This window comes from Pseudomonas sp. NPDC099000 (assembly GCF_044759925.1).
Lineage (GTDB): Bacteria > Pseudomonadota > Gammaproteobacteria > Pseudomonadales > Pseudomonadaceae > Aquipseudomonas.
Genome location: NZ_JBIWAF010000036.1, coordinates 1 through 49393, shown reverse-complemented (window position 1 = coordinate 49393; position 49393 = coordinate 1). Strand labels below are relative to the sequence as shown.

General features: G+C 59.7%; 49 protein-coding genes and 1 tRNA gene. 38 read left to right on the top strand and 12 right to left on the bottom strand.

Going from position 1 to position 49393, the window contains the following annotated elements; all coding sequences use genetic code 11:
• Nucleotides 1-33 precede the first annotated feature (33 nt).
• The 3 genes from ACIQV9_RS26415 to ACIQV9_RS26405 all read right to left on the bottom strand — a co-directional run bounded on the left by ACIQV9_RS26415 (nucleotide 34) and on the right by ACIQV9_RS26405 (nucleotide 2180).
• Nucleotides 34-462 carry a DUF6124 family protein gene (locus ACIQV9_RS26415; protein WP_403107720.1) on the bottom strand — a complete coding sequence of 143 codons (429 nt, stop codon included), beginning with the start codon at nucleotides 460-462 and terminating at the stop codon, nucleotides 34-36.
• Between the two features lie 426 nt (nucleotides 463-888).
• On the bottom strand, nucleotides 889-1647 hold the full coding sequence (locus tag ACIQV9_RS26410) for a slipin family protein (protein WP_131060480.1): 759 nt from the start codon (nucleotides 1645-1647) through the stop codon (nucleotides 889-891).
• 2 nt (nucleotides 1648-1649) lie between these two features.
• A complete protein-coding gene (locus ACIQV9_RS26405) occupies nucleotides 1650-2180 on the bottom strand; it encodes an NfeD family protein (RefSeq protein ID WP_403107717.1) in 531 nt (176 codons plus the stop codon).
• A 198-nt stretch (nucleotides 2181-2378) separates the two neighbouring features.
• On the opposite strand from ACIQV9_RS26405, the gene ACIQV9_RS26400 reads away from it, so the two are divergent.
• The 4 genes from ACIQV9_RS26400 to ACIQV9_RS26385 all read left to right on the top strand — a co-directional run bounded on the left by ACIQV9_RS26400 (nucleotide 2379) and on the right by ACIQV9_RS26385 (nucleotide 3866).
• Nucleotides 2379-2840, top strand: a complete 462-nt coding sequence (locus tag ACIQV9_RS26400; protein ID WP_403107715.1) for an aminoacyl-tRNA deacylase — start codon at nucleotides 2379-2381, stop codon at nucleotides 2838-2840.
• Nucleotides 2841-2979: 139 nt separating this feature from the next.
• Entirely contained in the window at nucleotides 2980-3225 is a 246-nt protein-coding gene (locus ACIQV9_RS26395; RefSeq protein WP_140680347.1) for a DUF2789 domain-containing protein, read from the top strand.
• A 145-nt stretch (nucleotides 3226-3370) separates the two neighbouring features.
• Nucleotides 3371-3616: a type II toxin-antitoxin system Phd/YefM family antitoxin gene (locus tag ACIQV9_RS26390; protein WP_109627204.1), complete on the top strand. Its 246-nt coding sequence runs from the start codon at nucleotides 3371-3373 to the stop codon at nucleotides 3614-3616.
• Nucleotides 3606-3866 (top strand): type II toxin-antitoxin system RelE/ParE family toxin, encoded by a 261-nt coding sequence (locus tag ACIQV9_RS26385; RefSeq protein ID WP_403107712.1) that lies wholly within the window; start codon nucleotides 3606-3608, stop codon nucleotides 3864-3866. The genes ACIQV9_RS26390 and ACIQV9_RS26385 overlap by 11 nt, the downstream gene beginning before the upstream one ends.
• 37 nt (nucleotides 3867-3903) lie before the next feature.
• Here ACIQV9_RS26385 and ACIQV9_RS26380 read toward each other — a convergent pair whose 3' ends face one another.
• Nucleotides 3904-4086, bottom strand: a complete 183-nt coding sequence (locus tag ACIQV9_RS26380; RefSeq protein WP_403107710.1) for a hypothetical protein — start codon at nucleotides 4084-4086, stop codon at nucleotides 3904-3906.
• A 192-nt stretch (nucleotides 4087-4278) separates the two neighbouring features.
• Here ACIQV9_RS26380 and ACIQV9_RS26375 point away from each other — a divergent pair, with 192 nt between their 5' ends.
• The 7 genes from ACIQV9_RS26375 to ACIQV9_RS26345 all read left to right on the top strand — a co-directional run bounded on the left by ACIQV9_RS26375 (nucleotide 4279) and on the right by ACIQV9_RS26345 (nucleotide 11818).
• On the top strand, nucleotides 4279-4707 hold the full coding sequence (locus tag ACIQV9_RS26375; protein ID WP_403107708.1) for a MarR family winged helix-turn-helix transcriptional regulator: 429 nt from the start codon (nucleotides 4279-4281) through the stop codon (nucleotides 4705-4707).
• On the top strand, nucleotides 4704-6776 hold the full coding sequence (locus ACIQV9_RS26370) for an FUSC family protein (RefSeq protein WP_403107706.1): 2073 nt from the start codon (nucleotides 4704-4706) through the stop codon (nucleotides 6774-6776). Before ACIQV9_RS26375 ends, ACIQV9_RS26370 begins: the two co-directional genes overlap by 4 nt.
• Nucleotides 6773-6982 carry a DUF1656 domain-containing protein gene (locus tag ACIQV9_RS26365; protein ID WP_010464893.1) on the top strand — a complete coding sequence of 70 codons (210 nt, stop codon included), beginning with the start codon at nucleotides 6773-6775 and terminating at the stop codon, nucleotides 6980-6982. Before ACIQV9_RS26370 ends, ACIQV9_RS26365 begins: the two co-directional genes overlap by 4 nt.
• Nucleotides 6979-7866, top strand: coding sequence for an efflux RND transporter periplasmic adaptor subunit (locus ACIQV9_RS26360; RefSeq protein ID WP_403107704.1), 888 nt, complete (start codon nucleotides 6979-6981; stop codon nucleotides 7864-7866). Before ACIQV9_RS26365 ends, ACIQV9_RS26360 begins: the two co-directional genes overlap by 4 nt.
• Nucleotides 7863-9311, top strand: coding sequence for an efflux transporter outer membrane subunit (locus tag ACIQV9_RS26355; RefSeq protein WP_403107702.1), 1449 nt, complete (start codon nucleotides 7863-7865; stop codon nucleotides 9309-9311). The genes ACIQV9_RS26360 and ACIQV9_RS26355 overlap by 4 nt, the downstream gene beginning before the upstream one ends.
• An 81-nt stretch (nucleotides 9312-9392) precedes the next feature.
• Nucleotides 9393-10028: an NADH:ubiquinone oxidoreductase subunit N gene (locus ACIQV9_RS26350; RefSeq protein WP_403107700.1), complete on the top strand. Its 636-nt coding sequence runs from the start codon at nucleotides 9393-9395 to the stop codon at nucleotides 10026-10028.
• 284 nt (nucleotides 10029-10312) lie between these two features.
• On the top strand, nucleotides 10313-11818 hold the full coding sequence (locus ACIQV9_RS26345; protein ID WP_403107698.1) for a YdgA family protein: 1506 nt from the start codon (nucleotides 10313-10315) through the stop codon (nucleotides 11816-11818).
• Nucleotides 11819-11894: 76 nt separating this feature from the next.
• On the opposite strand, the gene ACIQV9_RS26340 is transcribed toward ACIQV9_RS26345, so the two are convergent.
• A complete protein-coding gene (locus ACIQV9_RS26340; RefSeq protein WP_403107696.1) occupies nucleotides 11895-13424 on the bottom strand; it encodes an FAD-dependent oxidoreductase in 1530 nt (509 codons plus the stop codon).
• 138 nt (nucleotides 13425-13562) lie between these two features.
• Between ACIQV9_RS26340 and ACIQV9_RS26335 the strand changes: the two genes are divergently transcribed.
• The 5 genes from ACIQV9_RS26335 (at nucleotide 13563) to ACIQV9_RS26315 (ending at nucleotide 17408) form a co-directional block, all read left to right on the top strand.
• A complete protein-coding gene (locus ACIQV9_RS26335; RefSeq protein ID WP_403107694.1) occupies nucleotides 13563-14123 on the top strand; it encodes a YbhB/YbcL family Raf kinase inhibitor-like protein in 561 nt (186 codons plus the stop codon).
• An 88-nt stretch (nucleotides 14124-14211) separates the two neighbouring features.
• Nucleotides 14212-15924 (top strand): von Willebrand factor type A domain-containing protein, encoded by a 1713-nt coding sequence (locus tag ACIQV9_RS26330; RefSeq protein ID WP_403107692.1) that lies wholly within the window; start codon nucleotides 14212-14214, stop codon nucleotides 15922-15924.
• Nucleotide 15925: 1 nt separating this feature from the next.
• Nucleotides 15926-16492 (top strand): RNA polymerase sigma factor, encoded by a 567-nt coding sequence (locus ACIQV9_RS26325; protein WP_403107690.1) that lies wholly within the window; start codon nucleotides 15926-15928, stop codon nucleotides 16490-16492.
• Complete coding sequence (locus ACIQV9_RS26320; RefSeq protein WP_403107688.1) at nucleotides 16489-17121, top strand: hypothetical protein; 633 nt, start codon at nucleotides 16489-16491, stop codon at nucleotides 17119-17121. Before ACIQV9_RS26325 ends, ACIQV9_RS26320 begins: the two co-directional genes overlap by 4 nt.
• 20 nt (nucleotides 17122-17141) lie before the next feature.
• A complete protein-coding gene (locus ACIQV9_RS26315; protein ID WP_403107686.1) occupies nucleotides 17142-17408 on the top strand; it encodes a hypothetical protein in 267 nt (88 codons plus the stop codon).
• A 148-nt stretch (nucleotides 17409-17556) separates the two neighbouring features.
• Here ACIQV9_RS26315 and ACIQV9_RS26310 read toward each other — a convergent pair.
• A tRNA-Arg gene (locus ACIQV9_RS26310) sits at nucleotides 17557-17633 on the bottom strand.
• A gap of 349 nt (nucleotides 17634-17982) precedes the next feature.
• Between ACIQV9_RS26310 and gabD the strand changes: the two genes are divergently transcribed.
• The 3 genes from gabD (at nucleotide 17983) to ACIQV9_RS26295 (ending at nucleotide 22243) form a co-directional block, all read left to right on the top strand.
• Nucleotides 17983-19425, top strand: coding sequence for an NADP-dependent succinate-semialdehyde dehydrogenase (gabD, locus tag ACIQV9_RS26305; RefSeq protein ID WP_403107684.1), 1443 nt, complete (start codon nucleotides 17983-17985; stop codon nucleotides 19423-19425).
• A gap of 186 nt (nucleotides 19426-19611) precedes the next feature.
• The gene (gene gabT, locus ACIQV9_RS26300; RefSeq protein ID WP_403107682.1) at nucleotides 19612-20889 is read left to right on the top strand and encodes a 4-aminobutyrate--2-oxoglutarate transaminase; all 1278 of its coding nucleotides are present in this window, start codon (nucleotides 19612-19614) and stop codon (nucleotides 20887-20889) included.
• Between the two features lie 139 nt (nucleotides 20890-21028).
• The gene (locus ACIQV9_RS26295; protein WP_403107680.1) at nucleotides 21029-22243 is read left to right on the top strand and encodes an HDOD domain-containing protein; all 1215 of its coding nucleotides are present in this window, start codon (nucleotides 21029-21031) and stop codon (nucleotides 22241-22243) included.
• Between the two features lie 43 nt (nucleotides 22244-22286).
• Here ACIQV9_RS26295 and ACIQV9_RS26290 read toward each other — a convergent pair whose 3' ends face one another.
• Nucleotides 22287-23276, bottom strand: coding sequence for a GGDEF domain-containing protein (locus ACIQV9_RS26290; RefSeq protein WP_403107678.1), 990 nt, complete (start codon nucleotides 23274-23276; stop codon nucleotides 22287-22289).
• Nucleotides 23277-23549: 273 nt separating this feature from the next.
• Nucleotides 23550-24734 carry a delta-9 fatty acid desaturase DesA gene (gene desA / locus ACIQV9_RS26285; protein WP_403107676.1) on the bottom strand — a complete coding sequence of 395 codons (1185 nt, stop codon included), beginning with the start codon at nucleotides 24732-24734 and terminating at the stop codon, nucleotides 23550-23552.
• Between the two features lie 146 nt (nucleotides 24735-24880).
• Between desA and dibA the strand changes: the two genes are divergently transcribed.
• The 6 genes from dibA to ACIQV9_RS26255 all read left to right on the top strand — a co-directional run bounded on the left by dibA (nucleotide 24881) and on the right by ACIQV9_RS26255 (nucleotide 31104).
• Complete coding sequence (dibA, locus tag ACIQV9_RS26280) at nucleotides 24881-26800, top strand: phosphodiesterase DibA (protein WP_403107674.1); 1920 nt, start codon at nucleotides 24881-24883, stop codon at nucleotides 26798-26800.
• Nucleotides 26801-27071: 271 nt separating this feature from the next.
• On the top strand, nucleotides 27072-27254 hold the full coding sequence (gene oscA, locus ACIQV9_RS26275; protein WP_007945260.1) for a sulfur starvation response protein OscA: 183 nt from the start codon (nucleotides 27072-27074) through the stop codon (nucleotides 27252-27254).
• A 73-nt stretch (nucleotides 27255-27327) separates the two neighbouring features.
• Entirely contained in the window at nucleotides 27328-28341 is a 1014-nt protein-coding gene (locus ACIQV9_RS26270; RefSeq protein WP_403107671.1) for a sulfate ABC transporter substrate-binding protein, read from the top strand.
• A gap of 69 nt (nucleotides 28342-28410) precedes the next feature.
• On the top strand, nucleotides 28411-29229 hold the full coding sequence (gene cysT, locus ACIQV9_RS26265; protein ID WP_007899634.1) for a sulfate ABC transporter permease subunit CysT: 819 nt from the start codon (nucleotides 28411-28413) through the stop codon (nucleotides 29227-29229).
• 12 nt (nucleotides 29230-29241) lie between these two features.
• A complete protein-coding gene (gene cysW, locus ACIQV9_RS26260) occupies nucleotides 29242-30111 on the top strand; it encodes a sulfate ABC transporter permease subunit CysW (protein WP_403107669.1) in 870 nt (289 codons plus the stop codon).
• Nucleotides 30112-30114: 3 nt separating this feature from the next.
• A complete protein-coding gene (locus tag ACIQV9_RS26255) occupies nucleotides 30115-31104 on the top strand; it encodes a sulfate/molybdate ABC transporter ATP-binding protein (RefSeq protein WP_403107667.1) in 990 nt (329 codons plus the stop codon).
• A 100-nt stretch (nucleotides 31105-31204) separates the two neighbouring features.
• Here the strand turns inward: ACIQV9_RS26255 and ACIQV9_RS26250 are convergent, their stop codons facing one another.
• On the bottom strand, nucleotides 31205-31723 hold the full coding sequence (locus tag ACIQV9_RS26250) for a DUF962 domain-containing protein (protein WP_403107665.1): 519 nt from the start codon (nucleotides 31721-31723) through the stop codon (nucleotides 31205-31207).
• 84 nt (nucleotides 31724-31807) lie between these two features.
• On the opposite strand from ACIQV9_RS26250, the gene ACIQV9_RS26245 reads away from it, so the two are divergent.
• Together ACIQV9_RS26245 and ACIQV9_RS26240 are read left to right on the top strand one after the other, a co-directional pair.
• Nucleotides 31808-32494 (top strand): Crp/Fnr family transcriptional regulator, encoded by a 687-nt coding sequence (locus tag ACIQV9_RS26245; RefSeq protein ID WP_403107663.1) that lies wholly within the window; start codon nucleotides 31808-31810, stop codon nucleotides 32492-32494.
• A gap of 70 nt (nucleotides 32495-32564) precedes the next feature.
• Nucleotides 32565-32930, top strand: coding sequence for a response regulator (locus tag ACIQV9_RS26240; RefSeq protein WP_403107661.1), 366 nt, complete (start codon nucleotides 32565-32567; stop codon nucleotides 32928-32930).
• A gap of 145 nt (nucleotides 32931-33075) precedes the next feature.
• Here the strand turns inward: ACIQV9_RS26240 and ACIQV9_RS26235 are convergent, their stop codons facing one another.
• Entirely contained in the window at nucleotides 33076-34080 is a 1005-nt protein-coding gene (locus ACIQV9_RS26235; RefSeq protein ID WP_403107659.1) for an AraC family transcriptional regulator, read from the bottom strand.
• A gap of 100 nt (nucleotides 34081-34180) precedes the next feature.
• Here ACIQV9_RS26235 and ACIQV9_RS26230 point away from each other — a divergent pair, with 100 nt between their 5' ends.
• From ACIQV9_RS26230 to ACIQV9_RS26195, 8 genes are all read left to right on the top strand, one after another.
• Entirely contained in the window at nucleotides 34181-35254 is a 1074-nt protein-coding gene (locus ACIQV9_RS26230) for a fatty acid desaturase (RefSeq protein ID WP_403107657.1), read from the top strand.
• Nucleotides 35255-35639: 385 nt separating this feature from the next.
• A complete protein-coding gene (locus ACIQV9_RS26225) occupies nucleotides 35640-36221 on the top strand; it encodes an alpha/beta hydrolase (RefSeq protein WP_403107655.1) in 582 nt (193 codons plus the stop codon).
• Nucleotides 36222-36277: 56 nt separating this feature from the next.
• Nucleotides 36278-37207, top strand: coding sequence for a sigma 54-interacting transcriptional regulator (locus tag ACIQV9_RS26220; protein WP_403107653.1), 930 nt, complete (start codon nucleotides 36278-36280; stop codon nucleotides 37205-37207).
• A gap of 267 nt (nucleotides 37208-37474) precedes the next feature.
• A complete protein-coding gene (locus ACIQV9_RS26215; protein ID WP_403107651.1) occupies nucleotides 37475-38257 on the top strand; it encodes a MetQ/NlpA family ABC transporter substrate-binding protein in 783 nt (260 codons plus the stop codon).
• A 546-nt stretch (nucleotides 38258-38803) separates the two neighbouring features.
• Nucleotides 38804-39469, top strand: coding sequence for an amino acid ABC transporter permease (locus ACIQV9_RS26210; RefSeq protein WP_008148239.1), 666 nt, complete (start codon nucleotides 38804-38806; stop codon nucleotides 39467-39469).
• On the top strand, nucleotides 39450-40109 hold the full coding sequence (locus ACIQV9_RS26205; protein ID WP_403107649.1) for an amino acid ABC transporter permease: 660 nt from the start codon (nucleotides 39450-39452) through the stop codon (nucleotides 40107-40109). Before ACIQV9_RS26210 ends, ACIQV9_RS26205 begins: the two co-directional genes overlap by 20 nt.
• Nucleotides 40106-40888 carry an amino acid ABC transporter ATP-binding protein gene (locus ACIQV9_RS26200; protein WP_403107647.1) on the top strand — a complete coding sequence of 261 codons (783 nt, stop codon included), beginning with the start codon at nucleotides 40106-40108 and terminating at the stop codon, nucleotides 40886-40888. Before ACIQV9_RS26205 ends, ACIQV9_RS26200 begins: the two co-directional genes overlap by 4 nt.
• Nucleotides 40885-41748: a transporter substrate-binding domain-containing protein gene (locus tag ACIQV9_RS26195; RefSeq protein ID WP_403107645.1), complete on the top strand. Its 864-nt coding sequence runs from the start codon at nucleotides 40885-40887 to the stop codon at nucleotides 41746-41748. The genes ACIQV9_RS26200 and ACIQV9_RS26195 overlap by 4 nt, the downstream gene beginning before the upstream one ends.
• Before the next feature lie 144 nt (nucleotides 41749-41892).
• Here the strand turns inward: ACIQV9_RS26195 and ACIQV9_RS26190 are convergent, their stop codons facing one another.
• Nucleotides 41893-43053, bottom strand: a complete 1161-nt coding sequence (locus ACIQV9_RS26190; protein WP_403107643.1) for an AAA family ATPase — start codon at nucleotides 43051-43053, stop codon at nucleotides 41893-41895.
• A 220-nt stretch (nucleotides 43054-43273) separates the two neighbouring features.
• Here ACIQV9_RS26190 and ACIQV9_RS26185 point away from each other — a divergent pair, with 220 nt between their 5' ends.
• The 3 genes from ACIQV9_RS26185 to ACIQV9_RS26175 are packed head-to-tail and all read left to right on the top strand — an operon-like array spanning nucleotide 43274 to nucleotide 48491.
• A complete protein-coding gene (locus tag ACIQV9_RS26185; protein WP_403107641.1) occupies nucleotides 43274-44377 on the top strand; it encodes an efflux RND transporter periplasmic adaptor subunit in 1104 nt (367 codons plus the stop codon).
• Complete coding sequence (locus ACIQV9_RS26180) at nucleotides 44374-45441, top strand: efflux RND transporter periplasmic adaptor subunit (protein ID WP_403107639.1); 1068 nt, start codon at nucleotides 44374-44376, stop codon at nucleotides 45439-45441. The genes ACIQV9_RS26185 and ACIQV9_RS26180 overlap by 4 nt, the downstream gene beginning before the upstream one ends.
• The gene (locus ACIQV9_RS26175) at nucleotides 45438-48491 is read left to right on the top strand and encodes an efflux RND transporter permease subunit (protein WP_403107638.1); all 3054 of its coding nucleotides are present in this window, start codon (nucleotides 45438-45440) and stop codon (nucleotides 48489-48491) included. Before ACIQV9_RS26180 ends, ACIQV9_RS26175 begins: the two co-directional genes overlap by 4 nt.
• Nucleotides 48492-48599: 108 nt before the next feature.
• Here the strand turns inward: ACIQV9_RS26175 and ACIQV9_RS26170 are convergent, their stop codons facing one another.
• Nucleotides 48600-49229: a class I SAM-dependent methyltransferase gene (locus ACIQV9_RS26170; RefSeq protein ID WP_403107636.1), complete on the bottom strand. Its 630-nt coding sequence runs from the start codon at nucleotides 49227-49229 to the stop codon at nucleotides 48600-48602.
• Nucleotides 49230-49393 lie beyond the last annotated feature (164 nt).

Here is a 49393-nt window from a genome sequence, read left to right as displayed (position 1 = left end):
GGAGATCGATTCATCAGGCCGAACTGGTGAAAATCAAGGCCTGCCTGACGGCAGGCCGTTACCGGCCCGCACACAAAAAATCTGACACTCTCGCGCCTGCGCCATCTTCAATTCCTCCCAATGATCCATCGCCCGCTCAACCAGCAACTGCACACCATCGGCCATGCGGCTGAGCGCCAGGGCGACCGAGCGCCGTGTCCCGTCCACATCGTCCGCGAGATCGGCCGCAATGGCGCTGATGGACAGCAGGTCTTCGGAGGCATTGGCCAGCAGGGCTTCGGTGTCGATGTCGGGGGAGACGGTAAAGAGATGGCCTTTGCGGCGTTTGGCTGGTTTTCCGTCAGCCGGGGGGAAGTAGTGGGCGAAGGCGCGGTCAGCGGCTTCTTTGAGTTTTTCGGCGTCGAGAGGATCTTCGGAATCATTGCCAGAGTTACCTGGCGGATTCGGCGTAATTTTGTGCATATATAAAAACTCCTAAACAGTAATTTAGAGCCGTCACCATTCGCTTGCACGCGAATAGGGTGGCGGCCGTGCGCAGGTGTGCAAGACCGGGACTGTTTAGGACACCCAGCAGATCCGAGGATCTCCTGCGCGCAGCCGCCATAAAGCAATGAGCCATGGCAATTGCGGCCTAAACAGTTTCGTCGGACTTGCACGTCCGTGTCACCGTTTATTCAGTGACAAGGCCAGACTAGACCTGGGTTCGGGTCGGAACAAGTTCACCAACACCACTACAACTTGAAGGAATCTCCGACGGAGTTACCAGACGGTGGTGTTTGTGGGGCAGCCAAAAGATCGCAGCCTCGTTTCACTCGACAGCTCCTACATTGGAATGCGTATCCATGTAGGAGCTGTCGAGTGAAGCGAGGCTGCGATCTTTTGGGACCATCAGGATTTGGACGACAAATCCGCCATCCCCTTGAGCAATTCGATCGGCAACGGGAAGACAATCGTCGACGTCTTGTCACCGGCAATCGAACTCAACGTCTGCATGTACCGCAACTGCATCGCCCCAGGCTGGCGGCCAAGCATTTCTGCCGCTTGCATGAGTTTTTCCGAGGCCTGCAATTCGCCTTCGGCGTGGATCACCTTGGCCCGACGTTCCCGTTCGGCTTCGGCCTGTTTGGCGATGGCGCGGACCATCGATTCGTTGAGGTCCACGTGCTTGATCTCGACGTTCGCCACCTTGATGCCCCAGGCATCGGTCTGGGCGTCGAGCACTTGCTGGATGTCGATGTTCAGCCGTTCCCGTTCGGCCAGCAGTTCATCGAGTTCATGTTTACCCAGCACCGCCCGCAACGTGGTCTGGGCCAATTGGCTGGTGGCCATGAGGAAGTCTTCGACCTGGATAATGGCTTTCTGTGGGTCGAGCACGCGGAAATACAGCACGGCGTTGACCTTGACCGAAACGTTGTCGCGAGTGATCACGTCTTGTGGTGGCACGTCGAGCACCACGGTGCGCAGATCGACGCGAACCATTTGCTGAACCACCGGAATCAACAGGATCAGGCCAGGGCCTTTGACCTGCCAGAAGCGCCCGAGCTGGAATACCACCCCGCGCTCGTATTCGCGCAGGATGCGGAAGGTCGACCCCGCCAACGCGATCAGCAGTAACAGCAGCGCGGCAAAACCCAGTTGCAGGCCCATGTCTATTCTCCCTTCGACGCCGCATCAGCCGCGGCCACTTCCAGCAGTAATCCCTTGCGTGCCACCACCCGGACGCTTTGCCCGGGCTGCAACGGCGTGGTGCTGAGCACTTGCCACTTTTCTCCTTGCAGGTGCACCCAGCCGTTATAGGCATTGCCGGCCAGCGACATCACCGGGGTCACGCTGCCAACCAGTCCTGCATCGCCACTGACGTTCTCTCGCGGTCGGGTTTTCAGGGCGTGGATCAGCAGGAAAATCAGCAGCAGGGCACTGATCAATCCCAGGCCGACCATCAACGGCACAGGCACTTCGGTGTTGGTCATGATCACCGCGCCGATCACGAACATCACAATGCCGCCCAGCCCGATCACGCCGTAATTGGGTAAGGCCGCTTCGGCGATCAGAAACGCGATGCCGAACGTGATCAGCCAGATCCCCATGGGGTTGGGAGCCAGCAGGACGACGGTGTCCGCCGCGAAGACCGATACGCTCAAGGCCAACAGCAGCGCAATTGCCCAGTAACGAGTGTTCACGTGACCCTCCGGGAGAGTCATTGATGGTTCTTTATACAGTCTAGCTGAGCTCTTGATTGGATGATTTTTGATCAGTTGTCGACGTCCGCCGATGGGCAGATTTCCCTCCGCAATCCCCCAGCGGGCCTAGACTTTCAGTACGAAGAAAAGTGTTAACCATCGTCCGCCAAACAGTGTTTGCGGACACCGAGGTGCATCATGCGAATGGCAAGAACCCTGCAGAGCAGCCTGGACAAGGCGCACTGCGAATATGACATCGTCTCCCACCCGCACTCGGCCAGCAGCCTTGAAACCGCGCGACTCGCGGGCATACCTGCCGAACGGGTGGCCAAGTCGGTGATCCTCGACGACCAACACGGGCATTTCCTGATGGCCGTGCTGCCCGCCAGCCGCCATCTGGACCTGAGCAAAGTGCGCAGCAGTGGCGAATGGCAGATCTCCCGGGAAAGCAACCTGCCGCACCTGTTCGATGATTGCGAACGCGGCGCTGTGCCAGCCCTGGGTGAGTCCTATGGGCTCGACATGGTCATCGACCCGTTGTTGACCCGCCAGAAAGACATTTACCTGGAAGCTGGCAACCACATCAATCTGCTGCGCATGGAAATGCCGCAGTTTCTGAAAATGGTGCCGCATGCCGAGGTGCGAGAGTTGAGCCAGTGAGTTTTGCGGCGTCTGTTACATCGCCTTCGCGGGCAAGCCACGCTCCCACAGGTGACAGCGTGATCCTGTAGGAGCGAGGCTTGCCCGCGAATGACTGCGCAGCAGTCACCCCATCATTTGCCATAAATAGGAGCCCGACATGGAATCCCCAACCCACAGTCTCCCTTCCCTGTTCAAACAACTCGGCCTGCCGGATGACGCCGAAAGCATCGACAAATTCATCGCCACCCATTCACCGCTCAAGCCCGAATTGCATTTGGCGGATGCATTTTTCTGGAGCGAGAGCCAGGCGGAGCTTCTGCGTGACGAAATTCTGGATGACGCGGATTGGGCTGAGGTGGTGGATCAACTGGATGTGCTGTTGCGGAAGGGGCGGGGAGTGTAAAAAAATCTGAGAGAAAATGGCGGAATGTAAAAAAAACTGGTGAGTGGTAAAAAAATCTGAGGACAAATCCAATTTGAGAGGTTTTTCTGGGTTGCTCATAAAACGTGAATGGACCAGAATCTAGACCTGAATTGAGGTCTTAATTATGCAAAATGTTCTGGCCGACATCGCTGTCAGCGTGTCTGAGTTGAAGAAAAATCCATCAGCGGTACTGAACGGCGCTCATGGCGGGCCTGTGGCAGTGCTAAATCACAATCGCGTCATGGGCTACATGGTACCGGCCGATGTTTTCGAGTGCATGATGGAGCGACTCGATGATCTGGAACTGGCGGAAATTGTCCGCTCTCGCAGGCATGAGACACCGGTGCCAGTAAATCTGGATGACCTATAAGCTCGAATTCCTGCCGTCCGCACGCAAGGAGTGGGACAAGCTGGGTCATACATTGCGAGAGCAATTCAAAAAGAAATTGGCAGAGCGACTTCAGCTCCCGCGAGTACCGTCAGACTCACTAAATGGAATGCCTGACTGCTACAAAATCAAGTTGCGCTCATCCGGGTACAGATTGGTGTACGAAGTTATTGATGAGCGTGTGGTCGTTTCTGTGGTGGCAGTGGGTAAGCGTGAACGCAGCGCTGTGTAAGACCGAGCCAAGAAACGTTAATAGGTTTCCGACCTTTCTACTCCGCCGCCTGAGCCCGCATGGCGGCAAATTTTGTTTCGATCTCTTCATTGCTTAAATATTGGCCCTGGCGCTGTGATAGCCGTGCCGCGTCCACTTTCCTTTGCAGGAAACCGCGGTACTGCTTTGAGTCTGCAGAATTCAAGGTGTTTTCAGATTCTGATGCAGGAGGTTTAGTCATTGTTAAGGCTCAATCAGGCAAAGCGTTACGAAGTTTCGAATGCTACGGCGATTCCTGCCGAAGCTAGGCATGGGTCATGCCCACCAATATGTTTCAAAACTTGACCAACTTTCCCCTCAAATGCCATATTGATAGTTAGCAAGCTAACAGTGTGTGTTTCCCCTCGTGCCGAAAAACCTCGACGCTCTCCAGATGACCATCAGCAGCTCCATGGTGGTGGCCGCCAGGCATTGGCGGAAGATCTGCCAGACCACGCTGGTCAACTATGGAATTTCCGAAGCCTGCGCCGTTCCGTTGTTGATGATCGGGCGTCTGGGCGAGGGTGTTCGGCAGGTGACGGTGGCGCAGGCGGCGGGGATGGAGAGCCCGTCGCTGGTTCGTCTGCTTGATCAGCTGTGTCATGCCGGCTACGTCTGTCGCACCGAAGACGCCCATGACCGGCGCGCCAAATGCCTGAGCCTGACGGGAACCGGTCGGGCGTTGGTGCAAGCTGTCGAGATTGAGCTGGTGCGTTTGCGCAATGAAGTGCTCGAAGGCATCGACCGTAGCGATCTGGAAGCGACGTTGCGGGTGTTGAGAGCCTTTGAAGCGGCCAACCCGCCGTCGGTGGCCAACCCTTGAGCGGATTTTTTACCGGCGTTCCTCCGGCGCGGGACTGGTTTTACGGGGTGCGCACGTTCGCGGCGTCGATGATTGCGCTGTACATCGCCATGCTCATGCAAATGCCGCGTCCGTATTGGGCGATGGCCACGGTGTACATCGTTTCCAGTCCGTTTGTCGGTCCCACCAGTTCCAAGGCGCTGTACCGTGCGGTCGGCACTTTTCTCGGTGCGGCGGCCGCGGTTTTTTTCGTGCCGATGTTTGTCCAGAGCCCCTATGTGCTGGTGGTGGTGATCGCGTTGTGGACCGGGACGTTGCTGTTCCTGTCACTGCATCTGCGCACGGCCAACAGTTACGCGCTGATGCTCGCCGGTTACACCTTGCCGCTGATCGCATTACCGGTGGTGGATAACCCGTTGGCGGTGTGGGACGTGGCTGAAGCGCGGACCGAAGAAATCTTCCTCGGCATCGCAGTGGCGGCGGTGGTTGGTGCCATGTTCTGGCCGCGGCGGCTGGCGCCGGTGTTCAACGATTCGGTGAACAAATGGTTCGCCGATGCCTCGACGTACAGCCTGCGTTTCCTCAGCCGCAACGTGCAGCCGGACGAAGTCAGCGCCTTGCGCTCGGCGATGGTGGCGACCTTCAACAGCCTGGAACTGATGATCGGCCAGTTGCCCCACGAAGGCGCACGGCCGCAAACGGTGCGCAACACCAAGGAACTGCGCGGTCGGATGATTCACCTGCTGCCGGTGATCGACGCCCTCGACGACGCGCTCTACGCCCTTGAACGAAGAACGCCGGAGCTTGTGGATAAGTTCTCGCCGCTGCTGACCGCGACCACCGAATGGCTCGGCCATAAAGATGCCGACCTCGGCCGCTGGCAAGCGCTGAAAGATCAACTCGACACCCTGCAGCCGTCCGCCGATGCGCTGAATGACCGCAAGCAGTTGCTGTTCTCCAACGCCCTGTATCGCCTCGGTGAGTGGATCGATTTATGGCAAGACTGCCGCAGCCTGCAAGACGCCATTCAGTGCGAAAGCCAGGACAGTTGGCGCGCGGTGTATCGGCATTGGCGTCTGGGTCGCCTGTCGCCGTTTCTCGACCGGGGGCTGATGTTCTATTCGGCGGCGTCCACAGTGACCGCGATCATCGTCGCGTCGGTGCTGTGGATTCTGCTCGGCTGGACCGACGGTGGTAGCGCGGTGATTCTGGCGGCGGTGGCATGCAGTTTCTTCGCCTCGATGGACGACCCGGCGCCGCAGATTTTCCGGTTCTTTTTCTGGACCGCGATGTCGGTGTTGTTCGCCAGCCTTTATCTGTTCCTGGTCCTGCCCAACCTGCATGACTTCCCGATGCTGGTGCTGGCGTTTGCCGTGCCGTTCATTTGCATCGGCACCCTCACGGTCAAGCCGCAGTTTTACCTGGGCATGCTGCTGACCCTGGTCAACACCTCGTCGTTCATCAGCATTCAAGGCGCTTACGACGCGGATTTCCTCAGCTTCGCCAACTCCAACCTGGCCGGCCCCGTCGGCTTGCTGTTTGCCTTTGTCTGGACCCTGATCGCCCGGCCATTCGGTGCGGAACTGGCGGCCAAACGCCTGACCCGGTTCAGCTGGCGCGACATTGTCAGCCTGACCGAGCCGGCCACGCTGGCCGAACACCGGCACCTGGGCGTGCAGATGCTCGATCGCCTGATGCAGCATCTGCCGCGCCTGGCCATGACCGGACAAGACACCGGCATCGCGCTGCGGGAAGTGCGCGTAGCGCTGAACGTGCTCGACCTGCTGGCCTACACGCCGCGAGTGCTCGGCGCGCCGCAAGTGCTGCTGCATCAAGTGGTGGCCGAGGTCGGCGAATACTTCAAGGCGTGCTTGAAGGCGGGCGAGCGATTGCCCGCACCGAGCCCGCTGCTGATGACCCTCGACCGCACCCGCCGCGCCCTCAACACCGAGTGTGATGACGGCGCGCGTCTGCACCTGCTGCATGCCCTGAGCGGGCTGCGCCTGTCGCTGCTGCCAGGGGTTGAATTCGTCGCCTCGGGCGAACTCGAAGAACCGCTTCCCCATGGCATCGATGGAGCGCCTTTATGATCGGTGATCTGGATATCAGCGGGGTGTTTTTGCCCACGCTGCTGGTGCTGATGGGCATTACGTATCTGTTGTTCCTGTTGGTGCACGGGTTGCTGACACGCCTGCACTTTTACCGTCTGGTCTGGCACCGGGCATTGTTTAACGTGGCTCTCTACGCCTTGCTGCTCGGCGCCGTGGACTCACTCAGTCGATACCTGATGACATGAAAAAACCTTTTTTGACCCTCGGTCGCGTGGTCCTGACCCTGCTGATCGTGACCTTCGCCGTCGTCGTGGTCTGGCGCATGGTGATGTATTACATGTTCGCGCCCTGGACCCGGGACGGGCACATCCGTGCCGACATCGTGCAGATTGCGCCGGACGTTTCCGGGCTGATCCAGCAAGTGGAGGTGCGCGACAACCAGTTGGTCAAACGGGGGCAGGTGCTGTTCAGCATCGATCAGGACCGATTCAAACTGGCCTTGCGTCAGGCCAAGGCCGCGGTCGCTGACCGTCAGGAAACCCTGGCCCAGGCGCAACGCGAAGCCAAGCGTAACCGTGGCCTCGGCAATCTGGTGCCGGGCGAGCAGCTGGAAGAAAGCCAGTCGCGGGTCGCTCGCGCCGAAGTGGCCTTGATGGAAGCTCAGGTGGCGGTGGACAGCGCCCAGCTCAACCTCGACCGCTCGACCATCCGCAGCCCGGTGGACGGCTACGTCAACGACCGCGCGCCGCGTGCGCAGGAATTTGTCACCGCCGGGCGCCCGGTGTTGTCGGTGGTGGACAGCAATTCGTTCCACATCGACGGTTATTTCGAAGAAACCAAACTCGACGGCATTCATGTCGGCCAGTCGGTCGACATCCGCGTGGTCGGCGACCGCGCACGTTTGCGCGGCCATGTGCAAAGCATCGTTGCCGGCATCGAAGACCGCGACCGCAGCAGCGGCAGCAACCTGCTGCCCAACGTCAATCCGGCCTTCAGTTGGGTGCGCCTGGCCCAGCGGATTCCGGTGCGGATTGCCTTCGACGACGTGCCGGCGGACTTCCGCATGATCGCCGGGCGCACCGCCACGGTATCGATCATGGATGACCAGCCGCAGGAGCCCGCGAAATGAGCAGGGCCTCGGGTTTGGCCGTCGTCGGATTAGGCGTGTTGCTGTCGGCCTGTCAGGTGGTCGGGCCGGATTATCATTTGCCGGACGACGCGGCCATCCACCGCGAAGACGTGCAGGGCGACCTGGCGGCGAACGGTAAAAATGTAGTGTCGGCCCCGGTGCCCGCCGATTGGTGGCGCCTGTATCAGGATCCGCGCCTGGACCAATTGGTGCAGCAGGCGATGGTCACCAACACCGATTTACGCGTGGCGGCGGCGAGCCTTTCCCGGGCCCGCGCTCAGGTTGACGAAGCGCAAGCAGCGGGCGGCTGGAGCGGCGGTGTGAAGATGGGCGCCCAGCGCTTGCAGGAGTCCGGCGAAGCCTTCTTGCTACCGGAGAAAGTGCCGGTGGCCAACGTCGGCGACATTGGCATTACCACCTCGTATCAGTTCGACCTGTTCGGCACCTTGCAGCGTGGCATCGAAGCGGCCAAAGCCAATGCCGACGCGACTCAAGCCGCCGCCGATACCGCACGCATCACCTTGGTGGCCGATGTGGTCCGGGCGTACACCCAAGTGTGCGCGGCCAATGAAGAACGGGAAATCGCCCAGCATTCCCTCGACCTGCAAGCCCAGGGCACCACCCTGATCCAGCGTCTGCGCGACGCCGGGCGCGGCGATGAAACCCAGGTCACTCGCTCGCAAACCCAATTCAAATCCTTGCGCGCCGACATGCCGCGTTATGAAGGGGTGCGTCAGGCCGGGTTGTTCCGTTTGTCGATGCTGTTGGCCAAACCGGTCGATCAATTGCCGGCCGGGACCGCCACCTGCAACGAACTGCCGAGAATCACTCAATTATTGCCCGTCGGTGACGGCGCCACCTTGCTCAAGCGCCGCCCCGATGTGCGCCAGGCCGAACGTCGACTGGCCGCCGCAACCGCCGGCATCGGCATCGCCACGGGTGAGCTGTACCCGGACATCAGCATCGGTGCCACCGTCGGCACCGTCGGTATCCTGGAAAACCTCGGCAAACCGGCAACCAACCGCTGGGGCTTCGGGCCGTTGCTGAGCTGGACCGTGCCGTCCAACGGCTCCCGGGCGCGAATTCGCGAGGCCGAAGCCGCCACCCAAGGCACGTTGGCGCATTTCGACGGCGTGGTGCTCAACGCCATCCGCGAGACCCAGACCAGCCTGGCGCAGTACTCGGCGCAGCTGCAACGTCGCGATGCGTTGGCCGACGCCGAACAATCGGCACAACTGGCCGCCGATCAGACCCACCGCTTCTTCCAGGCCGGCCGCGCATCGTTCCTGGCGGACCTGCAAGCCACCCGCACTTACACCGATGTACGGGCGCAACTGGCCTCCGCCAACACGCAAGTTGCCATGAGCCAGATCGATCTGTTCCTCGCGTTGGGCGGTGGCTGGGAAAGCGGACGAACGCAAGGCACGAACCCCGGCAAACCCTGAGGCCGTTGCTATGCTTTGACTTGATGAGGTCGCGCGTCGGGCTCATCAATCAAGGCTCGCGTTGGTCATGGGGATCTAATAATGAAAAACCCTTATGCTCCCGGCTTCTGGTGCGCTATCGCGGCATTGGTTCTGCTGTCGGCCACCTATTTCTACGGCATCATGCTGGCCCACCAGATCGACAAGGCGCTGGTGTTCCTCGACAGCGCAGCGGCGCTGATTGCCGTGATGGCAATCGTCGTGGTGGCCTGGGCTTCAGTCCAGGGCCAGCGCATCAAGAAAAGACAACTCGAACAAGGCAAGACGCTGGTGCTGATCTGGGACACCAAGGTGGCGTTGCGTCGGGTCGAAACGGTGTTCGACCGGTATTTCTGGGGCAGCTACTGGCAACCGGGGCGAACGTTCCAGGAAGTCATGGGCGAACTGACCGGCACGCCGCTGGAAAAAAGCCTCGAGACCTTGAAGAAGCAATGCCTTGAACTGGACAAGCAAGTCTCCGACGACGACAGGCACTGGCTCAACAATGCCCGTGAGCTCTCCGATGTCGCCGCCGCAATGGCCCGCGAACGCTATCAGCTGGACTTCTGCGATCCGCGCGCGGACGTGACCGGTGGGGCGGTGATCAATCGCGATTTTGAAGTGCTGGTGTACACGTGGACTGCACGGCTCAAAAGCTTTGATCATCAGCTGGATGAGATGGAAGTTCAGTATTCCTGAATTGATGTTGCCTCGGTCGACGCCTTCGCGGGCAAGCCTCGCTCCTACAGGTATTGCATGATCCTTGTAGGAGCGAGGCTTGCCCGCGAAGGCGATTTCATGCCTGCCGAAACTCTCAACCCTCATGCGCGGTCCATAGACACTCTTTAACCTTTAAACATTGGGCCGCCCGGTGCGCCTGATGCTAATCTCCCTCGCACTTTCAGCGCAGTCGTGACCGCAACCCGTCATGGGTTCAGGGAAGACGACCACATTTTCAACAACGGACATTGATCGGGTAATTCATGAATAAATCAGCAGGCGTGCTTCTTGGAATCGTCGTTGCCATCGGTGCAATCAGCGCCGGCGGTGCCTGGTACACCGGCACCAAAATCGAAGGTGTGCTGAACACCTCGATCGCCGACGCCAACAAAGAGCTGAAAGCCGCGCTGGTGGGTTCCAATGGCACGGCATCGCTGGAACTGGTCTCGCTGGAGCGCCACGTGTTCAGCAGCACCGCGCACTACCGCCTCAAGGGCGAAGGCGAAATGTTTGGTGAAGCGCCGGTCGAGTTGCTGTTCGTCGACCACATCGAACACGGCCCGCTGCCGTTCTCGCGCCTGGTATCGCTGAAATGGCTGCCGGTCATGGCCACCAGTCATTACGAACTGGAAAGAACTCCAACCACCGAGAAATGGTTTGCCGCTGCCAAGGACAAGTCGCCGCTCAAGGGCGTGGTCAATATCGGTTACGACAATTCCACCAACGGCACCCTGCAATTGCTGCCGCTGGACGTGGCGCTTGACGACAAATCCAGCCTGAAGTTTTCCGGGCTCAACCTCGATGTCGCGGCCAGCGCACAAGCGCAGAAGGTCAAGGCCGACGGGTACATGGACAGCCTGACACTGAGCACAGTGGCTGAAGATCAGACGCCGGTGAAGGTCGAGCTGAACGGCCTGACCGTGGCCAGCAACCTGACAAAAAGTACCTACGGCTACTACACCGGCGACAACACCCTGGAGTTGACCGACAGCAAAACCACCTTCGGCGCCAAGCAATCTGTACTGGGTTTCAAGAAATTTGAAATGAAGAACCAGACCGAAGAGTCGGGCACCAGCGCTTCGGGGCGTGCCGATTACAAGGTTGGCGAAGTGTCGCTCAATGGCAAGAATGTCGGCTCTGCGCAGATGGCCATGAGCCTGAAGAACCTCGACATCCCGGCGACCATGTCGCTGATGCAGATCTACCAGACCAAACTGCAGCCTTACGAAAAGGCTGCCGCTGAGGCCGCTGCTGCCGGTGAACCGGCCCCGGAACTGGTCTTGACCCCGGAAGAAGAGGCACAGGTCAAAACCGGCCTGGAAAAACTGCTCGCCGCTGGCCCGCAGGTGGCCCTGGAGAATCTGTCGTTCAAATCCACCAACGGTGAAAGCCGCGCCAACCTGGTGCTCGATCTGACCAAGCCGAAGTCCATGGACTTGCCGCCAGACCAACTGACCCAACAGCTGATTGCGCTGCTGGATTTCAATCTGCAAGTGTCCAAGCCAATGCTCGTTGACCTGCTCACTGTGCAGTCGCAAATCGACGGTCAGACCGACACCAAGCTCATAGCCGATCAGGCGACGGCGACTGCAGACATGTTCAGCAGCATGGCGGTCGGTACGCAATTGGCCAAGCTGGAAGGCAACGACGTCGTCACCCAGTTGCATTACGCCAACAATCAGGTTGAATTCAATGGCCAGAAAATGACCGTTGAACAATTTGTCGGCTTCGTGATGAGCAAGCTCGGCGGCGTTGCACCGATTCAGTAAAACCGCTCGCTTCAACGTAACGCCCGGTCTCTGCCCTACGCAGAGGCCGGGCGTTTTGCTGTCGGGTGTTTAAAGGCTAATCCACATCCCGAATCAACCGCCACGCCTCATCCACCGGCAGCGGTTGCTTCATACGTTCAGCGAGCATCGCCATCGCCCGCTCTTTGTCGCAGGCAACAGCCGCCGCGACCACGCCGTTCTTGCTGAACAGGCCGATAAAGGGCGGATGGTCAGGGTTGCCCTTGAACTCGACTTCGTCCCAGCTTTCGGCGTGGCCGAGGTAGTCGTAATTTTTGCCGAAGTGCCAGGTCCAGAAATACGGTACGTCGAGGTAGTGTTCGTCGCCGCCAAGCATGTTCGCCGCTGCGATTCGCGCCTGTTGCTGGGCCAGGCGCCAGTGTTCGATGCGCTGGGGCTGGCCGTTGAGCGGGAAGGTCGCGATATCACCCGCCGCCCAAAGCCCATCGGCCACGCGCATGCCGCCGTCGGCCTGCAATGAACGATCTTTTTCCTTGGGCAGGTCGGCAAACGGTTCTGTTGCCGGGCTGACACCGATGCCGACCAACACCAGGTCGGCTGGCAAACGTTGACCGTTTTCCAGTTTCACCGCGTCGACCTTGTCCGTGCCTTCGATCTGCGCGGCTTCGCTGTCGGTATGAAACACCACACCATTGGACTGGTGCAGGGCACGAATCGCGTTGCCGGCCGCCTCGCCGAACTGCTTGGCAAACGGCACCGCGTGGCGTGCCAGAACGGTAACCTCCAGACCGTATTGGCGCAGGGCCGACGCAGACTCCAGGGCAATAAAGCTGTCGCCGATGATCACCGCCCGTTGACCTGGTTTTGCAGCGCTCAGAATCCGCGTCGCCTGATCCTTGGAGCGCAACAGGAAGACTTGCGGCAAGTCGGCGCCGGGGAGCTTGAGGGGGTTGGGTGTGCCGCCGGTCGCGAGCAGCGCAGCGTCATAGGTCAGTGACTGACCGTCGGCCAGTCGCAGTGTTTTGTTGGCCGTATCCAGGCTTGCCACTTCACCGTTTATTCGCTCGATGCGCTGCTCGCGGTAGAAGCTTTCATCACGTAGCGGCGGGACTTCTGCTGGCGGCATTTCCCCGGCAATCACGAATTTGCTCAGCACCGTGCGGTCGTAACCGGCATCGGCTTCGCGGTCGATCAACAGAATGCGGCCGCCGAAGCCTTTCTCGCGCAATGCCGCCGCCCCCGCCGTGCCGGCTGCACCGGCCCCGATGATCACAAACGTGCGCTCATCATCGGCCGGAGGAGTGTGGGGATCCGACAGTGGCTGATCGTCGACCCAAACCTCGTCGTCGCGCATTTCCAGGGGATAGCGCTTGAGGCTGTCCAGGGAAGGCGGTTCACACAGCCCGCCATCCTCGATCCGATACGCGGCCTTGTGCCACGGGCAGATCAGGCGCCCATGACACAGCGCACCCTCGGCCAGCGGCGCCCCGGCGTGGGGGCATTCACCTTGATAGGCGCGCAATTGATCGCCGACCCGTAGCAAAAGGATTTTGGTGTCCGCGATCCGTACTTCCAGGCCTCGGTTTTCGGGCACATCGGCGAAACGGGCGACGCGGTGCAGGGCCATGATCACTCTCCAGGCGGGCGTTCACTTAAGAGTTTGGCGCGTAACCCGAGGTTCAGCCAATTCCCACTGCCACCGCACGAACGGTACCGCTATAGTTCGCAGGCCGACGAAGGCCCCATCCGCACAAGGTGCTCCGGAATGACCCGATTGACCTCTCTGAACCCTTGGCTGGCGGCCGTTGCAGTCGCCTTTTGCGTGCAATTTGCGGCGCAGGCCCAGGAGCGTTTCACCGTCAGCATTCCCGGTGTTTCGGATAACCGCCTGTTCACCTCGGCAGCGGCCAGCGACGCCAGCGGCTGCGGCGGCAAGAACCAGTCCCCGGCCCTGAACTGGAACGCCGGCCCACAGGGAACCTTGAGCTACGCCATCGTCATGCACGACCCGGACGGCCAGAAAGGCTTGGGCGTCGATCACTGGATTCACTACGGCATCAAGGCCACGACCCGCCAGATCCCGGCCGGTGTGGGCGCCAAATCCGCGCTCGAAGGCGTGAGCGGCAGCAACAGCAAAGGCACCACCGGCTACATCGGTCCTTGCCCGCCTGTCGGCGACAGCTCCCACCACTACATCATCCAGCTCTATGCCCTCGATTTGGCTCCGGACGCTTTGCCTGCCGGCCTGACCCGCGCGCAGCTGATGGAAAAAATCAAAGGCCATGTGCTGAGGAACAGCAGCGTAGTGCGGCGTTATCACCGCTGAGGTTTTTTTCACTGCGGCTTAACCCGAACCGATTCGGCTGTCCGTCTCAGAGGATGAATGGATCAATTTCCTCCTGAGGTCAGCCCCCATGTCCCTCCCTCTGCATTTCCTCCGCCCGGCCGCCCAGGGTTTCGCCGTCGGGCTGCTCCTGGCCGTTGCCGGTTGCGGCGTTTCCTCTAAACCTGAGTCCGCGTCGGTGCCGCCACCGGCTCAAGGTGCAATGAAGACTGAGGCGCTGGTGCGCAACGAGTCCGTTGCGGCGGATGCCTCGATGGCCAAACGCAGCGTTCGTCCGGCCCCCATCACAGGCTATGCGCCGATGCCGGCGGGCGAGGCATACCCGCAGGGTTATCGGGATGAGCAGCGCGAGCAATATCAGGCACTGGCGGATAACCCGATTCACAGCGTGGCCGAGACACCGGTCTCGACTTTCAGCGCCGACGTCGATACCGGCGCCTATGCCAATGTCCGCCGCTTGCTGAATCAGGGACGCCTGCCGCCCGAAGGCGCGGTGCGACTGGAAGAAATGGTCAATTACTTTCCCTATGACTACGCGTTGCCCACCGATGGCTCGCCTTTCGGCGTGACCACCGAACTGGCGCCGTCACCGTGGAATCCGCATACCCGTTTGTTGCGTATCGGCATCAAGGCTTCGGACCGTGCGGTAGCGGAACTGGCCCCGGCCAACCTGGTGTTTCTGGTGGACGTGTCCGGCTCGATGGACCGTCGCGAAGGTTTGCCGCTGGTCAAAAGCACCCTGAAATTGGTGGTCGATCAACTGCGCGAACAGGACCGGGTTTCGTTGGTGGTCTACGCCGGCGATTCACGGGTGGTACTGGAACCGACTTCCGGACGAGAAAAAGCGAAGATTCGTACAGCCATCGATCAACTTACTGCGGGCGGCTCGACCGCCGGAGCGTCGGGCATCGAACTGGCCTATCAGATGGCGCAGCAGGCCTTCATCGCCAAAGGCATCAACCGCATCCTGTTAGCCACGGACGGTGACTTCAACGTCGGCATCAGCGACTTCGACAGCCTCAAGCAAATGGCTGTGGATAAACGCAAGACCGGCGTTTCCCTGACCACGCTGGGTTTTGGTGTGGATAACTACAATGAACACCTGATGGAACAACTGGCCGACGCCGGCGATGGCAACTACGCCTACATCGACAACCTGCGCGAGGCCCGCAAAGTGCTGGTAGATCAGCTCGGTTCAACCCTTGCGGTGGTGGCCAAGAACGTGAAGCTGCAAGTGGAGTTCAACCCGGCGCAGGTCAGCGAATATCGGCTGCTGGGGTATGAGAACCGGGCGTTGAAGCGTGAGGATTTCAGCAACGACAAAGTCGATGCCGGAGAAATCGGTGCAGGACACACGGTGACGGCGCTGTACGAAATCGTGCCCAAGGGCGAGAAGGGCTGGCTGGAGCCGCTGCGATACGGCAAGTCTGAGTCGGTGGCTTCCGGTACAACCGGGGAATTGGCGATGCTGCGTGTGCGATATCAGTTGCCGAAAGGTGGGAACAGTCGCTTGATCGAGCGGCCAATTGCAGGTGATTCGGTCGGCAAAGCCAGTGATGACCTGCGATTTGCGGCGGCCGTGGCAGCGTTTTCCCAGCAGCTCAAGGACGGGCGTTACACCGGTGATTTCAGCCTGAAGGACACCGAGGCCTTGGCGCGCGGTGCACGTGGCGACGACCGATTCGGTCTGCGGGCAGAGTTCGTGCAGTTGGTAGAGTTGGCGCAGAGCCTGCGGACCACCACCGCCTCCAAAAGTGAGCCGCATAAAGGAGATTACAACTGACATGTCAGCGCCTGAACCGAGCGACGAATCGCTGCTGGCCCGGTATCGCGCAGGCGACGGGCCAGCGTTCGAGATGTTGTACGCCCGTCATCGCCAGGGCCTCTATCGATTCCTCTTCGGTTTGAGCGGCAAGCCCGAACTGGCCGAAGAGGTTTACCAGGACACCTGGCTGAGCCTGATCCGCAGCACCAGTCAGCCACAAGGCCGGGCGAATTTTCGTACGTGGCTCTTTCAGATTGCCCGCAACCGATTGATCGATCACTGGCGCAAACATGGCATTCACAACCCTTTGCACGACAGCTATAACGAGCAGATCCACGCCGTGATGGATGAGGCGACCGATCCAGAGCAGCTGCTGAGCCTGAGCCGCGACAGCCAACGCCTCGAAATCGCCCTGCAAAACCTGCCCGCCGATCAGCGCGAAGTCTTCCTGCTCCGCGCCCACGGCGATCTCGACCTGCCGCAGATCGCCGCCCTCACAGAAACACCCCTGGAAACCGTCAAGAGTCGCTTGCGCTACGCCCAGCAAAAATTGCGTCGGCTGCTGGCCGAGGAGGTACTGACATGACTGACGCCCGCAAAACACCGGAAGACGATGTGGTGAAGCATTTCCGTGAACATGCGACTGGCGAGCCGCCGGCTCATCTGGATGCATTCATTCTGGCCACCGCACACCGTGAAGCGCCCGCGCCGAAACCGAACCTGTGGCAGCGCTGGGTCCAGGCTTGCCAGAAACCTCGTTGGCAGGTCGCATTCGCCAGTCTTGTTGGCGTCGCCCTGATGCTGGCGCTGGTGCAACGTGCGCCCGAGCAAGTGCCCACCTACGATTCCACCCCGGCGCCCAAGACTTCGTCTTTTGCGGCCAAGAAAGAAGCCGCCGAAGCGCCTGCATCGGTTGCTCGTTCCCTGTCGGCCCCAGCCGGCGCAATGTCCGCACCAGCACCTGCGGCACCAATGGCCGATTTGGCTGCTCCGGCACAGAGCGAATCGATCAGCGCTGACATGGCGGAAGAATCAAAAATGAGCAAACGCCCAGCGGAGGCTCCGGCGAAGTTTATCGACGACCAGTTACGAGAAGTGATCCGCTTGCAAAATGCCGGTCAGACCAAAGCGGCAGACGACCTGATGGCGACGCTGCACAAACGCTTTCCCATGGAGAATCTTGCTGTCCGACTCAAGAATCTACAGAAAAACTGAGGCGCAAAGCGGTCGGCCATTTGGCAACGACACCCGAAAGCGCGCACTATCGGCCTATAGCCGATGCGTTGGAGGATGCCGTGGCAAAAAAAATCGACCGCATCGCCCAAATGCTCAACTGCCCGGAAAAGGGCGAGGAATTGCGGCGAGCAGTGACGGAGAGTCGTAAGGAGTTTCTTCTGGCGAAGCAGGCAGAAGAGGCGCTGGAGGAAGACGTCCTTGATGATGAAGAGGTTGAGGACGAAGAGGATGATGAGTACGACGAGTTTGATTGGACGACTGAATGAAAAAACCGCTTAGGCGGTTTTTGACCGATGCAGTAGTTCGGTTAAACCGAACTACTGCATCTGTACTCAGCACGCCTTGGTCAGAGCGAACCAGCACCCACAAAAAAGCCCCAGACCCTAGATCTGAGGCTTTCTCGTTTCTACTATATGGTGCACCAGGCGGGATTCGAACCCACGACCCCTGCCTTCGGAGGGCAGTACTCTATCCAGCTGAGCTACTGGTGCAAGCGGGCGCCATGATACTCATATGCACTGCGGGCGTCCATGCTGCTGAATCGACTGCGGTTTTAGCAACCGTAACAACCGTTTGCTACGTTGATCAGAAAAAATAGGCAAATGCGCCGTTTTCGTTCTTTTTTTCGAACGCCCTATTGTCCTTTCCCGGCATTGATCCTAGGATTCGTTCGAGATTTCAAACGCTCTTGTCTGGGTGCTGAACCGCACGAGTTTCGAACAGTGCGCTATTTATGTGCTTCAGCCCGGTGAATGATTTCCCTGACGGCAGCCTATAAGGCGCCTTTCTACAATCATAATTCGCTCCGCGCTGGTCGCGGTGCTGTTAAGGAAAGCCGACATGCAGCTTAAAGACACCCAGTTGTTCCGCCAGCAAGCCTTTATCGATGGCGCTTGGGTCGATGCGGACAATGGTCAGACGATCAAGGTCAACAACCCGGCAACGGGCGAAATTCTGGGCACCGTGCCGAAAATGGGCGCTGCCGAAACCCGCCGTGCAATCGAAGCCGCTGACAAAGCGCTGCCGGCCTGGCGTGCACTGACCGCCAAGGACCGTGCGAACAAACTGCGTCGCTGGTTCGAACTGATCATCGAGAACCAGGACGACCTCGCTCGCCTGATGACCCTGGAGCAGGGCAAGCCATTGGCCGAAGCCAAGGGCGAAATCGTTTACGCCGCTTCCTTTATCGAGTGGTTCGCCGAAGAAGCCAAGCGCATCTACGGTGACGTGATTCCGGGCCACCAGCCAGACAAGCGCCTGATCGTGATCAAGCAGCCGATCGGCGTGACTGCTGCTATCACCCCGTGGAACTTCCCGGCCGCGATGATCACCCGTAAAGCCGGCCCGGCCCTGGCTGCCGGCTGCACCATGGTGCTCAAGCCTGCTTCGCAAACTCCATTCTCCGCATTCGCGTTGGCTGAACTGGCCCAGCGTGCCGGCATTCCTGCCGGTGTGTTCAGCGTTGTGACCGGCAGCGCCGGCGACATCGGCAGCGAGCTGACCAGCAACCCGATCGTGCGTAAATTGTCCTTCACTGGCTCGACCGAAATCGGTCGTCAGTTGATGGCTGAATGCGCCAAGGACATCAAGAAAGTGTCCCTGGAACTGGGCGGCAACGCGCCGTTCATCGTGTTCGACGACGCGGACCTGGATAAGGCCGTCGAAGGCGCGATCATTTCCAAGTACCGCAACAACGGCCAGACCTGCGTCTGCGCCAACCGTCTGTACATTCAGGATTCGGTCTACGACGCGTTCGCCGAGAAGCTGAAAGTGGCCGTGGCCAAACTCAAGATCGGTAACGGTCTGGAAGAAGGCACCACCACTGGCCCGCTGATCGACGAAAAAGCCGTGGCCAAGGTTCAAGAGCACATTGCTGACGCGATCAGCAAAGGCGCAACCGTGCTGGCGGGTGGCAAGGTCATGGAAGGCAACTTCTTCGAGCCGACCATCCTGACCAACGTGCCGAAGAACGCTGCCGTGGCCAAGGAAGAAACCTTCGGTCCATTGGCGCCGCTGTTCCGCTTCAAAGACGAAGCCGAAGTGATTGCGATGTCCAACGACACCGAGTTCGGTCTGGCTTCGTACTTCTATGCTCGCGACCTGGGTCGTGTGTTCCGTGTGGCGGAAGCCCTGGAATACGGCATGGTCGGCGTCAACACCGGGTTGATCTCCAACGAAGTCGCGCCGTTCGGCGGCATCAAGGCGTCGGGCCTGGGCCGTGAAGGCTCCAAGTACGGCATCGAAGATTACCTGGAAATCAAATACCTCTGCCTGGGCATTTAACAAGCCCGGCTAGGCATTGCTTCAAGTGGAAAGGGCACGAGAGCGCTGTCCCTTTCTGCGCTTCAAACGGAATTTTCTCTGTGGCCGGGAAAGCTGTGGCAGTCGATCATCGCATGCTGCCGTAGTTGCCTCCCCGCCGCATTTTCCTTGAGCCACGCCGCCCGATGAGCGGTGAATGAGGACTTTATGAGCAAGACTAACGCATCCCTGATGAAACGCCGCGAAGCCGCTGTACCCCGCGGTGTTGGCCAGATTCACCCGATCTTCGCCGAGTCCGCGAAGAACGCCACCGTGACCGACGTTGAAGGTCGCGAGTTCATCGACTTCGCCGGCGGTATCGCCGTGCTGAACACCGGTCACGTGCACCCGAAAATCATCGCTGCCGTCACCGAACAGCTGAACAAGCTGACCCACACTTGCTTCCAGGTACTGGCTTACGAGCCGTACGTAGAAGTGTGCGAAAAAATCAACGCCAAGGTGCCGGGTGATTTCGACAAGAAAACCCTGCTAGTGACCACCGGCTCCGAAGCCGTGGAAAACTCCATCAAGATCGCCCGTGCCGCCACTGGCCGCGCTGGCGTGATCGCTTTCACCGGCGCTTACCACGGTCGCACCATGATGACCCTGGGCCTGACCGGTAAAGTCGTGCCTTACTCGGCCGGCATGGGCCTGATGCCAGGCGGCATCTTCCGCGCGCTGTACCCGAACGAATTGCACGGTGTGAGCGTCGACGACTCGATCGCCAGCATCGAACGCATCTTCAAGAACGACGCCGAGCCGCGTGACATCGCTGCCATCATCATCGAGCCGGTTCAGGGCGAAGGTGGTTTCTACGTTGCGCCTAAAGAGTTCATGAAGCGTCTGCGCGCTTTGTGTGACCAGCACGGCATCCTGTTGATCGCTGACGAAGTGCAAACCGGCGCTGGCCGTACCGGCACGTTCTTCGCCATGGAACAGATGGGCGTTGCTGCCGACCTGACCACCTTCGCCAAATCCATCGCTGGCGGCTTCCCGTTGGCCGGTGTGTGCGGCAAGGCCGAATACATGGACGCCATTGCTCCAGGCGGCCTGGGCGGTACTTACGCCGGTAGCCCGATCGCTTGCGCCGCGGCTCTGGCCGTGATGGAAGTGTTCGAAGAAGAGCACCTGCTGGACCGTTGCAAGGCAGTCGGCGAGCGTCTGGTGACTGGCCTCAAAGCCATTCAGGCCAAATACCCGGTGATCGGCGAAGTCCGTGCCCTGGGCGCGATGATCGCGGTCGAGCTGTTCGTCGACGGTGATAGCCACAAGCCGAACGCTGCCGCGGTGGCGTCGGTGGTGGCCAAGGCTCGTGACAAGGGTCTGATCCTGCTGTCCTGCGGCACTTACGGCAACGTTCTGCGCGTCCTGGTACCGCTGACCTCGCCGGACGAGCAGTTGGACAAAGGTCTGGCAATCATCGAAGAGTGCTTCTCGGAACTCTGATCTAAAATGCTCACCATGAGTGTGTGAGCTGATCGACCAAAAACCCGCTTCGGCGGGTTTTTTTGTCCCCGAGACAAACCGCACCGTTCCGAACGGCCAGCATTGACTAAGGTACAAGCATCGCAAAGGGAGTATGCAGATGACCGCTGTGGTTTTACCTGCTGTACCGCGTGTGTTGATTGCCGAGGCTGATCCGTGGTCTCGGGACCTGCTCAAACAAGTGTTGTTGAGCGTGCGCTGCGACGCACGGCTTGATCTGTGTGCCGATGGTCAGGAAGCGCTGCACCTGTTGGCGGAAAATCCTTACGACTTGGTGATCGTCGACTGGGAGCTGCCCGGCGTCGATGGTTTGAATGTCTTGCGCAACGTCCGCCAGCGCAAACGCAATCCGCCGCTGCCCTTCATTTTGATGAGCAGCCGCAACGACAGCGCCAGTGTGCGCGAAGCCTTGCCCCTGGCCCCCACGGCGTACCTGACCAAGCCCCTGAACATGGAAAGCCTGACCCAGCGTCTGCAGGATCTGCTGCTGAACGCCGGTGAAGAGGTTTACTGTGAAATGCCGACGTTGGCGGCTGGCATGACCTTGTCGGTGTATCTGCAGCGCCGTCGCGAACTGGCGGAGGGGGCACCGCTGATGGCCGATGTGCAGGTGGCGGTCAAAGCCAGCCTGAATACCCGAGGTCTTGACCTCGTGCGGCTGGAAGAGGAAATCCGCACTGACCCGCACATCACCGCTGTGCTGATCGCGGCGTCTAACAGCGCGGCGCTGCACGTTGGCGATGCGGTCCAGACCTTGTCTCAGGCGCTGCACCGCTTGGGTTCCGCGCAAAGCATGAACCTGATCCTGGGGTTGGCGCTCAAGCGCAGTGCCCGGCTCAGCGATCCGTTCCTGGCGGACTATGCCGAGCGTTTCTGGGACTTGTCGCTGCATACCGCCGAATACGCCCGCACGCTGGCGCGGTTGCTGGATCTGGATCAGGAGCGCTGTTATTGCGCGGGCATGCTGCATTGCCTCGGTGACCTTGCGTTGCTGATGTGTTTGCAGGAATGGAAGCAGGCCGGTGGCGAGCTGGATGAATGGGAGGAGGTGGGCAATGCCTTGGCCGAGTTCGGTGCAGCCTACGGTTCGGCACTGCGAACTCGCTGGCGGCTGCCGCTGGAGTTGCGAGAGCTGATTGCAGCGACCTACCAGCTCGGTGGCGGGGTTTACTCCCGAGAAGCGCTGGTGATGAACATGGCCGCGCAATTGGCGCGCCTGACCGAGCATGAGGGCGTTGAGGCGTTGGCGAAGAGCCGGACTGCGCGGTTGCTCAAGATCGGCTTGCCGGAATTGATGCGCCTGCGCAAAAAATAAGCGTCACACGAAACCTGTGGGAGCGGGCTTTGTGTTGGATTTATTACACGGAAATGATGCGGTTTTTGCCCTGGCGCTTGGCTTCATACATCGCTGCATCCGCGCGGGCGAACACGCTGTCGAGGGAATCGTCCTGCGCCGTCAGGCTGGTCAAGCCCTGGCTGACGGTGATACCGAACGTCTGGTCGTCATGGCTGAAGCTCAATTGCTGAATCTGCCGTTGCAGGCGCTCGGCGACTTGCATGGCCATATCGGGTGCGCAACCGGGGAACACCGCTGCGAACTCCTCACCCCCGATCCGCCCGAATACATCTCCCCGGCGTAATGCGGCATGACCGCTCTCGGCGATTCGTTGCAGTACGTTGTCGCCAGCTTGATGACCGTAGGTGTCGTTGACCACTTTGAAGTCATCGATGTCCAGCAACAGGAACGCCATTGGTGCGCCTTGCTTGCGCGCCTGCGCAAACTCGCGCTGGGCGCATTCGAAGAAATGTCGGCGATTGCTGCTTTGCGTCAGCACGTCGGTGGTCGCCAGGCGCTGCAACTCGGCCTCCATCCGTTTCTTTTCGGTGATGTCTTCGGCAATGCCGACGATGATCACCGGTTGGCCCGGCTCGGCCTGGCGGTTGATGAAGCATTTGTCGCTGAGCCAGCGCACCTGGCCGTCGGCGGCGATGATGCGGTATTCGCGGTCTTCAACGGCGCCTTTGACCAGCACTTCAGCGAGGCTGCGCTCGGCGTAGTCCAGGTCATCGGGGTAAATGCTGTCGCGCCATTCGTTGTAATCGGACAGCAAACTGCCGGCGGAGCGACCGAAAATCCGCTCATAGGCCGGGCTGACGTAGAGCACCTGACGGGTTTCCCAGTTGAAGGCCCAAAGCACTGCGTTGACGCTCACCAGCAGGGAGCTGAACAGTTGTTCGCGTTCGCTCAGGCGCGCTACTTCGCTTTGGGCGTGCATCAGCGCCATCAGGGTTTGAGCAGTGTCGGGCGATTGAGCGAAGGATGCGTCTTGCAGGTTTTTGGGGACCATTGGGACAACTCTCAAAGGGCGTGCGCCGCTTGAGGTTCGAAAGCGGCAACAACGAAGCCCGCCGGGGTGTGGCGAAGTGTCTTTGAGATAGGGGATTTGGAGATTGGTTCCCGCTCTGGGTGGCGAGGGGGCTTGCTCCCGCCGGGCGGTCGTGACGACGCGTTTTTTCAGTTAAAACGCGTCGTCAGATTTTGCGGCGACTTCGTCGCCGAACGGGGGCAAGCCCCCTCGCCACAGGCAAGCTCCCTTGCTACAGGCAAACCCTTCGCAGGGTCAGACAGCGGCAGGGCGCAGGGAGTAGGTTTTCAGCTGGTCGGCGAAGTCGCGCAGGGATTGAATCCCGCTGGCTTCAGCTTCGTGAACCCATTCCTTGATGGCGGCCAGCATGTCATGACCATTTGAGCTGGTCTTGACCCAGATCTGCTGCAAGGCCAGGCGTTTCTCGTAAATTACCTTCAGCGCCTGGCTGTGCTCGAGCATGGTCTGGATGCGCAGGTGGTGTTTATCGTCCAGCAGGCTGGTTTCCCGCGAAAGCAGACGCTTGGCCCGGTGGAACTGGTGACGGACCGAGTGATCGACCTTTTCCAGCTCTTGCTTGACCAGCGGCGCGATCACCAATTTGCGGTATTGGGCCATGATCTGGAAGCGGTTGTTGAGGATCGCCATGGCGGTGTCCATGTCCAGGTTGCCTTTGCCTTCGACGCGGTGGGCGATCGGCGCAACCCGCTGGACCTTGGCCATGCGGAAGAAACTGAAGACCTGGATCCAGGCCCAACCGAGGTCGAACTCCCACTTCTTCACCGACAATTTTGCCGAGTTAGGGTAGGTGTGATGGTTGTTATGCAGTTCTTCGCCGCCGATCAGGATGCCCCAAGGCACCAGGTTGGTCGCCGCGTCGCGGCATTCGAAGTTGCGGTAACCGATGGCATGGCCCAGGCCATTGACCACACCGGCGGCCCACACCGGGATCCACATCATCTGGATGGCCCAGATGGTGATGCCGATGGTGCCGAACAGCAGCAGGTCGATGACCGCCATGATCCCCACGCCCAACAGCGGGAAGCGGCTGTAGAGGTTGCGCTCGATCCAGTCTTCAGGGCAGTTCTTGCCGTAGATGCGCAGGGTCTCCGGGTTTTCCGCTTCGGCGCGGTACAACTCGGCACCTTTGCGCAGAACGGTGGACAGGCCCTTGATGACCGGGCTGTGCGGGTCATCGACGGTTTCGCATTTGGCGTGATGCTTGCGGTGGATAGCGGTCCACTCGCGGGTGTTCTGCGCCGTGGTCAGCCACAGCCAGAAGCGGAAGAAATGTTTCAGGCCAGCATTGAGCTCAAGCGAGCGATGGGCTGAATAACGGTGCAGATAGACCGTGACGCCGACGATCGTCACGTGGGTCATCAGCAGGGTGACTGCCACCAGTGACCAGGGCGACAAGCCGAGAAAACCTTCGTACCACATAGGCTATAGGGCCCTCGATAAAGAAAAAAACAGCCGTTGCATTATCACTAAGCCCACAGATAAAACCAGTCACCCTTTCAGATAAGAGTGGCTGGATGTTTCTTTAACCTATAATCCCATACTTTTCGCAGGGACAAGGACGGCTAATGTCTGCCACTTATCGCCACGCGTTGCGTGCAGCGCTGCTTTATCTGTTGCTTTCCATCGTCTGGCTGCAGCCCAGCGGCTATTTATTGAACAGTTTGTTCGATAGCTCCGACGAGCTGGTGCGGTGGCAACTGATCAACGGTTATGCCTGGATTCTGCTGAGCGCCGGGTTGATTTTCATCGCCCGAGCGCGATTGCTCCGTTGCCTGGGGATCGGCAACACATTGCGTGAGCGTCATGACGACCGCGATCGTTTGCGCCAGGCGGCTGCGGTGTTCGATTGCACGCGTGAAGGTGTGCTGGTCACCGATAGCAACGGGTTGATCGTCCACGTTAACCGGGCGTTCATGGAAATCACCGGTTACTCGCAGGAAGAGGTGCTGGGTCATCGACCGAGCCTGTTCAAGTCGGGCCATCACCCCGCGGATTTTTACCAGACGATGTTCGCGACACTCAACAGCATCGGCGAATGGAGCGGGGAAATCTGGAACCGCCGCAAAAGCGGCGAGATCTATCCGCAATGGCAGACGATCCGCGTCATTCACGACGATCAGGGGCTGCTCAGCCACTACGTCGCGGTGTTTTCCGACATCAGCGCAATCAAGAACTCCGAACATGAACTCAAGCATCTGGCTCATCACGACCCGTTGACGGACCTGCCTAACCGCTTGCTGTTCACCGACCGGACCGAGCAGGCACTGACTTCGGCGCAACTGCACAAGCGTGGCTGTGCGCTACTGATGATCGATCTGGATCATTTCAAGATGATCAACGACAGCCTCGGGCACACGATCGGTGACGAACTGCTCAAAGCCGTGGCCGAGCGTATGCAGGCCATGCTCGGCCCGGAGCTTACGTTGGCGCGACTGGGTGGCGATGAGTTCGCGGTGCTCGCCGAAAGCTGTCCGCAGTTGATGCAGGCGGCGGCGCTGGCGCAGCGGATCATTGATGCTCTCAAAGAGCCGTTCCTGATCGGCGGGCATCAACTGTTTATCAATACCAGCATCGGTATCAGCCTGTTCCCCGGCGATGCCTTGAGTGCCGAACAGCTATTGCGTAACGCTGACTCGGCGCTGTTCAAGGCCAAAAGCGCCGGTCGCGATGGCTACGCCCTGTATACCGAAGAGCTGACAGCTCATGCCCAGAATCGGGTCGAGACAGCCGTTGAGCTGCGCCGAGCGCTGGAACAGCAGGAGCTGCGCGTTTATTACCAGCCGGTTCACGACCTCAGGACCCGTCGCCTGGTGGGCGCCGAGGCGCTGGTGCGCTGGGAGCATCCGCAACGTGGGCTGGTGTCGCCGGCAGAATTCATTCCCATCGCCGAACGCACCGGATTGATCGCGGAGATCGATGCCTGGGTGATGCGCCAGGCTTGTCAGCAAATGTGCTCGTGGCAGCAGGCCGGTGTGGCGTTGTCGTTTATCGCGGTGAACGTCTCGTCTCGATTGTTCGCTCGCCGCGAGCTCTTTCAGCAAGTGGCAAAAGTGCTTCACGAAACCGGGCTCGATCCGGCGTTTCTAGAACTGGAAGTCACCGAGAGCGCGGTAATGGAAGACCCGGAAGTGGCATTGGAGCAGATGCATCGACTGCGCGAGTTGGGTGTGCGGCTGGCCATCGATGATTTCGGCACCGGCTATTCGTCGCTGCTGCGGCTCAAGCGTCTGCCGGTGCAGAAGCTCAAGATCGATCAGGGCTTTGTCGCAGGATTGCCGTGGGATGAGGATGACGCGGCGATCGTGCGGGTGATTATCGCACTGGCGCAAAGCATGGGGATGCAGGTGCACGCCGAAGGGATCGAGCAGGTCGAACAGGCGCGTTTCCTGCTCGAGCACGACTGCGATCTGGGGCAAGGCTACTGGTTTGGGCGACCGGTTCCGGCCGAGCAGCTGGAGTGGGCGCACGCGCCGGAAATTCGCTAAGCCTGAAAAGTTCGCAGCCTCGTTTCACTCGACAGCTCCTACACGGAAATGCGTATGCCTGTAGGAGCTGTCGAGTGAAACGAGGCTGCGATCTTTCGATCTTCAAGCGGCCAAGCGATCGCAAACCCTTGTCCCACCAGATAATCGTTTCTGGTTATATAAACATTCTTAAATAGTCTTTTTAAGAATATCCCCGCGTCTCTACTATTGCTCTCACGCCGCAAGCAGTGCCGCCACTGCCAGGCAACCTCTCAGTTGAAGGAGCAGCACCATGAGCGCATCCCTACGTAGCGTTGACGGTCAAGACGAAGCCACCATCTTGCGTGAGATCCAGAGCGCACTGCGCGACCTGCGTTTTGGCGCCGTGGAAATCACTGTGCACAACGCCCAGGTGGTCCAGATCGAACGCAAAGAAAAATTCCGTTTGCAGAACCCGAGCAACAAACCGAGCTGAAAAAAACCGGCAACCCGCTTCCAGCACACCATAAAAAAAAGCCAACACACCAAGAATTCCAGGAGCTTTCACCATGTCGTCGATTCGTCATTTCGCTTTGGCCGCCCTGGCCAGTGCCCTTTTTGCTGGTTCCGCGGTTGCCAAGGATTACGAACTGCTCAACGTGTCATATGACCCGACTCGCGAGCTGTACCAGGATTACAACGCTGAGTTCGTCAACTTCTGGAAGAAGGACCACGCTGGCGATAACGTGAAAATCCAGCAGTCCCACGGTGGTTCGGGCAAGCAAGGCCGGGCTGTGATCGACGGTCTGCGGGCCGATGTGGTGACCCTGGCCCTGGCCGGTGACATCGACGAAATCGCCAAACTCGGCAAGTCCCTGCCGGCCGACTGGCAGAAGCGTCTTCCGGAGGCGAGCACGCCTTACACCTCGACCATCGTGTTCCTGGTGCGCAAGGGCAACCCTAAAGGCATCAAGGACTGGGGCGATCTGGTCAAGAATGACGTGTCGGTCATCACTCCGAACCCGAAAACCTCCGGCGGTGCACGCTGGAACTTCCTCGCGGCCTGGGCTTATGGCCTGAAGGCCAACGGCGGTAATGAAGCCAAGGCCAAGGAATACGTGCAAACCCTGTTCAAGCATGTGCCTGTGCTGGACACCGGTGCTCGTGGTTCGACCATCACCTTCGTTAACAACGGTCAGGGCGACGTGTTGCTGGCCTGGGAAAACGAAGCGTTCCTGGCGCTGAAAGAAGACGGCGGTGCCGACAAGTTCGAAATCGTCGTGCCTTCGCTGTCGATCCTGGCTGAACCACCGGTGGCTGTAGTCGACAAGAACGCCGAGAAAAAGGGCAACACCGAGATCGCCGAAGCGTACCTCAAGCACCTGTACAGCCCGGCGGGCCAGGAAATTGCGGCGAAAAACTTCTATCGTCCACGTGACAAGGATGTGGCCGCCAAGTACAGCAAGCAGTTCCCGACGCTGGACCTGGTGACCATCGACAAGGACTTTGGCGGCTGGAAAACCGCTCAACCGAAATTCTTCAACGACGGGGGCGTGTTCGACCAGATCTATCAGGCGCAGTAATTTTAAATAGCCATCAACGAGCCCCGGATTTACATTCGGGGCTTTGCGCGTTCTCAACCAAGGACTTTTATGTCGCGTCGTATCTCCCCCGTCATACCCGGCTTCGGGCTGACGCTGGGCTACACCTTGGTGTACCTCAGCCTGATTGTGCTCATTCCACTGGCGGCGATGTTCGTGCATGCCGCTCAACTCACCTGGGATCAGTTCTGGGCGATTATCTCGGCGCCACGGGTGCTGGCGGCGTTGAAGCTAAGCTTTGGCACCGCGCTCTATGCCGCGATCATCAACGGCATCATCGGCACGCTGCTGGCCTGGGTGCTGGTGCGCTATACCTTCCCTGGACGCAAAGTCATCGATGCGATGATCGACCTGCCGTTCGCATTGCCCACTGCCGTGGCCGGTATCGCGCTGACTGCGCTATACGCGCCCAATGGTTGGGTGGGTCAGTTTGCAGCGGACCTGGGTTTCAAGATTGCCTATACCCCTCTGGGCATCACCCTTGCCCTCACTTTTGTGACGCTTCCATTCGTAGTACGTACCGTACAGCCAGTATTGGCCGATATCCCTCGTGAAGTGGAAGAAGCGGCCGCTTGCCTGGGTGCAAAACCATTGCAGGTTTTCCGCCATATTCTGGTGCCGGCATTGTTGCCAGCCTGGTTGACCGGATTTGCTTTGGCCTTTGCCCGCGGGGTCGGCGAGTACGGTTCGGTGATTTTCATCGCCGGCAACATGCCGATGAAAACCGAGATTCTGCCGCTGCTGATCATGGTCAAACTCGACCAGTACGATTACACCGGCGCTACGTCCATTGGTGTACTGATGCTGGTGGTTTCCTTCGTTCTGTTGCTGCTGATCAACTTGCTGCAACGACGCATCGAAACCCCATAAGGAGGCGCAGAAATGTCCCAATCGTCTATTGCTGCTGCTTCCTCGAACGCCGCTCGCCGTGGCAGTGCTTCATCGCGGCGAATCCTGATCGGCCTCGGCTGGCTGGTGTTCGCCCTGTTCCTGTTGCTGCCGCTGGTGATCGTGGTGTCTCAGGGCCTGAAGCTCGGAATCGGTGCGTTCTTCACCGCGATCTTCGAACCCGACGCTCTGTCGGCCCTGAAACTCACGGTCATCGCGGTGCTGATTTCAGTGCCGCTGAACCTGGTGTTCGGTGTCAGCGCCGCGTGGTGCGTGAGCAAATACTCGTTCCGTGGCAAAAGTATGTTGGTCACGCTGATCGACCTGCCGTTCTCGGTGTCGCCGGTCATCGCCGGTCTGGTCTACGTGCTGATGTTTGGCGCCCAGGGCCTGTTCGGGCCGTGGTTGCAGGATCACGACATCCAGATCGTCTTCGCCTTGCCGGGCATCGTGCTGGCGACGATCTTCGTCACCGTGCCGTTCGTAGCCCGCGAGCTGATCCCGCTGATGCAGGAGCAGGGCACGCAGGAAGAAGAGGCCGCGCGCTTGCTCGGGGCCAATGGCTGGCAGATGTTCTGGCACGTCACCGTTCCCAATATCAAATGGGGCCTGATCTACGGCGTGGTGCTGTGTACCGCGCGGGCGATGGGGGAATTCGGTGCGGTGTCGGTGGTTTCCGGGCACATTCGCGGGGTGACCAACACCCTGCCGCTGCACGTCGAGATCCTCTACAACGAATACAACCACGTGGCCGCGTTCGCCGTGGCGAGCCTGTTGCTGATCATGGCGCTCTTCATCCTGCTGTTGAAGCAGTGGAGCGAAAACCGTATTAACCGCCTGCGCACCAGCGCCGCGGAGGAATAATTCATGTCGATCGAAGTGCGTAACGTCAGCAAGAATTTCAATGCGTTCAAGGCGCTGGACAACATCAGCCTGGACATCCAGAGCGGCGAACTCGTAGCGCTGCTCGGCCCGTCGGGTTGCGGTAAAACCACGCTGCTGCGGATCATCGCCGGTCTGGAAACGCCCGATAAGGGCAACATCGTGTTCCACGGTGAAGACGTCTCCGGCCATGACGTGCGTGATCGCAACGTCGGCTTCGTATTCCAGCACTACGCGCTGTTCCGCCACATGACGGTGTTCGACAACGTCGCGTTCGGCCTGCGCATGAAACCGAAAAACCAGCGCCCGAGCGAAAGCCAGATCGCGGTGAAAGTCCACGAACTGCTGAACATGGTGCAACTGGATTGGTTGTCGGATCGCTACCCGGAACAACTCTCCGGCGGCCAGCGTCAGCGTATCGCGTTGGCCCGTGCGCTGGCGGTGGAGCCGAAAGTCCTGCTGCTTGACGAACCGTTCGGTGCGCTTGACGCCAAGGTCCGTAAAGAGCTGCGTCGCTGGTTGGCGCGGCTGCACGAAGACATCAACCTGACCTCGGTGTTCGTGACACACGACCAGGAAGAGGCCATGGAAGTCGCCGACCGTATCGTGGTGATGAACAAAGGCGTGATCGAACAGATCGGCTCACCGGGCGACGTTTACGAGAACCCGGCCAGCGATTTCGTTTATCACTTCCTCGGTGATTCGAACCGTCTGCACCTGGGTGAAGACAACCACGTGCTGTTCCGCCCGCACGAAGTGTCGTTGTCGCGGCATGAGCTGGAAGACCATCACGCGGCGGAAGTGCGGGATATCCGTCCGTTGGGCGCGACGACTCGGGTGACGTTGAAGGTCGAAGGCCAGAACGAGTTGATCGAAGCTGAAGTGGTGAAGGATCACGACAGCCTGATCGGCCTGGCGAAGGGCGAGACATTGTTCTTCAAGCCGAAGGTCTGGCAGAAACTCGCCAGCCTCTAAAAGCATCGCGGGCAAGCCCGCTCCCACAGGTTTCCGGGTTGGCGACAGATTTTGTGTTCAACCTCGATTCTGTGGGAGCGGGCTTGCCCCCGATGGCGTCCTACGCAGCAGCGCGCTTCGGATTAACTCGCACACCCCCCACCCGCGCCTCGATCTGCTCTTTCAAATCCCGCCGCAACCCCAGCAAAAACGCCAGTTCAACCACCACAAACAGCGGTCCGACAATCAACCCCGTCACATCATCGACAAACGCCGGTTTGCGTCCTTCATAGTGATGACCGACAAACTGAATCGCCCAGCCCACCACAAACATCCCGATCCCGCTCGCCAGCCACACCAGCGTACTTTGCTGCGCGAGAACCTGACCCGCCCAAACGCACAGCCCCAGCAGCACCGTCATCAACACCCCGAGGCGTACTTCCAGGCGCAGGTAAAACCACGCCGAGGCCAGCGCCACCAGCACCGCCGGCGACACCCAGCCTCCAACCCATTGCGGCCGCGACAGCAACACCGCCACGGCCACCACGATCAGCGGAATCCCGATAAAGTGGCTGGCAATATTGCGCGGGTCACGGTGGTAAGCGGCATATTGACTGAGATGGTCAACGAGGCTTTTCATTGTTATTCCTCCTGTAGGGTGATTGATCATGCCTCGGGTTCACCTTTCGCTCTGTCAGGCAGGCGACAATCTCCAGGAGTTTAAATGGACATGCAGGTCTGGCGTTCGCGCCTGGAGTCGGGGCAGTGGTTCAGTCATTTACCTGTTCCACTACAGGATAGTCTGCTGGCTGCGGCCCGGGTGCGACGGTTGTCGACGGGGCAGCTGTTGTTCAAGCGCGGTGATCCGCCGTGCGGGTTGTATGCGGTGCTCGAAGGCTCGATGCGCATCGGCGCGGTCAGCGAGCAGGGCAAGGAAGCGTTGCTGAGCCTCGTGGAGTCGCCCCATTGGTTCGGCGAAATCTGCCTGTTCGACGGCCAGCCACGCACCCACGATGCTTTCGGCGTGGGCCAGTGCGTCCTGTTGCACATCCCGCAGGCCGCGCTGCTGGCGTTACTCGATGAGCAACCGGTGTATTGGCGGCAACTGGCATTGCTGATGAGCCACAAACTGCGCCTGACCTTCATCAGCCTCGAACAGCTGAGCCTGATGCCCGCCCCGGCACGCTTGGCTCATCGCCTGTTGATGATCGCCGAGGGCTACGGCGAATACGATCCGCCGCGCCGGGTGCTGCAACTGCCCCAGGAGCAATTGGCGTCGATGTTGTCGCTGTCGCGCCAGACCACCAACCAGATTCTCAAGGACTTGCAGGGGCAGGGCATTCTGAATTTGAAGTACGGCGAGATCGAAATCCTGAATGCCGAGGGCTTGCGGGCATTGGCGATTTTCTAAAACACAACGTTATTGATGGGCTTTGTCCGCGAACGCGCCTAGCCTGTGATGACGACAATCGAGGTGTGCCATGCGTGTGCTGTTAGTAGAAGACGAACCGGCGATCGCCAAACGCTTGGCCAACGGCCTGAGCGAGGCGAGTTATACGGTCGACGTGGCGCTTAACGGCATGGACGGCCGGCGTTTTATCGAGTCCGGTGAATACCAACTGATCATCCTCGACGTGATGCTCCCGGGCCTCAATGGCTGGCAGTTGCTGCAGCAGATCCGCAAGCTCGGCAACACGCCGGTTTTGTTGCTCACTACCAAGGATGGCATCGAGGATCGCCTGCGCGGGTTGGAATTACATGAAGATGATTATTTGCTCAAGCCATTTGTCATGGATGAGTTGGTGGCACGGGTGCGCAAGTTGTTGCGGCGGGATCGGGGGCGGTAGTGGGTTCCGTGGTGTCTGAACAATCCCTTTCGCGGGCGAGCCTCGCTCCTACAGTTCAGCGTAGTACTCACGATTGACGAATTTCCTGTAGGAGCGAGGCTTGCCCGCGAAGAGGCCAGACCAGGTAACACACCTCCGGGATCCTTTACCGCAACCCATCCCGAAACTGCCCCGGCGTCATCCCGGTCCAGCGTTTGAACGCGCGGCTGAAGCTGCTGGTATCGGCGAACCCCAGCAAATAACTGATTTCGCTCAACGAGCATTGCGGGTCGCGCAGGTGCAGCAGCGCGAGGTTTTCGCGGCTTTCATTGAGTAGCGTGTCGAATCGATAGCCTTCGTCCGCCAGATGCCGTTGCAGGCTGCGCAAGCTCAGGTGCAGGGCCTTGGCGATGTGTTCGGCGCTGGGTTCGCCTTCGGGCAATTGTTCTTCAATGGCATCGCGGACCTTGCGTTCCCAGGTCAGCGGCTTGAGTTGCGCCAGGGTGCGCTTGAGTACTGCTTCGTTGTGTTCGGCCAGTTCCGGGTTGGCGTCGTCCAGGTGACTGTCAAAGTCCATGAGGGCAAATTCCAGACGGTCTTCGTCGGCAGCGAAATACACCGGCGAACGAAAGACTTTGTGCCATTGATGCGGGTCGGCCGGTTCCGGGCGGCGCAGGTACACCGCCAGCGGGGCATAGTCGCGGCCCAGGCGATTGCGGCAGGTGCGCACGTAAATTGCGGCAAACGCGTCGATGGCTTCGAGTGCCGGTGCGGGATTGCCTTGGGGAATTTTCAGGCGGAAGCGGTAGCGATCCTCGGTGCGAGTCAGTTCCAGTTCCAGCGCATCGCTGACCACTTGGTGATAACGCACGATGCGCTCGAACACTTCACGCAGACTGCCACTGGCCACCAGCGCATAACCGAGCGCGTGAAACGTGGTCGGGCTGACAAAACGCGACACCCGCAAGCCAATCGCCGGGTCGCCGCTGACCTGCACCGCGATCTCCCACAGGCGCGTGGTGCCCGACAACGGGTAACGGGCGTTCGGGTCGTCCATCAATTGCGGGTCTAGCCCCGCCTGTTGGCACAGGGCGGTGCTGTCGAGGCCCAGCGCATCGAGTTGCTTGCGCAGGGCGCGGGTCCAGCTGGCGAGGGAGGTCGGTTCAGTCATGCTGATTGGCGCTTCCGGTCAACAGGTTGGCGTTCACGGCTACCACGTTGTGAGGGTTCACAAGGCAGGATGCGAACATCAATAACCAGAGGATGGAAGCATGGACGGTACTTCTGCAAGTCCCCAGCGACTGAATGCAGCCCACCGATCAACCCATATTCGCGAAGTGGTGCTGGCCAGAGGGGTCGAACTGCGCAAACGCTACCCGATTCTCAACCATCAGGACGCCTTGGGCGCGGGCATTCTGGCCTTTGCACTGGCTGGAATGATCGGTTCGGCGGCGCTCTACATGACCGGGCACATGGCCTGGTGGGCGTGCCTGTTGCTCAACGCGTTTTTCGCCTCGTTGACCCACGAGCTGGAACACGACCTGATTCATAGCATGTACTTTCGCAAGCAACGCGTGCCGCACAACCTGATGATGGGCCTGGTGTGGCTGGCGCGGCCGAGCACGATCAATCCATGGATTCGCCGGCATCTGCACCTCAATCACCACAAGGTGTCCGGTACGGAGGCCGACATGGAAGAGCGCGCGATCACCAACGGCGAGCCTTGGGGATTCGCGCGGTTGTTGATGGTCGGCGATAACGTGATGTCGGCGTTCATTCGCATGCTGCGAGCCAAGACCTGGACGCATAAATTCAGCATCATCAAACGCGCACTGAAGGTCTATGCGCCGCTGGCGCTGGTGCATTGGGGGGCCTGGTACGTGTTCCTCGGTTTCCATGGGGCGAATGGCATTGCCTATCTGCTGGGTACGCCGATCGAATGGTCGGCGACCACGTTGTCGGTGATGCAGGTGATCGATATCGCGGCGGTGGTGATCATCGGCCCGAACGTGTTGCGCACGTTTTGCCTGCACTTTGTCAGTTCGAACATGCACTACTACGGTGATGTGGAGCCGGGGAATGTGATTCAGCAAACCCAGGTGCTGAACCCTTGGTGGATGTGGCCGATGCAGGCGTTCTGCTTCAACTTCGGCAGCAGCCACGGGATTCATCACTTTGTGGTGAAGGAACCGTTTTACATCCGCCAGATGACCGTGCCGGTGGCGCATGAAGTGATGCGCGAGATGGGCGTGCGGTTTAATGATTTCGGGACGTTTGGGCGGGCGAACCGGTTTGTGCGAAAGGAAACAGCAGAGGCGCAGGAGGTGCGTGCCGCTCAGGCTTGATCGATGTTCTCGGAAACTCAAAACGGCAAAGGCGCCCGTCATCAATCTGACCCAAAGGGGCGGTACGTTATGACCCAAGCAGGATGGCTTGGTAGTTGTTGTATCGCTGATCTATATATGCATTTTGGATCTATTAAAGTAATTAAATATTCCTTTATCGGATAAGCGTTTCAGTCAATCATCGCATCCAGTGATGTTGATTAGCGCTAGCAGATTTTGAGTTTCCGGGGCCGTCTCCTTGGCAGGGTGCGGTCCCTTTTTTTGTCTATTCAAAACGGCTTAATATTCCTTATAGGTCTTAATAAATAGCTTCTTATTCCTTAACGAATATAGCTCTCCTCCCTATACTCGATCGGGAACAGACACGCAGCAGGAGAGTTCCCCCATGCGCAACGAATCAATTCGCTACCTGATTGTGCCGGGCTGGCAAGGATCGCCGGAAGATCATTGGCAAAGCCACTGGCAGAACAGTCTGCCGAATAGCGCGCGGGTGGAGCAGGCCGACTGGCTGACGCCGCGTCGTGAAGACTGGGTTGCCGCGCTGGCCGAAGCGATTGCCGCCGACAGCACGCCGGTGATCTTGATTGCGCACAGTCTGGGTTGCATTACGGTCGCTCATTGGGCCGCCACTGCACCGCTGCATTTTTTGCGTCAGGTGCGCGGTGCCTTGCTGGTCGCACCGGCGGACGTCGAGCGCCCGGCGTGCTCGCCGGCGCTGCGTAACTTCGCACCGATCCCTGGCCACTTGTTGCCCTTCCCGAGCCAGGTCGTCAGCTCCGACAACGACAGCGCCGTGAGTGCGCCGCGAGCCCTTGAGCTGGCCCGCAACTGGGGCGCCGAGGCGGGGATTCTGGCGGGTGCCGGACACATCAACGTGAAGTCCGGTCACCAGCGCTGGGAGCAGGGCTTTGCCTATCTCTACCGCCTGCAGAACCGAATGGAACACCACGCCCTGCGACGTGCTTGAACCTTTTCTTTTTTTAATCGCCCCCGTCTCCCGGCGGTTTTGGGCGGGAGTCTGCCATGAGTTTTGAAGCCTTCGGCCAGCCACTGCTGACCTTTCCCGACGCAGAAAAAAGCCCCCTGAGCATTCGCGCCAAGGCGCTGGTGTTTGTCGATCCACGGTCCCGGCAGTTGCGCCAGGAGCTGGAACAACTGGCGCCACGCTCGATCTCGGTGCTGATCCGTGGTGAAACCGGTAGCGGCAAGGAATTGCTCGCGCGGCACATCCATCGTGCGAGTGATCGCGGCGGCTTGTTCGTCTCGGTCAATTGCGGCGCCATCAGCCCGACCTATGCCGACGCCGAACTGTTCGGCTATGCCGCGGGCAGTTACAGCGGTTCGGCCAGCAGCCGCGCGGGGTGGTTCGGTTCGGCCAACGGCGGCACGCTCTATCTGGATGAGATCGGCGACTTGCCGCTGCCGATCCAGATCAAATTGCTCGCCGCCCTGGAAAACCACGAAGTCACCCGCGTGGGCGCTCAGCAACCGAGCCCGGTGGACGTGCGCCTGGTGGCGGCCACTAGTATCGATCTGGCTCAGGCGGTGTCGGCCGGGAAATTCCATGAGCGGCTTTATCACTACCTCAGCGAAGGCCAGCTCGAACTGCCGGCATTGCGTGAGCGGGTCGGCGATATCCTTTCGTTGTCCGAATATTTCCTCGGCATCTACAGCCAGCGTCTCGACTTGCCGGTGCCGCTGATCAGTGAGGCTGCACAACTTGTACTGGAGCGGCACAGTTGGCCGGGCAACACCCGGGAGCTGGAGAACGTCATTCACTTTGCGCTGTTGGTCAGCACCGGTGACGAGATTTTGCCGGAGCATTTGAATCTGCCTGAAGTGCCTGTGTCGTTGGTGCAAATTGAGCAGCACCTCAAGCAGATTGTCGGAAGTGGTTCCGCCGCTGAAAAAGAAGCCTTGCAACAACTGCTCAAGCAGACCGGGCTTTTGTAGGAGCGAAGCTTGCTCGCGAAGCAGACGACGCGGTGTGTCAGGGATGACGCCTTCGCGGGCAAGTCGGATCGCCGCACCGCTCGCTCCTACGGGTAATGTGCAGGCTAGAGCTGTATGAATAAAATGGAATATGAAAGTGAATAAAAGATATTGTTCGGGAATAAAAAATCCCGGTATTGTCCGCTTCACGCCAGCGATAGCACTTCACTGGCACACGTACTAATAGCCGTCGTCGATGACGACCGTGATTTTCGATAAGGACACTGCATGAAAAAGGTTCTGTTGTTCACCGCACTGGCGGCTGCCCTGACCGCGGGCCTGGCCCAGGCTGGCGAGAAACTGGTGGTTGCGGCGACCCCGATTCCACACGCCGAGATTCTTGAACTGATCAAGCCAACCCTCGCCAAAGAAGGCGTGGACCTGGAAATCAAAGTGTTCACCGACTACGTTCAGCCGAACGTACAGGTCGATCAGAAGCGTCTGGACGCCAACTACTTCCAGACCCTGCCGTACCTGAAAAGCTTCAACGAAGGCAAAGGCACTAACCTTGTGACCGTGATCGGCGTACACGTCGAACCGTTCGGCGGCTACTCGAAGAAAGTCAAATCCCTGGCTGAGCTGAAAGACGGCGCGACCATCGCCATCCCGAACGAAGGCAGCAACAGCGGCCGTGCCCTGATCCTGCTGCAGAAGGCTGGCCTGATCGAGCTGAAAGACCCGAAAAACGCTTTGGCTACGCCGAAAGACATCGCCAAGAACCCGCACAACTTCAAGTTCAAGGAACTGGAATCGGCCATGCTGCCGCGTGTGCTGGATCAGGTCGACCTGGACATGATCAACACCAACTACGCGCTGGAAGCAGGTCTGAACCCTGCTAAAGACGCGCTGGTGATCGAAGGTGCCGATTCGCCTTACGTGAACTTCCTGGTGGCTCGTCCGGACAACAAGGACAGCGTTGCCATCCAGAAACTGGCCAAAGCCTTGACCAGCCCGGAAGTGAAAGCATTCATCGAGAAGAAGTACAGCGGCGCAGTACTGCCGGCGTTCTGATTCGCGAGGTAAACCCCTTCAAGGTTTCGAACGCCGACGGCTAGCAATAGCGTCGGCGTGATCGTTCCCACGCTCCGCGTGGGAATGCCTCAAGGGACGCTCCGCGTCCAGTGACGCGGAGCGTCACGGGCTGCATTCCCACGCAGAGCGTGGGAACGATCCACATCTCTCAGGCCACCCTGGCCTCCAGCGCCCTGCGCAACGCCACCAGCAATTTCACGATTTCTTGCGGATCCAACCGCTGTGGCACTTTCATGTCAGCCATTTTTCTCTTCCTTGTGAGTGTTCGGCCAGGGAGTCTGGCCAAAAGCTGTGCGTCCTTGGAGGGTCTTTTTGAAAAAAAGATCCCTCCTACAGCTGCAAGGAAAATAGTCGTCTTCCTTCGCCACGGCAAATCCGCAGGATAGTTTTTTGCGTGATATCAATATGCTTTAACGGTATTTAAATTCTTCTTTTTATACCTTTAAAGTCGGTGCCTGCCGAGCAGTTATCCACTGCCCATGGACTGCACCACCGTCGCTTATCTCGCGACGTCCAGGATGTTCAATGAACTTCGATTACGCTTTTATCCTCAGCACCCTGCCGGCGTTTCTCAAAGCCGTGGGCGTGACGCTGCAGGTCGGCTTTATCGCCATCGGCACCTCGCTGCTGGTGGCCTTGATAAACGCAACGATTCTGGTGTTTCGCACGCCCTACCTGCAGCGGCTGGTGGGGCTCTACGTTGAGTTGGCGCGTAACACGCCGCTGCTGATCCAGCTGTTCTTCGTTTACTTCGCCTTGCCGGCATTGGGCATCAAGGTCTCGGGGTTCGCCGCGGCGATCATCACCATGACCTTTCTCGGCGGCGCTTACCTCACCGAAGTACTGCGCGCCGGCGTAGACGCCGTGCCACAGGCCCAACTCGAATCCGGCCGCTCCATCGGCTTGTCCCACGGGCAATTGCTGCGCTACGTGATCCTGCCGCAAGCCGGGATTCTCAGCCTGCCGTCGCTGTTCGCCAATTTCATCTTCCTGCTCAAGGAAACCACTGTGGTCTCAGCGGTGGCGGTGCCGGAGATTCTCTACACCACCAAGAGCTACATCGCGCTTTACTACAAAACCTACGAAATGCTCGCCGTGCTGACGCTGATTTGCGTGCTGCTGTTTTTGCCGCTGTCGCTGCTGCTCAGCCGCCTGGAAAGGAGGCTCCAGCATGGCCAGTTCGGGTCTTGAGTTGCTCTGGGTGTCCTTGCCACAACTGGGCAAGGGCGCGGCGCAAACTCTGTCGATTTCTTTCCTGAGCATCGCCATCAGCACCGTCGGCGGCGTGCTCTACGGCGTGTTACGCACGCTGAACGTGAAATGGCTGAACGCGATCCTGCGGGTCTACCTCGAACTGTTCCGGGCGATCCCGGTGCTGGTGTGGCTGTACCTGCTGTTTTTTGGCCTGCCGATTTTTTTCGGCCTGAGCATTCCCAGCTTCTGGTGCGCGGTGCTGGTGCTGTCGCTGTGGGGCGCCAGCGAAGTCGGCGAAGTGGTGCGTGGCGCGTTGCATTCGTTGCCGCGCGGGCAGCGTGAAGCGGGGTTGTCGATTGGCCTGGACGGCCCGCAACTCTACGGCTACGTCCTGCTGCCCCAGGCACTGAAACGCATGACGCCGCCGACCATCAACGTCTACACGCGCATCATCAAGACCAGCTCCCTCGCGGTGCTGATCGGTGTGGTGGACGTGATCAAGGTCGGCCAGCAAATCATCGAACGCACCTACGAATCCGTGCTGATCTACGGCGCGCTGTTCCTGTTTTTCTTTTTCATCTGCTACCCGCTGTCGGCCGCCTCGCGCGTGCTGGAGCGGCGCTGGACGCAAGCATGAGCGCATTGATCGAGTTCAAGGGTTTCAACAAGTTTTTCGGCGAGCAACAGGTGCTGGACGGTATCGATCTGCAGGTTAAATCGGGCGAAGTGATCGTCATCCTCGGCCCGAGCGGCTGCGGTAAAAGCACCTTGCTGCGCTGCCTCAACGGCCTGGAAGTCGCGCACAGCGGCAGCCTGAATTTCGCCGGTCGCGAGTTACTGGACAAGGGCACCGACTGGCGCCAAGTGCGGCAGCAGATCGGCATGGTGTTCCAGAGTTATCACCTGTTCCCGCACATGAGCGTGCTCGATAACCTGCTACTCGGCCCGGTCAAAGTACAGAAACGCGACCGCCGCGAAGCCCGCGATCAGGCCGAAGCCTTGCTAACGCGCGTAGGCCTGCTGGACAAGCGCGACGCCTTCCCGCGACAGCTCTCCGGCGGTCAGCAGCAACGCATCGCCATCGTCCGTTCACTGTGCATGAACCCCAAGGTCATGCTCTTCGACGAAGTCACCGCCGCCCTCGATCCGGAAATGGTCAAGGAAGTGCTGGAAGTCATTCAGGGCCTGGCCCGCGAGGGCATGACCTTGTTGATCGTCACCCACGAAATGGCCTTTGCCCGTGCCGTGGCTGACCGCATTGTGTTCATGGATGCCGGGCGAATCCTTGAGCAAAACCCTCCCGAGATTTTCTTTACGAACCCGCAAACCGCACGAGCGCAGCAGTTCCTGGAGAAGTTCTCCTATGTCGCCGCTTTACCCAAAACGACTCAAACAAAGGAACTGGAACCGCTATGAAAACTGCCAAGACCTCACTGCTGCTACTCCCGCTGCTCGGCCTGGCCTTGCTGGCCGGTTGCAACAAAACCGAAGAACCCGCCAAGCCTGCGGCCACCGCCAGCTATCTGGAAAAAATCAAGGCACGGGACAAGCTGATCGTCGGCGTCTTCACCGACAAACCGCCGTTTGGTTTCGTCAATGAAGCCGGGCGTTATGTGGGTTTCGATACCGACATCGGCCGTCAATTCGCCAAGGACCTGTTGGGCGACGAGAACAAAGTCGAGTTCGTCGCGGTGGAACCTGCCAGCCGGATTCCGTTCCTGCAAAGCGACAAAGTCGACCTGATCCTGGCCAACATGACCGTCACCCCGGAGCGCAAGGAAGCGGTGGAATTCACCAATCCGAACCTCAAGGTTGCAGTGCAGGCGTTGGTGCCTCAGTCGAGTTCGGTGAAGAACCTCGATGACCTGGCGACTCGCACCACCATCGTCACCACCGGCACCACGGCCGATATCTGGCTGACCAAGAACCACCCGGACTGGAAACTGCTGAAATTCGAGAAAAACTCCGAGTCTCTGCAAGCGCTGGCCAATGGGCGCGGCGATGCGTATGCGCAGGACAATCTGGTGCTGTTCAGCTGGGCCAAGCAGAACCCTGGCTACCGAGTGCTGAGCCAGACGTTGGGTGCCGAAGCACCGATTGCGCCGGCGGTGAAGAAGGGCAATATCGAGCTGCGTGACTGGGTGAATGCTGAGTTGGCGAAGCTGGGGGAGGAGAAGTATTTGCTCAAGCTATACGACCAATATGTGCGTAAAGAGCTGAGCGATGACACCAAGCCTGAGAGCGTGATTGTCGAGGGTGGGAAGTGGCAGGGGTGAGTCTCTAACCTTTTCAGCGATCTTTCGGTCCTCATCGCGGGCAAGCCCGCTCCCACAGTGATCTTCAGTGGACACAAATTCTGTGACCAGACCCAAATCCTGTGGGAGCGGGCTTGCCCGCGATAGCGGTTTGTCAGGCGCCGACTAATCCGGCCAATGCCACGCCGGCTCATCCAGCAACCGCTGCCCGACAATCCCCGTCTGACCCAATGTCTTCTCCAGCACAATGCAATTGCACTCCAAGTCCTCCTGCAACGCGGAAATCAACCGCCGCGCATGGGACACCACCCACACCTGACACTGCTCCGACGCCCGGATAATCAACCGGGCCAACGCCGGCAACAGGTCCGGGTGCAAACTGGTTTCCGGCTCGTTCAGCACCATCAGCGTCGGCGGCCGGGGCGTCAGCAATGCCGCCACCAGCAGCAAATAGCGCAAGGTCCCGTCCGACAACTCGGCCGCGGACAACGGCCGCAGCAACCCTTCCTGGAAAAATTCAATCGCAAACCGCCCGCCCTGCAACGGCGCGATATTCAATCGGGCGCCGGGGAATGCGTCGCTGATCGCGGACTGCAACGCTTCGGGGTCGCCGATTTCACGAATCGTCTGCAACGCGGCAGCGAGGTCGCGACCGTCGTGGTGCAACACCGGCGTGCGGGTGCCCAGTTGTGGTTGGCGCACCGGCGCATCGGCATCGCTGCGAAAGTGATCATAGAAGCGCCAGCGGCGGATGAATTCACGCAGTTGCATGACTTCCGGCGAGGTACGGAAGCTGCCGACCTGATCGAACAGGCTGTCGAAATTCGGCGTGTGGTGAGCCAGCACGTCCCAGCCACGGCCGGCCCGGTTGCGGATCATCGGGCCGTCGCGATCCACCAGCAGACTGGCCGGGCGATAAAACGGGCCGTTCCAGATGCATTCCTTCTTGATTTCCGGGTCGAGGGAAAACTCGGATTCGCTCGGCTCCGGCAACCCCAGGGCGATCGAATAGCTGAAATCCTCACCGGCAAACCCCAGGCGCAGGCGTTTGGCGCCGTGGCGCAGGGTCGCCGTGATCGGGACTTCACCGTTACGCATGCGCCGGGTGATGGTTTCCGGCCCGGCCCAGAACGTCGAATGCAGCCCGCCCTCGCGGGCCAAGGCATTGACGACGCCGCCCTGAGCGGTTTCCGCCAGCAGGCGCAACGCGCGGTACAGGTTGGACTTGCCGCTGCCGTTGGGGCCGGTGATCAGGTTCAGCCGACCGAGCGGAATCACCAACTTGTTGATCGAGCGGTAATTGGCCACCGCGAGGGTTTTGAGCATAAGAGCTTCCTGTCTCTGATCGTTCCCACGCTCTGCGTGGGAATGCATCCCGTGACGCTCTGCGTCACAGGGGACGCGGAGCGTCCATGGCGGCGTTACCACGCAGAGCGTGGGAACGATCGAGAGGGAGTATAAAGATCGCAAGTGCAGACGTGGAACCCTGCTCTAAGCTCACAGTCGTATCGCCATTGGCACGTCCGTACAACGCAAAGGAGTCTGCATGGCTGGTCCCGGATTGAAAACAGTGGTTGGCCTGAGCCTCCTTGTCCTGCTGAGCGCCTGCGGCGATAAACCCCAGGTCGAGAAGGACCGTCCACGGGTCTTCGTCCAGGAGGTCAAACCCAAGGATTACGCCGCGTCGGTGACGCTCACCGGCGATGTTCAGGCTCGGGTCCAGACCGAATTGTCGTTCCGCGTGGGCGGCAAGATCATTCAGCGCATGGTCGATGTCGGTGACCGGGTGTCGGCCAGACAAGTGCTGGCCAGACTCGATCCCAAAGACCTGCAGACCAACGTCGATTCGGCTCAGGCCCAAGTCACCGCCGAGCAGGCCCGGGTCAAACAGACCGCCGCCGCGTTCGTCCGCCAGCAAAAACTCCTGCCCAAGGGCTACACCAGCCAAAGCGAATACGATTCCGCCCAAGCCGCCTTGCGCAGCAGTCAGAGCGCGTTGACCGCTGCCCAGGCGCAATTCGCCAACGCTCGCGAACAACTCAGCTACACCGCGCTGATTGCCGATGCGCCAGGCGTGATTACGGCGCGTCAGGCCGAGGTCGGTCAGGTGGTGCAGGCGACGGTGCCGATTTTCAGCCTGGCGCGCGATGGTGAACGTGACGCAGTGTTCAATGTCTACGAATCGCTGCTGGCCGAGGCGCCGGAAGATAAAACCATCGTGGTCAGCCTCCTCGACAACCCGGCGATCAAAACCACCGGCACCGTGCGGGAAATCACCCCGGCGGTGTCCGCGCAGACCGGCACCGTGCAAGTCAAAGTCACCCTCAATGGTTTGCCCGAAGGCATGCAATTGGGCTCGGTGGTCAGCGCCACGGCCAAGACGCCGGGCAAATCCGCCGTGGAATTGCCGTGGTCGGCGCTGACCAAAAACCTCAGCGATCCGGCGGTATGGCTGGTGGATGGCGAGGGCAAGGCGCAGCTGCACACCGTTACGGTCGGTCGTTACCTGACCGGCAAAGTGATCATCAGCGCCGGCCTGCAGGGCGGCGAAAAAGTCGTCATCGCCGGCGGTCAGTTGCTGCACCCCGGCGTGAAAGTCGAAATCGCCGAAAACACCTACAAGGATTTAGCCGTGGAAGCCCAGCCATGAAGCGCCTGTTACTGGTTTGCACTGCGATGCTGCTGGCGGCCTGCTCGAAGGAAGAACCGCCGCCGGAGCCGGTACGCCCGGTGCTATCGGTCAAGGTCGAGGCGTTGGACGAGGAAAATCTCGGCCGCTTCGCCGGCAGCATCCAGGCCCGTTTTGAAAGCAATGTCGGGTTCCGCGTGCCGGGGCGCATCGCCAGCCGTAACGTCGATGTCGGTGCTGAAGTGGAAAAGGGCGCGCTGCTCGCCACCCTGGACCCCACCGATCAGCAGAACCAGTTACGTTCCGCCCAAGGCGATCTGGCCAACGTCCAGGCGCAATACATCAACGCCCAGGCCAACGCCCGGCGACAGCAGGAATTGTTCGATCGCGGCGTCGGCGCCCAGGCGCAACTCGACATCGCCCAGACCGATCTCAAAACCACCCAGGCCTCCCTCGATCAAGCGAAAGCCGCGGTCGATCAGGCCAAGGATCAGCTCAACTACGTCGAACTGCGCTCCGACCACAAAGCCATCGTCACTGCGTGGAATGCCGAAGCCGGGCAAGTCGTCACCGCTGGCCAGCAAGTGGTGACCCTGGCGCAGCCGGACATCAAGGAAGCTGTGATCGACCTGCCGGACACCCTGGTCGACCAGCTGCCGGCCGACGTCGTGTTCCAGGTTGCGGCGCAACTGGACCCGAGCATCACCACCACCGCGATCGTTCGTGAAATCGAACCCCAGGCGCAGAGTGCGACGCGTACCCGACGAGCCCGTTTGACCCTGACAGACACGCCTCCCGGTTTTCGCCTGGGCACCGCGATCAGCGTCACCCTCAGCTCTGCGATCAAACCGCGTATCGAATTGCCGCTTAGCGCGCTGCAGGAAGTGGATGGCAAATCGCGCATCTGGGTCATCGACACGCAGACCAAAACCGTTTCCCCACGAGATGTGAGCCTGGTCAGCCGCACGGATTCGACGATGATCCTGGCCAGTGGCGTGAAGTCCGGTGAGCGAGTGGTCAGCGCGGGTGTGAACAGCCTGAAACCCGGGCAAAAAGTGAAAATCGATGAGGACAGCCCACAATGAAAGGGAGTTTCAACTTATCCGAATGGGCCCTCAAGCATCAGTCGTTTGTCTGGTATTTGATGTTCGTCGCGCTGCTGATGGGCGTGTTCTCGTACATGAATCTGGGCCGCGAGGAAGACCCATCGTTCACCATCAAAACCATGGTCATCCAGACTCGCTGGCCGGGCGCGACCCAGGAAGAAACCCTCAAGCAGGTCACTGACCGCATCGAGAAAAAACTCGAAGAGCTCGACTCCCTCGACTACGTGAAAAGCTACACCCGGCCCGGCGAATCGACGGTGTTCGTCAACCTGCGCGACACCACCAGTGCCAAGGACATCCCGCAAATCTGGTACCAGGTGCGCAAGAAGATCAACGACATTCGCGGCGACTTCCCCCAAGGCCTGCAAGGCCCGGGGTTCAACGACGAATTCGGTGATGTGTTCGGTTCGGTCTACGCCTTTACCGCCGACGGCTTGTCGATGCGCCAGTTGCGCGATTACGTGGAACAGGTCCGCGCGGAAATTCGTGAAGTGCCAGGGCTGGGCAAGGTCGAGATGGTGGGGGAGCAGGATGAAGTCCTGTACCTGAATTTCTCCACCCGCAAACTGGCGGCACTGGGCATCGATCAGCGCCAGGTGGTGCAAAGCCTGCAAACCCAGAACGCGGTGACCCCGGCCGGTGTGATCGAGGCCGGTCCGGAGCGCATCTCGGTGCGCACCTCGGGGCAGTTCGCTTCCGAGAAAGACCTGGCCAACGTCAACCTGCGGCTCAATGACCGCTTCTACCGCCTGGCCGACATCGCCGAGATCAGCCGTGGCTACGTTGACCCGGCGACCCCGGAATTCCGCTTCAACGGCCACCCGGCCATCGGCCTCGCCATTGCCATGAAGAAGGGCGGCAACATCCAGGAGTTCGGCAAGGCGTTGCACCAGCGCATGACCGACCTGACCGCGGACTTGCCGGTGGGCGTCGGTGTGCACACGGTTTCCGACCAGGCCGAAGTGGTGGAAAAAGCCGTCGGCGGCTTCACCAGTGCCTTGTTCGAAGCGGTGGTGATCGTGTTGATCGTCAGCTTCGTCAGCCTTGGTGTGCGCGCCGGGCTGGTAGTGGCGTGCTCGATCCCGCTGGTGCTGGCGATGGTGTTCATCTTCATGGAATACAGCGGCATCACCATGCAGCGGATTTCCCTCGGCGCACTGATCATCGCCCTCGGCCTGCTGGTGGACGACGCAATGATCACGGTCGAGATGATGGTCACGCGCCTGGAAATGGGCGAGACCAAGGAGCAGGCGGCGACGTTCGCCTACACCTCCACGGCGTTTCCCATGCTCACCGGCACACTGGTGACCGTCGCCGGGTTCGTGCCGATTGGCCTCAACGCCAGCTCGGCCGGTGAGTACACCTTTACCCTGTTTGCGGTGATTGCCGTGGCCATGCTGGTGTCGTGGATTGTTGCGGTGTTGTTCGCCCCGGTTATCGGCGTGCACATCCTCAGCACCAATGTGAAACCCCATGACGCCGAGCCGGGCCGCATCGGCCGTGCGTTCAATTACGGGATGTTTTGGGCCATGCGTAATCGCTGGTGGGCGATCGGTATCACCATTGCGCTGTTCGTGGCCTCGGTGTTTTCCATGCAGTTCGTGCAAAACCAGTTCTTCCCGTCTTCGGACCGCCCGGAAATCCTCGTCGACCTCAACCTGCCGCAAAACGCCTCGATGGCCGAAACCCGCAAGGCGGTGGACAAGCTCGAAGCGACGCTCAAGGATGACCCGGACATCGTGCGCTGGAGCACTTACATCGGCGAGGGTGCGATCCGTTTCTACCTGCCCCTCGACCAGCAATTGCAGAACCCGTACTACGCGCAATTGGTGATCGTCAGCAAAGGCCTGGAATCGCGCAACGCCCTGAGCCAGCGCTTGCGCGAGCGGCTGCGCAAAGATTTCGTCGGCATCGGCAGCTACGTCCAGGCGCTGGAAATGGGCCCGCCGGTGGGTCGCCCGATTCAGTACCGGGTCAGCGGCAAGGACATCGATCAGGTGCGCAAGCACGCCATCGCCCTGGCCACCGAACTGGACAAGAACTCGCACATCGGCGAGATCATTTACGACTGGAACGAACCGGGCAAAGTCCTGCGCATCGACATCGCTCAGGACAAGGCGCGGCAACTAGGGCTGTCGTCGGAAGACGTGGCCAACCTGATGAACAGCATCGTGGTCGGTTCGCCGGTGACTCAGGTCGATGACGATATCTACCTGATCAACGTCGTGGGCCGCGCGGTGGACGCGGAACGCGGCACGCCGGAAACCCTGCAGAACTTGCAGATCGTCACCCCGGGCGGCACGTCGATTCCGCTGCTGGCCTTTGCCACGGTGCGTTATGAACTTGAGCAACCGCTGGTCTGGCGCCGCGATCGCAAGCCGACCATCACCATCAAGGCGGCGGTGCGCGACGAGATTCAGCCGACCGACCTGGTGAAACAGCTCAAGCCTGACATTGATAAATTCTCCGCCAGTTTGCCGGTGGGTTACTCGGTCGCCACGGGCGGCACGGTGGAGGAAAGCGGCAAGGCCCAGGGGCCGATTGCCAAGGTCGTGCCGTTGATGCTGTTCCTGATGGCGACCTTCCTCATGATCCAGCTGCACAGCGTGCAGAAGCTGTTCCTGGTGGCGAGTGTCGCGCCACTCGGGCTGATCGGCGTGGTGCTGGCGCTGATCCCGACGGGCACGCCGATGGGCTTTGTGGCGATCCTGGGGATTCTGGCGCTGATCGGCATCATCATCCGCAACTCGGTGATTCTGGTGACCCAGATCGATGCCTTGGAGAAAGAGGGTGTTTCACCTTGGGATGCCGTGGCGCAGGCCACGGAGCATCGGCGCCGACCGATTCTGCTGACCGCTGCGGCGGCCAGTCTTGGGATGATCCCGATTGCCCGGGAAGTGTTCTGGGGGCCGATGGCGTACGCGATGATTGGCGGGATCATTATTGCGACGTTGCTGACCTTGCTGTTTTTACCGGCGCTTTACGTTGCCTGGTACAAAATCCGCGAGCCCAAGAAAGACGCCGCTTAATGATCGTTCCCACGCTCTGCGTGGGAATGCAGCCAGTGACGCTCTGCGTCATAGCCGCAGGGACGCGGAGCGTCCCGAGAGGCATTCCCACGCAGAGCGTGGGAACGATCAGTCGGTGCGGCGCCAAACACTCGCCAACCAAGGCTGCTGCTCCCGCGGCAGCCCCGCCGGTCGGTAGTAATGTTCCAGCTCCACAAACCCCGCCTCCGTCAGCAATTGCTGCCACGCCTCAAGATCGTGATAAGCCCCATACCGCGGCCCATTCCACCCTTCCTGATTCTCACCCCGCGGATTGGAGCTGAACAACACGCCCCCCAGCTTCAACGCCCCGCGCAATTCCTTCAACACCCGAGGCAATTCCTGGCGCGGAATATGAAACAACACCGCGTTGGCAAAAATCCCGTCGAAGCGTTCATCCGGCAGATCCAGCTTCAGAAAGTCCTGCTGCCACACCTCGCATCCACTGTCCTCACGCGCCATTTGCGCAAACTTCTCTGAACCGTCGAGCCCGACAGCCGTGTGGCCCATGCGCGTGAAGGTTTTCAAATCGCGGCCCGGACCGCAGCCAAAATCGAGAATGTCGAAAGGTGCCTCGCCCTGAATATGCCGCAGCAGCGCATCAATGTTCTGGCTGACATCGTGATCGCGAGTCCCTTCACGAAAACCTTCGGCCACCGAGTTGTAATGGCCTAGGGTAGTGGCGGTGATCTTCTGGAGGTCGTCGGGGGTTTGCTTCATGGTCGGCTGCGCAGGCAATGGGGATTTGCCGAATATACGCCATGAGGCCGGTGGCTGCTGCGCAGCCAATCGCGGGCAAGCCTGATCTGGCCTAATGAATTTGGACACATCAATAGGGCGCTATGATGGCGCCCAAATCTGAGGTGTGCATGATGATGCGAAAA

What these genes read in the sequence shown, in the direction of transcription:
- ACIQV9_RS26330 (WP_403107692.1), top strand. Translation starts at nt 14,212, where the DNA reads ATGTCCCTCCCTCTGCATTTCCTCCGCCCGGCCGCCCAGGGTTTCGCC.
- ACIQV9_RS26225 (WP_403107655.1), top strand. Translation starts at nt 35,640, where the DNA reads ATGCGCAACGAATCAATTCGCTACCTGATTGTGCCGGGCTGGCAAGGA.
- gabD (WP_403107684.1), top strand. Translation starts at nt 17,983, where the DNA reads ATGCAGCTTAAAGACACCCAGTTGTTCCGCCAGCAAGCCTTTATCGAT.
- ACIQV9_RS26190 (WP_403107643.1), bottom strand. Translation starts at nt 43,053, where the DNA reads ATGCTCAAAACCCTCGCGGTGGCCAATTACCGCTCGATCAACAAGTTG.
- ACIQV9_RS26355 (WP_403107702.1), top strand. Translation starts at nt 7,863, where the DNA reads ATGAGCAGGGCCTCGGGTTTGGCCGTCGTCGGATTAGGCGTGTTGCTG.
- desA (WP_403107676.1), bottom strand. Translation starts at nt 24,734, where the DNA reads ATGTGGTACGAAGGTTTTCTCGGCTTGTCGCCCTGGTCACTGGTGGCA.
- ACIQV9_RS26385 (WP_403107712.1), top strand. Translation starts at nt 3,606, where the DNA reads ATGACCTATAAGCTCGAATTCCTGCCGTCCGCACGCAAGGAGTGGGAC.
- ACIQV9_RS26245 (WP_403107663.1), top strand. Translation starts at nt 31,808, where the DNA reads ATGGACATGCAGGTCTGGCGTTCGCGCCTGGAGTCGGGGCAGTGGTTC.
- ACIQV9_RS26205 (WP_403107649.1), top strand. Translation starts at nt 39,450, where the DNA reads ATGGCCAGTTCGGGTCTTGAGTTGCTCTGGGTGTCCTTGCCACAACTG.
- ACIQV9_RS26230 (WP_403107657.1), top strand. Translation starts at nt 34,181, where the DNA reads ATGGACGGTACTTCTGCAAGTCCCCAGCGACTGAATGCAGCCCACCGA.
- ACIQV9_RS26210 (WP_008148239.1), top strand. Translation starts at nt 38,804, where the DNA reads ATGAACTTCGATTACGCTTTTATCCTCAGCACCCTGCCGGCGTTTCTC.
- ACIQV9_RS26180 (WP_403107639.1), top strand. Translation starts at nt 44,374, where the DNA reads ATGAAGCGCCTGTTACTGGTTTGCACTGCGATGCTGCTGGCGGCCTGC.
- dibA (WP_403107674.1), top strand. Translation starts at nt 24,881, where the DNA reads ATGTCTGCCACTTATCGCCACGCGTTGCGTGCAGCGCTGCTTTATCTG.
- ACIQV9_RS26255 (WP_403107667.1), top strand. Translation starts at nt 30,115, where the DNA reads ATGTCGATCGAAGTGCGTAACGTCAGCAAGAATTTCAATGCGTTCAAG.
- ACIQV9_RS26270 (WP_403107671.1), top strand. Translation starts at nt 27,328, where the DNA reads ATGTCGTCGATTCGTCATTTCGCTTTGGCCGCCCTGGCCAGTGCCCTT.
- ACIQV9_RS26325 (WP_403107690.1), top strand. Translation starts at nt 15,926, where the DNA reads ATGTCAGCGCCTGAACCGAGCGACGAATCGCTGCTGGCCCGGTATCGC.
- ACIQV9_RS26235 (WP_403107659.1), bottom strand. Translation starts at nt 34,080, where the DNA reads ATGACTGAACCGACCTCCCTCGCCAGCTGGACCCGCGCCCTGCGCAAG.
- ACIQV9_RS26220 (WP_403107653.1), top strand. Translation starts at nt 36,278, where the DNA reads ATGAGTTTTGAAGCCTTCGGCCAGCCACTGCTGACCTTTCCCGACGCA.
- ACIQV9_RS26185 (WP_403107641.1), top strand. Translation starts at nt 43,274, where the DNA reads ATGGCTGGTCCCGGATTGAAAACAGTGGTTGGCCTGAGCCTCCTTGTC.
- ACIQV9_RS26250 (WP_403107665.1), bottom strand. Translation starts at nt 31,723, where the DNA reads ATGAAAAGCCTCGTTGACCATCTCAGTCAATATGCCGCTTACCACCGT.
- oscA (WP_007945260.1), top strand. Translation starts at nt 27,072, where the DNA reads ATGAGCGCATCCCTACGTAGCGTTGACGGTCAAGACGAAGCCACCATC.
- ACIQV9_RS26215 (WP_403107651.1), top strand. Translation starts at nt 37,475, where the DNA reads ATGAAAAAGGTTCTGTTGTTCACCGCACTGGCGGCTGCCCTGACCGCG.
- ACIQV9_RS26395 (WP_140680347.1), top strand. Translation starts at nt 2,980, where the DNA reads ATGGAATCCCCAACCCACAGTCTCCCTTCCCTGTTCAAACAACTCGGC.
- ACIQV9_RS26195 (WP_403107645.1), top strand. Translation starts at nt 40,885, where the DNA reads ATGAAAACTGCCAAGACCTCACTGCTGCTACTCCCGCTGCTCGGCCTG.
- ACIQV9_RS26320 (WP_403107688.1), top strand. Translation starts at nt 16,489, where the DNA reads ATGACTGACGCCCGCAAAACACCGGAAGACGATGTGGTGAAGCATTTC.
- gabT (WP_403107682.1), top strand. Translation starts at nt 19,612, where the DNA reads ATGAGCAAGACTAACGCATCCCTGATGAAACGCCGCGAAGCCGCTGTA.
- ACIQV9_RS26400 (WP_403107715.1), top strand. Translation starts at nt 2,379, where the DNA reads ATGCGAATGGCAAGAACCCTGCAGAGCAGCCTGGACAAGGCGCACTGC.
- ACIQV9_RS26375 (WP_403107708.1), top strand. Translation starts at nt 4,279, where the DNA reads ATGACCATCAGCAGCTCCATGGTGGTGGCCGCCAGGCATTGGCGGAAG.
- ACIQV9_RS26295 (WP_403107680.1), top strand. Translation starts at nt 21,029, where the DNA reads ATGACCGCTGTGGTTTTACCTGCTGTACCGCGTGTGTTGATTGCCGAG.
- ACIQV9_RS26365 (WP_010464893.1), top strand. Translation starts at nt 6,773, where the DNA reads ATGATCGGTGATCTGGATATCAGCGGGGTGTTTTTGCCCACGCTGCTG.
- ACIQV9_RS26200 (WP_403107647.1), top strand. Translation starts at nt 40,106, where the DNA reads ATGAGCGCATTGATCGAGTTCAAGGGTTTCAACAAGTTTTTCGGCGAG.
- ACIQV9_RS26350 (WP_403107700.1), top strand. Translation starts at nt 9,393, where the DNA reads ATGAAAAACCCTTATGCTCCCGGCTTCTGGTGCGCTATCGCGGCATTG.
- ACIQV9_RS26410 (WP_131060480.1), bottom strand. Translation starts at nt 1,647, where the DNA reads ATGGGCCTGCAACTGGGTTTTGCCGCGCTGCTGTTACTGCTGATCGCG.
- ACIQV9_RS26175 (WP_403107638.1), top strand. Translation starts at nt 45,438, where the DNA reads ATGAAAGGGAGTTTCAACTTATCCGAATGGGCCCTCAAGCATCAGTCG.
- ACIQV9_RS26415 (WP_403107720.1), bottom strand. Translation starts at nt 462, where the DNA reads ATGCACAAAATTACGCCGAATCCGCCAGGTAACTCTGGCAATGATTCC.
- ACIQV9_RS26170 (WP_403107636.1), bottom strand. Translation starts at nt 49,229, where the DNA reads ATGAAGCAAACCCCCGACGACCTCCAGAAGATCACCGCCACTACCCTA.
- ACIQV9_RS26240 (WP_403107661.1), top strand. Translation starts at nt 32,565, where the DNA reads ATGCGTGTGCTGTTAGTAGAAGACGAACCGGCGATCGCCAAACGCTTG.
- cysW (WP_403107669.1), top strand. Translation starts at nt 29,242, where the DNA reads ATGTCCCAATCGTCTATTGCTGCTGCTTCCTCGAACGCCGCTCGCCGT.
- ACIQV9_RS26290 (WP_403107678.1), bottom strand. Translation starts at nt 23,276, where the DNA reads ATGGTCCCCAAAAACCTGCAAGACGCATCCTTCGCTCAATCGCCCGAC.
- ACIQV9_RS26390 (WP_109627204.1), top strand. Translation starts at nt 3,371, where the DNA reads ATGCAAAATGTTCTGGCCGACATCGCTGTCAGCGTGTCTGAGTTGAAG.
- ACIQV9_RS26360 (WP_403107704.1), top strand. Translation starts at nt 6,979, where the DNA reads ATGAAAAAACCTTTTTTGACCCTCGGTCGCGTGGTCCTGACCCTGCTG.
- ACIQV9_RS26345 (WP_403107698.1), top strand. Translation starts at nt 10,313, where the DNA reads ATGAATAAATCAGCAGGCGTGCTTCTTGGAATCGTCGTTGCCATCGGT.
- ACIQV9_RS26340 (WP_403107696.1), bottom strand. Translation starts at nt 13,424, where the DNA reads ATGGCCCTGCACCGCGTCGCCCGTTTCGCCGATGTGCCCGAAAACCGA.
- ACIQV9_RS26380 (WP_403107710.1), bottom strand. Translation starts at nt 4,086, where the DNA reads ATGACTAAACCTCCTGCATCAGAATCTGAAAACACCTTGAATTCTGCA.
- cysT (WP_007899634.1), top strand. Translation starts at nt 28,411, where the DNA reads ATGTCGCGTCGTATCTCCCCCGTCATACCCGGCTTCGGGCTGACGCTG.
- ACIQV9_RS26335 (WP_403107694.1), top strand. Translation starts at nt 13,563, where the DNA reads ATGACCCGATTGACCTCTCTGAACCCTTGGCTGGCGGCCGTTGCAGTC.